At 61.8% G+C, this 45,852-nt stretch carries 40 protein-coding genes and 2 pseudogenes; 19 read left to right on the top strand and 23 right to left on the bottom strand.

What is annotated here, in order from left to right:
• The first annotated feature begins 422 nt into the window (after positions 1-422).
• From JAB8_RS15605 to JAB8_RS15595, 3 genes are all read left to right on the top strand, one after another.
• Positions 423-1,715 carry a histidine kinase gene (locus JAB8_RS15605; RefSeq protein ID WP_070290529.1) on the top strand — a complete coding sequence of 431 codons (1,293 nt, stop codon included), beginning with the start codon at positions 423-425 and terminating at the stop codon, positions 1,713-1,715.
• Between the two features lie 68 nt (positions 1,716-1,783).
• The gene (locus tag JAB8_RS15600) at positions 1,784-2,542 is read left to right on the top strand and encodes a LytTR family DNA-binding domain-containing protein (protein WP_070290528.1); all 759 of its coding nucleotides are present in this window, start codon (positions 1,784-1,786) and stop codon (positions 2,540-2,542) included.
• Positions 2,543-2,707: 165 nt separating this feature from the next.
• Positions 2,708-3,898 (top strand): PAS domain-containing sensor histidine kinase, encoded by a 1,191-nt coding sequence (locus JAB8_RS15595; protein WP_070290527.1) that lies wholly within the window; start codon positions 2,708-2,710, stop codon positions 3,896-3,898.
• A gap of 45 nt (positions 3,899-3,943) precedes the next feature.
• Here JAB8_RS15595 and JAB8_RS15590 read toward each other — a convergent pair whose 3' ends face one another.
• The 3 genes from JAB8_RS15590 to JAB8_RS15580 form a co-directional block, all read right to left on the bottom strand.
• Positions 3,944-4,891, bottom strand: coding sequence for a porin (locus tag JAB8_RS15590; RefSeq protein WP_046682561.1), 948 nt, complete (start codon positions 4,889-4,891; stop codon positions 3,944-3,946).
• 310 nt (positions 4,892-5,201) lie between these two features.
• Complete coding sequence (locus tag JAB8_RS15585; RefSeq protein WP_070219464.1) at positions 5,202-5,852, bottom strand: class I SAM-dependent methyltransferase; 651 nt, start codon at positions 5,850-5,852, stop codon at positions 5,202-5,204.
• 61 nt (positions 5,853-5,913) lie between these two features.
• Positions 5,914-6,855 carry a CysB family HTH-type transcriptional regulator gene (locus tag JAB8_RS15580; protein ID WP_034751505.1) on the bottom strand — a complete coding sequence of 314 codons (942 nt, stop codon included), beginning with the start codon at positions 6,853-6,855 and terminating at the stop codon, positions 5,914-5,916.
• A 160-nt stretch (positions 6,856-7,015) separates the two neighbouring features.
• Here JAB8_RS15580 and JAB8_RS15575 point away from each other — a divergent pair, with 160 nt between their 5' ends.
• From JAB8_RS15575 to JAB8_RS15540, 8 genes and pseudogenes are all read left to right on the top strand, one after another.
• Positions 7,016-7,789, top strand: a complete 774-nt coding sequence (locus JAB8_RS15575) for a sulfite exporter TauE/SafE family protein (protein ID WP_070219465.1) — start codon at positions 7,016-7,018, stop codon at positions 7,787-7,789.
• 81 nt (positions 7,790-7,870) lie between these two features.
• Complete coding sequence (locus tag JAB8_RS15570; protein WP_070290526.1) at positions 7,871-9,559, top strand: nitrite/sulfite reductase; 1,689 nt, start codon at positions 7,871-7,873, stop codon at positions 9,557-9,559.
• Positions 9,552-10,112 carry a DUF934 domain-containing protein gene (locus JAB8_RS15565; protein WP_070290525.1) on the top strand — a complete coding sequence of 187 codons (561 nt, stop codon included), beginning with the start codon at positions 9,552-9,554 and terminating at the stop codon, positions 10,110-10,112. The genes JAB8_RS15570 and JAB8_RS15565 overlap by 8 nt, the downstream gene beginning before the upstream one ends.
• Before the next feature lie 9 nt (positions 10,113-10,121).
• Complete coding sequence (locus JAB8_RS15560; RefSeq protein WP_070290524.1) at positions 10,122-10,838, top strand: phosphoadenylyl-sulfate reductase; 717 nt, start codon at positions 10,122-10,124, stop codon at positions 10,836-10,838.
• Between the two features lie 27 nt (positions 10,839-10,865).
• Positions 10,866-11,780: pseudogene (gene cysD, locus JAB8_RS15555) on the top strand (sulfate adenylyltransferase subunit CysD); the annotation flags it as partial.
• Entirely contained in the window at positions 11,780-13,096 is a 1,317-nt protein-coding gene (locus JAB8_RS15550; RefSeq protein ID WP_070290523.1) for a GTP-binding protein, read from the top strand. The pseudogene cysD and the gene JAB8_RS15550, both read left to right, overlap by 1 nt.
• Before the next feature lie 27 nt (positions 13,097-13,123).
• Positions 13,124-13,888: a uroporphyrinogen-III C-methyltransferase gene (gene cobA / locus JAB8_RS15545; protein ID WP_070290522.1), complete on the top strand. Its 765-nt coding sequence runs from the start codon at positions 13,124-13,126 to the stop codon at positions 13,886-13,888.
• A gap of 231 nt (positions 13,889-14,119) precedes the next feature.
• Complete coding sequence (locus tag JAB8_RS15540) at positions 14,120-14,770, top strand: hypothetical protein (RefSeq protein ID WP_139143061.1); 651 nt, start codon at positions 14,120-14,122, stop codon at positions 14,768-14,770.
• Here JAB8_RS15540 and JAB8_RS15535 read toward each other — a convergent pair.
• The 4 genes from JAB8_RS15535 to lptF are packed head-to-tail and all read right to left on the bottom strand — an operon-like array spanning position 14,767 to position 18,450.
• The gene (locus JAB8_RS15535) at positions 14,767-15,735 is read right to left on the bottom strand and encodes a Stealth CR1 domain-containing protein (RefSeq protein WP_070290520.1); all 969 of its coding nucleotides are present in this window, start codon (positions 15,733-15,735) and stop codon (positions 14,767-14,769) included. The genes JAB8_RS15540 and JAB8_RS15535 overlap by 4 nt on opposite strands.
• Complete coding sequence (locus JAB8_RS15530; RefSeq protein WP_070219474.1) at positions 15,732-16,139, bottom strand: CbiX/SirB N-terminal domain-containing protein; 408 nt, start codon at positions 16,137-16,139, stop codon at positions 15,732-15,734. Before JAB8_RS15530 ends, JAB8_RS15535 begins: the two co-directional genes overlap by 4 nt.
• Positions 16,139-17,308, bottom strand: a complete 1,170-nt coding sequence (gene lptG, locus JAB8_RS15525) for an LPS export ABC transporter permease LptG (protein WP_070219475.1) — start codon at positions 17,306-17,308, stop codon at positions 16,139-16,141. The genes JAB8_RS15530 and lptG overlap by 1 nt, the downstream gene beginning before the upstream one ends.
• Positions 17,305-18,450, bottom strand: a complete 1,146-nt coding sequence (gene lptF, locus JAB8_RS15520; RefSeq protein WP_070219476.1) for an LPS export ABC transporter permease LptF — start codon at positions 18,448-18,450, stop codon at positions 17,305-17,307. The genes lptG and lptF overlap by 4 nt, the downstream gene beginning before the upstream one ends.
• A gap of 67 nt (positions 18,451-18,517) precedes the next feature.
• On the opposite strand from lptF, the gene JAB8_RS15515 reads away from it, so the two are divergent.
• Positions 18,518-20,011: a leucyl aminopeptidase gene (locus JAB8_RS15515; protein WP_070290519.1), complete on the top strand. Its 1,494-nt coding sequence runs from the start codon at positions 18,518-18,520 to the stop codon at positions 20,009-20,011.
• Between the two features lie 184 nt (positions 20,012-20,195).
• On the opposite strand, the gene JAB8_RS15510 is transcribed toward JAB8_RS15515, so the two are convergent.
• Genes JAB8_RS15510 through JAB8_RS15495 form a run of 4 tightly spaced genes read right to left on the bottom strand, consistent with a single transcriptional unit; the run spans position 20,196 to position 21,818 of the window.
• The gene (locus tag JAB8_RS15510) at positions 20,196-20,732 is read right to left on the bottom strand and encodes a hypothetical protein (protein ID WP_070290518.1); all 537 of its coding nucleotides are present in this window, start codon (positions 20,730-20,732) and stop codon (positions 20,196-20,198) included.
• A gap of 11 nt (positions 20,733-20,743) precedes the next feature.
• Positions 20,744-21,214 (bottom strand): CreA family protein, encoded by a 471-nt coding sequence (locus JAB8_RS15505; RefSeq protein WP_070219479.1) that lies wholly within the window; start codon positions 21,212-21,214, stop codon positions 20,744-20,746.
• 33 nt (positions 21,215-21,247) lie between these two features.
• Positions 21,248-21,436: a DUF1653 domain-containing protein gene (locus tag JAB8_RS15500; protein WP_034782199.1), complete on the bottom strand. Its 189-nt coding sequence runs from the start codon at positions 21,434-21,436 to the stop codon at positions 21,248-21,250.
• Between the two features lie 10 nt (positions 21,437-21,446).
• A complete protein-coding gene (locus tag JAB8_RS15495) occupies positions 21,447-21,818 on the bottom strand; it encodes a hypothetical protein (RefSeq protein WP_070219480.1) in 372 nt (123 codons plus the stop codon).
• Positions 21,819-22,388: 570 nt separating this feature from the next.
• Here JAB8_RS15495 and xth point away from each other — a divergent pair.
• Positions 22,389-23,153 carry an exodeoxyribonuclease III gene (gene xth, locus JAB8_RS15490; protein WP_070290517.1) on the top strand — a complete coding sequence of 255 codons (765 nt, stop codon included), beginning with the start codon at positions 22,389-22,391 and terminating at the stop codon, positions 23,151-23,153.
• On the opposite strand, the gene JAB8_RS15485 is transcribed toward xth, so the two are convergent.
• Positions 23,150-26,812, bottom strand: a complete 3,663-nt coding sequence (locus tag JAB8_RS15485; RefSeq protein WP_070290530.1) for an EAL domain-containing protein — start codon at positions 26,810-26,812, stop codon at positions 23,150-23,152. The two genes, xth and JAB8_RS15485, sit on opposite strands and share 4 nt — an antisense overlap.
• 209 nt (positions 26,813-27,021) lie before the next feature.
• Between JAB8_RS15485 and prpR the strand changes: the two genes are divergently transcribed.
• Positions 27,022-28,647 (top strand): propionate catabolism operon regulatory protein PrpR, encoded by a 1,626-nt coding sequence (gene prpR / locus JAB8_RS15480; protein ID WP_070290516.1) that lies wholly within the window; start codon positions 27,022-27,024, stop codon positions 28,645-28,647.
• Between the two features lie 203 nt (positions 28,648-28,850).
• On the opposite strand, the gene JAB8_RS15475 is transcribed toward prpR, so the two are convergent.
• From JAB8_RS15475 to clpS, 3 genes are all read right to left on the bottom strand, one after another.
• Positions 28,851-32,210 (bottom strand): S41 family peptidase, encoded by a 3,360-nt coding sequence (locus tag JAB8_RS15475; RefSeq protein WP_070290515.1) that lies wholly within the window; start codon positions 32,208-32,210, stop codon positions 28,851-28,853.
• A 160-nt stretch (positions 32,211-32,370) separates the two neighbouring features.
• Complete coding sequence (gene clpA / locus JAB8_RS15470; protein ID WP_034751575.1) at positions 32,371-34,671, bottom strand: ATP-dependent Clp protease ATP-binding subunit ClpA; 2,301 nt, start codon at positions 34,669-34,671, stop codon at positions 32,371-32,373.
• A complete protein-coding gene (clpS, locus tag JAB8_RS15465) occupies positions 34,668-34,970 on the bottom strand; it encodes an ATP-dependent Clp protease adapter ClpS (protein ID WP_070221390.1) in 303 nt (100 codons plus the stop codon). Before clpS ends, clpA begins: the two co-directional genes overlap by 4 nt.
• A 321-nt stretch (positions 34,971-35,291) precedes the next feature.
• Here clpS and JAB8_RS15460 point away from each other — a divergent pair, with 321 nt between their 5' ends.
• A complete protein-coding gene (locus JAB8_RS15460) occupies positions 35,292-35,495 on the top strand; it encodes a cold-shock protein (protein ID WP_010395943.1) in 204 nt (67 codons plus the stop codon).
• A gap of 88 nt (positions 35,496-35,583) precedes the next feature.
• On the opposite strand, the gene icd is transcribed toward JAB8_RS15460, so the two are convergent.
• The gene (gene icd / locus JAB8_RS15455) at positions 35,584-36,837 is read right to left on the bottom strand and encodes an NADP-dependent isocitrate dehydrogenase (protein WP_070221389.1); all 1,254 of its coding nucleotides are present in this window, start codon (positions 36,835-36,837) and stop codon (positions 35,584-35,586) included.
• A 288-nt stretch (positions 36,838-37,125) separates the two neighbouring features.
• Between icd and JAB8_RS15450 the strand changes: the two genes are divergently transcribed.
• The 3 genes from JAB8_RS15450 to JAB8_RS15440 all read left to right on the top strand — a co-directional run bounded on the left by JAB8_RS15450 (position 37,126) and on the right by JAB8_RS15440 (position 38,654).
• Positions 37,126-37,689 carry a pseudouridine synthase gene (locus JAB8_RS15450; RefSeq protein WP_070290514.1) on the top strand — a complete coding sequence of 188 codons (564 nt, stop codon included), beginning with the start codon at positions 37,126-37,128 and terminating at the stop codon, positions 37,687-37,689.
• A gap of 107 nt (positions 37,690-37,796) precedes the next feature.
• Positions 37,797-38,078, top strand: a complete 282-nt coding sequence (locus tag JAB8_RS15445; protein ID WP_139143060.1) for a hypothetical protein — start codon at positions 37,797-37,799, stop codon at positions 38,076-38,078.
• Between the two features lie 132 nt (positions 38,079-38,210).
• Positions 38,211-38,654: a DUF192 domain-containing protein gene (locus JAB8_RS15440; RefSeq protein WP_070221386.1), complete on the top strand. Its 444-nt coding sequence runs from the start codon at positions 38,211-38,213 to the stop codon at positions 38,652-38,654.
• A gap of 175 nt (positions 38,655-38,829) precedes the next feature.
• Here the strand turns inward: JAB8_RS15440 and rpsT are convergent, their stop codons facing one another.
• Positions 38,830-39,096 (bottom strand): 30S ribosomal protein S20, encoded by a 267-nt coding sequence (gene rpsT / locus JAB8_RS15435; RefSeq protein WP_010395935.1) that lies wholly within the window; start codon positions 39,094-39,096, stop codon positions 38,830-38,832.
• A gap of 308 nt (positions 39,097-39,404) precedes the next feature.
• Between rpsT and murJ the strand changes: the two genes are divergently transcribed.
• A complete protein-coding gene (gene murJ, locus JAB8_RS15430) occupies positions 39,405-40,952 on the top strand; it encodes a murein biosynthesis integral membrane protein MurJ (protein ID WP_070290513.1) in 1,548 nt (515 codons plus the stop codon).
• Positions 40,953-41,302: 350 nt separating this feature from the next.
• On the opposite strand, the gene JAB8_RS15425 is transcribed toward murJ, so the two are convergent.
• From JAB8_RS15425 to JAB8_RS15400, 6 genes and pseudogenes are all read right to left on the bottom strand, one after another.
• Positions 41,303-41,800 (bottom strand): FxDxF family PEP-CTERM protein, encoded by a 498-nt coding sequence (locus JAB8_RS15425; protein ID WP_070221384.1) that lies wholly within the window; start codon positions 41,798-41,800, stop codon positions 41,303-41,305.
• A gap of 242 nt (positions 41,801-42,042) precedes the next feature.
• Positions 42,043-42,693 carry a type II secretion system protein gene (locus JAB8_RS15420; RefSeq protein WP_070290512.1) on the bottom strand — a complete coding sequence of 217 codons (651 nt, stop codon included), beginning with the start codon at positions 42,691-42,693 and terminating at the stop codon, positions 42,043-42,045.
• A gap of 5 nt (positions 42,694-42,698) precedes the next feature.
• On the bottom strand, positions 42,699-43,091 hold the full coding sequence (locus JAB8_RS15415; protein ID WP_070290511.1) for a prepilin-type N-terminal cleavage/methylation domain-containing protein: 393 nt from the start codon (positions 43,089-43,091) through the stop codon (positions 42,699-42,701).
• A 3-nt stretch (positions 43,092-43,094) separates the two neighbouring features.
• Positions 43,095-43,586, bottom strand: coding sequence for a type II secretion system protein (locus JAB8_RS15410; RefSeq protein WP_070290510.1), 492 nt, complete (start codon positions 43,584-43,586; stop codon positions 43,095-43,097).
• A complete protein-coding gene (locus JAB8_RS15405; protein WP_070290509.1) occupies positions 43,583-45,613 on the bottom strand; it encodes a secretin N-terminal domain-containing protein in 2,031 nt (676 codons plus the stop codon). Before JAB8_RS15405 ends, JAB8_RS15410 begins: the two co-directional genes overlap by 4 nt.
• A pseudogene (locus tag JAB8_RS15400) lies at positions 45,613-45,852 on the bottom strand (hypothetical protein); the annotation flags it as partial. The pseudogene JAB8_RS15400 and the gene JAB8_RS15405, both read right to left, overlap by 1 nt.

Here is a 45,852-nt window from a genome sequence, read left to right as displayed (position 1 = left end):
TTACATCAAATGCCCACACTTATCGACTGTTAATTGTTAAAGAACTGTATTTGGTACTGCTTTCGCGCTATCGACAAAGCGTTGTGTTTGTCAGCTGCGAAGAAGGAAGAGTATGAAGCGTTTCGGCTAATTCGTCAACCTTCTTTTTTCACCCTGCTTTACTCGGCATTTGCATGCGTCGTTCAGCGAGGGGGCGAATTATAGCCCTGCGCCGCGCGGCCCGCAAGCGCTATTTTCCCGCGCTCACCGCCCAGCAAGCCTTGTCTTCACTTCAAGCGCCTTTTTGTGCAGCCTGTCGCAATCGGCTGGCGTAGTTCGTGGTCTTTAGGCACAGTGGCAATATCAGACTCTGACGCTACTTAACAAGGGGTTAAACTTGCCCGCTGCGTCGATTAAACTCTAGTACTTGAAAGTGCCCCCTCATGCTTCCGATTTCCAGCCTGCCCCAATTGTTGAAAACCATCCTCGCTTGGTTACAACGGGCATTCGACGCGACGACGACCTGGGTCACCCAACTGTCTTGGTGGAAATTCTTCCTGTTCGCTGCGCTGGCTCTGATCGCCGGCTCCATTTTGCAAGATGAGCTGTTCTCGTCCAGCCCGGACGAAGAAGTGGTCATCAAGTCGCATAAACGCAGCAGCAAGGGTTCGGGGGAAACCAATATCCTGATCGACGATACGGGCATCCATTTCAATCCCCGCAGCGGCAAGAACCGGCGCAGCAGCGCGGCCGAGGCGGTCAGCGATCCAGCCGATGCCGCCGAGGCGGACGCAAAAGCCAGTGCCGTGCCGCCGGAACCGCCGCAACCACCAGCAGCCCCCGCCAAGCCCAACTATCCGGTGACCACCAATGCTTCAGGGGAAGAAGTCCATATCGAATTGCCGCCGCAAATCGGCGAAGAGCTGTCGAATGCCATCGAAGAAGCGGTGGATGATGCGGCGGAACAAAAAGTGTCGCGCTACCACCAGCAAGCCTCGACCTGGTTCAAGAGTTTTGTCTCCTTGCTGGTACTGGCCCTGTTCGCCATGAAGGCCCTGGTCGGCGGCAAAAAACGCGCCGAAGCGGAAACCGTCACGGCCAACGAAGCGGCTGAACGGGAATCCATGCAGCGCCAGCTCAGCGAAGCGAAGATGCAGATGATGCAGGCGCAAGTCGAGCCGCACTTCCTGTTCAACACGCTGGCCTCCGTCGAACACCTGATCCAGGTCGATCCGCCGCGCGCAGCCAAGATGCAGCGCAGCCTGATCCAGTATCTGCGCGCCGTGCTGCCGCAAATGCGCGACAACGCCCTGATTACCAACCTGGGCCGTGAAGCGGACATGGTGCAAGCGTACTTGAACCTGCTGAAAATGCGGATGGAAGAACGCCTGACCGTCGACTTCCAGATTCCCGACGGCCTGCGCAGCGCCGCCTTCCCGCCCATGATGCTGCAATCGATGGTGGAAAATGCCATCAAGCACGGCCTGGAAGTCAAACCGGAAGGCGGCACCCTGCGCATCGTGGCCGAAGTGGCGCACAGCAAGCTGCGCGTGACCGTCACCGATGACGGCCTGGGCTTTGGCGTAGTGCCCAGCGATGGTACGGGACTGGGTTTGCCCACCATACGCGAACGCCTGAAGCTGCTGCATGGCGACGAGGGCAGCCTGACCATTACGCCAAATCAACCGTCCGGCGTGTGCGCCGTGATCGAAGTGCCATATCAATTGTCCAAGTAAGACAGAGTAGTTGATAAAAACGCTAAATCATTGAATAATCAATCTTCGCCTGTTCACACTTGAGACCTATGCCTACCGCTATTATTGCCGACGACGAAAGACTGATGCGCGACCAGCTACGCCTGCGCCTGGGCCAGGCCTGGCCTGAACTGGAAATCATCGGCGAAGCCAAGAATGGCGACGAGGCGATCGAACTGGTGGAACAACTCAAACCCGATTTTGCCTTCCTCGATATCCGCATGCCGGGCAAGACGGGCATGGAGGCAGCGCAAGCAATAGGCAGCAAGACGCATATCGTCTTCGTCACTGCCTATGACAGTCACGCCGTCGAAGCCTTCGAGCGGGGCGCCGTCGACTACGTGCTCAAGCCGCCCGAGCATGAGCGTCTGCTGGTGACGGTGGAGCGCCTGAAAACGCACTTGAACAAGCCGGCTCTGGACGTCAACAGCAGCGTCACGGCCATGCTGTCGCAACTGGCGGAAAAAATCACGGCCAAGCCCACCTACCTGCAATGGATACAGGCCAGCATCGGCCAGGACTTGCGCATGATCCCCGTGGAAGAGATCCTGTTCTTCCGTTCTGACGAGAAATACACTTGCGTGCAGACGGCCAAGTATGAAGCGCTGATCCGCAAGCCCGTGCGCGACCTGGCCGAAGAGCTCGACCCTTCGCTGTTCTGGCAAATCCACCGCGCCACCCTGGTCAACGTGAATGCCATCGAAGGCGTGACGCGCGACATCCGCGGCCGTCACCTGGTACTCATCAAAGGCAAATCCGACAAGCTCGAAGTGAGCCGCAGCTTCCTGCACCTGTTCAAGCAAATGTAAGACTCCGCCGCCGCCCGGCCCAGGCCGGTGCGGCGCCTTGATCTCTTCCTTTCCCCTTCCTGCGCCACATCAAGCCGCGCCGCACCAGCAGGCATAGGCTAGATAAAGTCCAACTCTCCATCGCTGTCCTGTCTGCCTTCGTACACGTTCGCAAGGAGAAGCCCCATGCCCGACCGAGGCAGTCCTGCACTGCTGCGCATCTTGCCGCTGGGTATGGCGGCTGCGCTTTTGCTGTGCCTGTTTCCGCCACTGAAAGCCCGCCGGCAGCAGCAGGCGCGCGGACAAGCCATCATCGACAGCGCCAGCGACGCCATCATCAGCATCGACAGCCGGCAAATCATCCTGCATGCAAACGCGGCAGCGGCCAGATTGTTCGACGACACGCCGGCCGGCATGCGCGGCATGCGCCTGGGTCACTACATCCTGCGCGACTTGCGCACCCTCGGCGGCCTGGGCCAGCACGATGGCGAGCCGCCGTTTGGCGATATCAGCCAGGAACTGCGCCTGACGGGCCGGCGCGCCACCGATTACACCTTGACGGGACGGCGCAGCGATGGCGTCATGTTTCCCCTCGAAGGATCGCTCTCGGCCATGCAGGAAGACGGCCACAGCGTCTTTACCATCATCGTGCGCGACATTACGGCGCGTCAGCAGATGCATGAACAACTGGCCCGCTCCTTTTCGCAATTGCGTGAATTGTCGAGCGCGCTGCAAACCATCCGCGAAGAAGAACGCAAGCATATCGCGCGCGAACTGCATGATGACCTGGGGCAATTGCTGGCCACCTTGCGCGTCGACCTGACCCTGGTGCGCCAGCACACGGACACCACCGCGCCCCTGCAAGCCCTGCTGCACAGCATGGACGGCTTGCTGGTGACGGCCATTACCTCGCTGCGGCGCATCGCCAGCAACCTGCGCCCGCGCGCGCTCGATGAAGGGGGATTGTATTTTGCGCTGCAAAAACTGCGCCACGACTTCCTGCTGCGCCGCGCCATCCATTTCGACTTGCTGGCCGACGAGGCTGACCTCGTGCTCGACGACGCGCGCAGCACGGCCATCTACCGCATCGTGCAGGAAGCACTGACGAATATCGCGCGCCATGCCGAAGCGAACCACATCACCATCGCCCTGCACCGCATCGATTCCTCGCTGGCCATCACCATCCAGGATGACGGCCGCGGCATTGCCGAACACGACCTGGAAAAAGCCACGGCACTAGGGCTGCTGGGCATGCGCGAGCGGGTCTGGGGCTTGAACGGCAGCATCCATATCGGCGCCGATAGCGAGCTTGGCGGCACACGCATCGACATCTCGCTGCCCATGAATGCCGAGGCGGCATCCGCGGCGATGCAATAAAAAAGGCGCCCGCAGGCGCCTTTGCTTCGTCACATCGAATGATGCTTAGAATTTGTGTGCCAGACCGATCTGGTACGAAGTCAGCGACTTGACGCGCTCGCGGCCAGCGTAAGCGTACACGTCGGTGCGCTTCGACAGGTGGTAGTCGTAACCGACGCCGAATTCCTTGATGGTGTCCTGATCCTTGAACTTGTTGTTGCTTTGCTCTTGCTTGCCATACGACACTTTGGCATCGCCGCCGCCCACCGTGTAGTTCAGGCCGATCAAGTAGGACTTGAATTCGCCAGTCGTCGCAACCTTGGTGTCGCCTTTCGAGTAGGCGGCCGTGATCTTGGCCGGGCCGAATTTATAGCCGCCACCGATGGACCACAGGTCAGGCTTGGCCGCCGTTGCCGTTGCTTGCACGGCTTTTTCGTAGCCGGCGTGCAGGCTGATCGGGCCATTGTCGTAGGTTGCCAGGCCGATCACACCCGCGTCAGCGCTGTTGACTTCGCTCAGCACGTATTGCAGGCTGCCCACGAAACCTTCAAAGCTTGGGCTGTTGTAGGTGACGGCGTTGTTGACGCGCGACGAGCCGACGCCCGAACGCAGCAGGGTTTCATTGTTCTTGCCGACCACGCCGTAGGTGTTGAATGGGTCGACGCGGGCGATGGTGCCATCGACCAGATTCTTGGTGCGGCCCAGGATGGCGGTACCGAAAGCGCCTTTCAAGCCCACGTACGCTTGACGGTCGAACAACACGCCTTTTTGCGCACCGGTGTCGGCCAGGAATTCACTTTCCAGGTTGAAAATTGCGGACAGGCCGCCACCCAGATCTTCCGTACCCTTGAAACCGAGGCGCGACGCATTGTTTTCGCGTTGTACCGTCGGCTGGCCAGTGGTCTTGGCAATACCGAGGTCAACCAGGCCGTACACGGTGACGTTCGATTGTGCTTGTGCCGTAGCTGCTGCGAAGGTGCCGATGATCAATGCTGCCAGAGTAATTTTTTTCACTTGAGATTCTCTACATTAGGTTGGACAAGAATGGTGCTGCTTAGCTGCTGAACCGAATCATGCCCACGAAATACTTCAACAATATGACATCGACAAGATGTTGTTTTTTGGAACAACATCTTGTCAGATAAAAACAACAGGCGAAAAAAAACCGCCCGGAGGCGGTTCATGCGGCGGCAAGGCCTATTTACCGTAGGTCGGATTAGCGGGGCAAGGCCACGCGTAATCCGACTAGCACCTTCGGCAACGCCTGTCGGATTGCGCCCTACGGGCTAATCCGACCTACCGCTACCATATAGACAGATCAGCCTTACTTCAGACGGCAGCTCAACAGCCAGTAGTATTCCAGGCGCTTCATGCGGATTTCGCGGGCCGAGTGGGCAAACTTCTTGCGCAGGTGGCTATCCGATGGGAAATTCTTCAGCACTTCATAGCGCTCGCCCGCCTCCGTCGTGCGGAACTGGTGCGTATTGCCCTCCAGGTCGGTGCGCGCGATCACGGTGCTGCTGCCATCGACATACGAGTTGTCGATCAGCACCAGCAGGATATCCTTGCCCAGTTTCGTGCGCAATTGCTTCAGGTATTTGTCCTGGTCTTCGCGCTTGACGTGCGACCACCAGAAGCCCGCGAACACGGCCGTGAACTTGCCCAGCATGTCGTCGGGCAAGTTGAAGGCATCGAGCTTGGCGAAGGTGACGTTGTCGGGCAAGCCGCGTGCCTGGGCCAGCGCCAGCATTTCATCGTTGATATCGGTGGCCAGTACGGACTCGGCCGACTCGGCGACCACTTCCGTCCAGTAGCCGGTGCCGCAAGCCAGTTCCAGCACGGTGTGGCCTTCCAGCACGTCGGCGACCTTGTCGCGCAACACTTCCAGGTCTTCCTGGCGTTCGGGCTTGTCATAGACGCGCTCGTACTGCTGCGCGATGGTGGCGTAATATTTGGCAAGCTGATCGGTAATCATTGTTTCTTCTCTTCTTAAATAATCTTGGCCAGGCACCTCGCCCGGCCGACTTCATGCATTGTTATAGTTCGTAGTGCTCTTTATCACCGCTCATCGCCTGCTCGATGAGCTTGCGGTTCAAGGTCGGCGTCAGCAACTCGATAAAGGTATAAATATAGCTGCGCAAATACGCGCCCTGCTTGACGGCCACGCGCGACACATTCATGCCGAACAGGTGCCCGACAGGGATGGCGCGCAAGCCTTTGTCGCGCTCGGCATCGAAGGCCATACCCGCTATGATACCAATCCCCATGCCCAACTCGACATAAGTCTTGATCACGTCCGCGTCGATGGCTTCGAGCAAGATGTCCGGCTTCAGGCCGCGCAGCACGAAAGCATGGTCGATCTTGTTGCGTCCGGCGAACGCGCTATCATAGGTAATCAGGGGGAAGGCGGCGATTTCTTCCAGGGTCACGGACTTCGATTTGAGCAGCGGATGGTCGACGGGCACCACCACCACGTGTTCCCATTGATAGCATGGCAAGGTGATCAGGCCATCGATGGCGGCGATCGATTCCGTGGCGATGGCGAGATCCGCCTGGTCGCGCTGCACCATCTCGGCGATCTGGCGCGGATTTCCTTGCAGTAAAGACAATCGCACCTTGGGGAACTTCAGCATGAAGGCTTGCACCACCTTGGGCAAGGTGTAGCGCGCCTGTGTATGCGTAGTGGCAATGGTAAAGCTGCCGCTGTCCTGCGCCGCGAATTCCTTGCCGATGCGCTTCATGCTGTCGATTTCCTGCATAATCAGCTCGACGGACTCCAGCACCAGGCGGCCCGGCTCCGTCAGGCCGCGGATGCGCTTGCCGTGGCGCGTAAAAATATCCACGCCCAGCTCTTCCTCCAGCTCGATGATGGCTTTCGATACGCCCGGTTGCGACGTGAACAAGGCCTTGGCGGCGTCCGTCAGGTTGTAGTTCTGCCGGACCGCTTCGCGCACGAAGCGCAGTTGATGGAGATTCATTGCTGGTTTGCCCTAGATTGCCGTGATTTGCCGAGTTTCCGCCCCACCCATGATTTTGCATGCATGCATATACGCATATCGCATATAAGCAAATGCGTACTTAGTAGTTTGGAATAAACACTAAGTTTATTACTATTGCGAGTACTTTGGGGGTGCAAGCATGACTTTGTCTTATATAGTCTCAGGATTTGCCGTAGGATTACTCGTAGGAATGACCGGCGTGGGCGGCGGCTCGCTGATGACGCCGCTGTTAACCCTGCTGTTTGGCGTACCGCCTTCCGTGGCGGTGGGTACCGACCTGGCCTTCGCCTCGATCACCAAGAGCGCCGGCACCCTGACGCACCGCCTACGCGGCACCATCCGCTGGGATATCGTCAAGCGCCTGTGCATCGGCGCCCTGCCCGCCGCCGTCATCGCGACCCTGGCGCTCAAATCGTTCGGCACCCTGTCGCCGCAAATCGGCCAGATCATCCGTTACTCGATCGCCGGCTCCGTGCTGCTGACCGTCGTGGCACTCATTTTCAAGGGCCGCATGCTGGCCTGGATCAATGCCCACCCTGAGAAACAATTACAAGGCAACAAGCTTGCCGCCGCGACCATCATCGCCGGCGCCGTGCTGGGCGTGCTGGTGACGGTGTCGTCGATCGGCGCCGGCGCCATCGGCGCGACCTTGCTGGTGATGCTGTATCCACGCATGAGCTCGGCCGAAGTGGCGGGCACCGACATCGCCTACGCCGTGCCCCTGACGGCCATCGCCGCGCTGGGCCACTGGTGGCTCGGCTCCATCCACTGGGAATTGCTGGCCTCCTTGCTGGTCGGCTCCCTGCCCGGCATCACGCTCGGCTCCTGGGTCGCGCGATCCGTGCCGGAACAGTTTTTACGAGTGCTGCTGGCGATGACCTTGACCGGCGTGGCAGTGAAGCTAATCTATTAATGACCGAACAAGTGACAAGAGCAGTATCAAGAACATCATCCCAGGCAGTCTTCCAGCACCCCGGCTTTTTTAGGAATTGATATGTACCATTACGATCAGTACGACCACCTCATCATCAAAGAACGCATCGCCCAGTACCGAGACCAGGTTGCGCGCCGTATCGCCAATGAACTGACGGAAGAGGAATTCATTCCGCTGCGCCTGCAAAACGGCCTGTACATGCAACGCCACGCCTACATGCTGCGCATCGCCGTGCCGTACGGCTTGCTGTCGTCCAAGCAGATGCGCATGTTCGCGCACATCGCGCGCAAGTATGACCGCGGCTATGGCCACTTCACCACGCGCCAGAACATCCAGTTCAACTGGATTGAGCTGGAACAGACGCCAGATATCCTGACGGACCTCGCTTCCGTGGAAATGCACGCGATCCAGACGTCCGGCAACTGTATCCGTAATACAACATCGGACCCGTTTGCGGGCGTCGCCGCCGATGAAATCATCGATCCGCGCCCGTACGCGGAAGTATTGCGCCAGTGGAGCACCTTCCACCCCGAGTTCATCGCCCTGCCCCGGAAATTCAAGGTCGCCATCAATGGCGCCGAGGAAGACCGCGCCGCCATCGCCGTGCACGACATCGGCTTGACGGCCGTGCGCAACGCCGCTGGCGAAGTGGGCTTCAAGGTGATGGCCGGCGGCGGCATGGGCCGCACGCCGATCCTGGGCAGTGTCGTGCGCGACTTCCTGCCATGGCAGCATTTGCTGACGTACATCCAGGCCATCATGCGCGTGTACAACCTGCACGGCCGCCGCGACAACAAATACAAGGCGCGCATCAAGATTTTGCTGAAAGCCATCGGCGTGGAAGAATTCACGCGCCAGGTGGAAGCGGAGTGGGTCGATTTGAAGGATGGTCCGGAAACCTTGACGGCCGAGGAAATGCAGCGCGTGGCGGACTTCTTCAATCCGCCCGCCTACCTTGCCCTGCCGGAACTCGACTACAAGGCCGAACATGCGGACAACAAGGCGTATGTGAACTGGCTGGCGCGCAACGTCAAGCCGCACCAGCGTCCTGGCTACGTGGCCGTGGTACTGTCCCTGAAGAAAACGGGCGTGCCGCCAGGCGACGCGACGGCCGAGCAGATCGACTTCGTGGCCGATCTGGCCGACCGCTACAGCTTTGGCGAACTGCGCGTGACGCATGAACAAAACCTGGTGCTGGCCGACGTGGAACAGTCGAAACTGTTCGCACTGTGGCAGGAAGCCAAGGCGCACGGCCTGGCCACGCCGAACATCGGTTTGCTGACGGACATGATCTGCTGCCCGGGCGGCGATTTCTGCTCGCTGGCGAACGCCAAGTCGCTGCCGATCGCGGCCGCCATCGCGGAACGCTTCGACAGCATCGACTTCCAGCACGACATCGGCGAGATCGAACTGAATATTTCCGGCTGCATCAATGCCTGCGGCCACCATCACGTGGGCAGCATCGGCATCCTCGGCGTCGACAAGGATGGCAGCGAATGGTATCAAGTGTCGATCGGCGGCGCGCAAGGCAACAACGCGGCCATCGGCAAGATCATCGGACCATCGTTCTCTTCCCTGCAGATGCCTGAAGTCATCGGCCGCCTGCTGCACGTCTACGTGCGCGACCGCCATGAAGGCGAGCGCTTCGTCGATACGGCCCAACGCCTGGGCCTGGCGCCGTTCAAGGAACACGTATATGCAACGCCGATCACGGTCGGCAACCTGGTGGGAGAAGACGAATATGTTTGAAGTACGCGAAGAAATCATCAAGAACGCCGCCGTGGTGCCGAATACCTGGGGCTTGCTGCGCCTCGATGAGACCGACACGCCGGAAACGGTCGTCGTGCCTGCGGGCAAGGTCATCGTGCCCCTGCCCGTGTGGCAAGCCCAGCGCGATACCCTGCTGGCGCGCCTGCCCGACATCGGCGTGTGGCTGGCCAGCGACGAACGGCCGGAAGACCTGGCGGCCGACGTGGCGCAACTGCCCGTCATCGGCGTGGACTTTCCGAAATTCACGGATGGCCGCGGCTATTCCATCGCGTTCAATTTGCGCGCCCGCCTGGGTTTCCAGGGTGAATTGCGCGCCATCGGCGACGTGCTGCGCGACCAGCTGTTTTCCATGCACCGCGTCGGCTTCGATGCGTATGCGACGCGTCCGGACCGCAGCATCCATGACGCCCTGAAAGGTTTGTCCGTCTTTTCGGAAACCTACCAGGCGTCGTGGGACCAGAAATCGCCGCTGTTCCGCCGCCACCACCGCGAAGGCCAGAATCCTGACCTCGACAACGCGGCCGGCATCTGAGGACCCATCATGAGCGATCTGACTTCTTTGATTCACGCCACCGAGCAAACGCTGACACGCATCGCCGCGGATTTTTCGCCGGCCGTGTTCGCGTCCAGCCTGGCAGCCGAAGACATGGTGCTGACCGACATGATTCTCAAGGCAAAGCTGCCGATCGGCATCTTTTCCCTGGAAACAGGCCGGCTGCACCAGGAAACCCTGGCCGTGCTCGACAAGGTGAAAACCCGCTACGGCCACGACATCACCCTGTACCGCCCGCAGCCGGAGCTTGTCGCTGCCTACGTGGAACAGAACGGCCTCAACGCCTTTTATAACAGCGTCGAGATGCGCCGCGAATGCTGCCGTATCCGCAAGGTCGAACCGCTGGGCCGCGCCCTGGCCGGCAACAAGGCCTGGGTCACGGGACAGCGCCGCGCCCAGTCCACCACGCGCGCAGAATTGCACGTGCAGGAAGACGACGCGGCACACGCGATGACGAAATTCAATCCGCTGGCCGACTGGTCCGAGCAGGATGTGTGGGACTATATCCGCGCGAACGACGTGCCGTACAACGCGCTGCACGACCAGGGCTACCCGTCCATCGGCTGCGAACCGTGCACGCGTGCCGTGCAGCCGGGCGAAGACGTGCGCGCCGGGCGTTGGTGGTGGGAAAATCCGGATTCCAAGGAATGCGGCCTGCACATGGTGGACGGCAAACTGATACGCATCAAATCCGTGGCAGCCTGAACAGACACACAGAACAAGAAAGCATCCAATATGAGCAATATTTTGAACCAGCGTCACCTCGACAGCCTTGAATCGGAAGCCATCCACATCATGCGCGAAGTGGCGGCCGAATCGGCCAATCCCGCCCTGCTGTTTTCCGGTGGCAAGGATTCCGTCGTCCTGCTGCGTTTGGCCGAGAAAGCCTTCCGCCCGGGAAAGTTCCCGTTTCCCCTCGTGCATATCGACACGGGCCATAACTTCCCGGAAGTCATCACTTTCCGCGACAAAAAAGTGGCGGAGCTGGGCGAGCGCCTGATCGTCGGCTCCGTGGAAGACTCGATCCAGCGCGGCACCGTGCGCCTGCGCAACCCGGCCACGGATTCGCGCAATGCGGCCCAAGCCGTGACCTTGCTGGAAACCATCGCCGAACATGGCTTTGACGCCTGCATCGGCGGCGCGCGCCGCGATGAAGAGAAGGCCCGCGCCAAGGAACGCATTTTTTCCTTCCGCGACGAATTTGGCGCCTGGGACCCGAAAGCCCAGCGCCCCGAGCTGTGGGACCTGTATAACACGCGCGTGCATCCCGGTGAAAACATGCGCGTCTTCCCCATCTCGAACTGGACGGAGCTGGACGTGTGGCAATACATCGCCCGCGAGAAACTGGAATTGCCACCGATCTACTTCGCGCACGAGCGCCAGGTGATCCCGCGCAACGGCCTGCTGGTGCCGCTGACGGATCTGACACCGCCGCGCGACGGCGAAACGGTGGAAACGCAAGTCGTGCGCTTCCGCACGGTGGGCGATATCTCGTGCACCTGCCCCGTGTCGTCCGACGCGGCGACGGTGGACGCCATCATCGCCGAGACGGCAATCACGCAAATCACGGAACGTGGCGCCACCCGCATGGATGACCAGACTTCCGAAGCCTCGATGGAAAAACGCAAGAAAGCAGGGTATTTCTAATGAACGCAGCAATCTCCAGCACCACTCTCACCGACAGCGTTGAACGCGGCATGTTGCGCTTTATTACAGCCGGTTCCGTCGATGACGGCAAGAGCACCCTGATCGGCCGTTTGCTGTTCGACAGCAAGGGCATCTTCGCCGACCAGCTCGACGCCATGTCGCGCTCCAAGCACAAGCGCACGGTGGGCGACACGGTCGACCTGTCCTTGCTGACGGACGGCCTGGAAGCGGAACGCGAGCAAGGCATCACCATCGACGTGGCCTACCGCTACTTTGCCACGCCGAAACGCAAATTCATCATCGCCGACACGCCGGGCCATGAACAGTACACGCGCAACATGGTCACGGGGGCGTCCACGGCCGACGCCGTCATCATCCTGATCGACGTGTCGAAAGTCAAACTCGGTGACGACGGCAGTGTGGAATTGTTGATCCAGACCAAACGTCATTCGACGATTGCCCATTTGCTGCAGATCGAGCACGTGGTCGTGGCCGTCAACAAGATGGACCTGGTCGATTATGATGAAACGGTGTACAACCGCATCGTCGCCGCCTACCGCGAATTTGCCCAGTCGCTGGGCCTGAAGGACATCACGCCGATTCCATTGTCCGCCTTGACGGGCGACAATGTCGTCGAGCGCGGCGACAAGCTGGGCTGGTACACGGGCCCGACCCTGATCGAGCTGCTCGAATCGCTGTCCGTCTACGACGAATCGCACGACACGCCATTCCGCTTCCCCGTGCAGCTGGTGGCGCGCCACAACGGCCACGAAGCGAACGACTTCCGCGGCTACATGGGCCGCATCGAGGCGGGCAAGGTCAGCATCGGCGACACCCTGGTGGTGCAGCCATCGGGCCAGACGGCGACAGTGAAAGACATCGTCACCCTCGACGGTTCGCTGCCGACGGCCGTGGTGGGCCAGTCCGTGACCCTGCTGCTCAATGAATATCTGGACATTTCGCGTGGCGACTTGCTGGCCAGCAGCGAGCGCCCCGCCACCTTGCTGAAACAGGTAGTGGCCGACGTGTGCTGGCTGTCGGAAGACGCGCTGGACCTGCGCCGCAAGTACTGGATCAAGCACGGCACCAGGCAAACGGCGGCCAAGGTGACGGCGATCGAATCGATTCTCGACATCAATACGCAGCAGCGCTATCCTGCCGAAGGCTTGAAGCTCAACGACATCGCCCGCATCAGCCTGAACGTGCAGCAGGCGCTGGCGGCCGATGCGTATGCCGATATCCGCGCCACGGGGGCATTCATCCTGATCGATGAAGTCACCCACCAGACCGTCGCGGCGGGCATGGTTCGGCTGTAACCCGTATCTCGACTGAAGAAGGCTAGCATGAACAACTCCGCATCTCTCCCCGGCAAGGTCTACCTGATCGGCGCAGGCCCCGGCGCGCAAGACCTGATGACCTTGCGCGGCGCCCGCCTGCTGGCGCAGGCCGACGTCGTGCTGCACGACGCACTGGTCACCGAAGAGATGCTGGAGCTGTGCCCGCAGGCGCAAAAAATCCTGGTCGGCAAGCGCTGCGGCCAGTTGTCGACGGCACAAGCCTTTATTAACAAGCAACTGGTCGACAACGCGCGCAAGCACGCCATCGTCGTGCGCCTGAAAGGGGGCGATCCCATGCTGTTCGGCCGTGCCGACGAGGAATTGCGGGCGCTGGAAGAAGCGGGCATCGCCGTCGAAGTGGTTCCCGGCATTACCACGGCACTGGCGGCGGCGGCCGCAACACAGCAGCCGCTGACCAAGCGGGGCGTGTCGCGCAGCGTGGCCTTTTTCACATCCAGCACGGCGCCGGGCGAACCGGACCAGACGCGCATTCCCGACTGCGATACCCTGGTGCAATACATGGGTGGCCGCGAAGCCATTGCCACGGCGCAGCGCTTGCTGGCCCAGGGCCGCCGTGCCGACACCCCGGTGGTGGTGATTGAAAACTGCAGCCGCCCGGACCAGCGCATCGTGCGCCTGACGCTGAGCGCCCTGGCGCACGGCTTGGGCGACACCCACGGCCCCGTGCTGGTGATGCTGGGCGACGCCATGGCCGCGCGCACGCACCAGGCCATCGAAGAAACGGCCGCCATTCTGGCGCGCCATGCTTGAATAAACACAGCGTATTTTACCGACTTTAAAGTCAGTAACCGACGTCTTCCGGGGAAACATGATACGATGCTCACGCATCTTTTCTCGAGAAGTTGTTGCGTGATAGCAATAAATTCACGCTTCGCCCCGCCATAGCGCTTGCCGTGCGGTATCCCGGCTGACCCTCCCCGAAAAAAGCTGCGCCCGCAGGCTGCAATACCGCGCCGCGCAACTTTAGCCTTACGACCACACATGAATTTCACCTCCATGCGCGAAGCCCTGACTTCGCTCAGCCGCAGCAATGTCGGCGTCGCCAGCGCCGTGCTGCTCAGCATGCTCGCCTCCATCGCCCTGTGGACGGTCTTCCCGAATATCGACGATGAAAACCACTTATTGGAATGGCTGCAGGCGCTGTTCCTGGCCCTGGCTTGCACCGTGCACGGCGTGCGCGCCTGGCAAGAGACTGACCGCCAGTCCCTGCGCTTCCTCATGCATGCGGGCCTGTGCGCGCTGCTGTTCGGCTTCCTGCTGCGCGAACTCGATATCGACCAGTTCGGCACGGCGCCCGCCTGGGCGCAGCTGGAAAAAGCCCTGCGTCTGGTGGAGTTGCTGATCCTGATACGCTTGCTGATCTTCTTCGCGCCGCGCGCGCGCAAGGTGTTTGCCCATGCGCCGCAGATTTTCAGCATGCGCATCACCATCCTGACGGCCATCGGCGGCTTGCTGATGGTCGCTGGCTGGCCTTTCGACAAGAAGGTCTTTCATGGCATGCCGGACGCCTACGCGCTGCTGGGCGAAGAAGTGCTCGAATTGGGCGCCTATTTGCTGCTGTTCCTCGCTTCGCTGTCCGACAGCACGGCCGCCGCCCGCATCAGCCTGGCGCCGAAGAAGAAAGCGGCTTAAGCAACTTCAAACGATGACGGCAGCGGCAGCAGCCGCTGCAAGGTAGCGGCCACGCGCAGCAGGCGCGGGTCGTCGTCCCCGGCCTCGTCGCAGGTATCGTTGATGCAGAAAAACGGCAAGCTGCCGAAACGCGCCGCCAGTTCCTCAAGCTGCTGCGGCGCCTGCGCATCGCCGCTGGCGATATGCAGCGGGTCGAGCATGCGCGAGCGCGCGATCCCCTGATGCACCATCCAGCGCGGCACCAGGTCGGGCAGCAATGCCGGCACCTGCCACGAGCGGAACACCGTCTCGCGCACAGCGGCAAACATGGCCGGCGCCAGCCCTTCCAGCGCATGCAGCGCGCTTTTCAGCATGGGCCGCGGCGCATGCGCATACAAGCGCGGTTCATGCAGGTAAGCGGGGTACTGCGCCGACAGCCATTGCCGCGACAAGGTCGCGCAATTGACGGGCGCCGCCACGTCGGCGCGCAAGCCCGGCACATCATCGTGCAGCGCGCTCTCCGTGAAAACACTCAAACGCCGGTCCCCTTCTCCGCCAAACCAGAATGCAGGCTCGAACGGCGCGCCGAAAAATACGTCGTCGTTCAGATACAGGAAGCGTTCGGACAATCCCGGAATATGGTGCAGGTACGATTCGATATGACCGGAGTCGAACACCGGCAGAGAGGCATCGGGCATCAGGCTCGCATGGTGGATCACCGTCAGGCGCTTTGATGCGCGCAGCCAGTGGGGCACTTGCCGGTCCGTCAGCAGATAGATGTGGCCATGGCCGGGAAAGAAGCGCTCGAGCGCGCGCAGGTTGTAGCGCAGTTCGCCGTTGTCGCGGTAGCGCCCCGCCACGTTGCCGTGCAGGGCCAGCTGGCCGGGATGCGCCTGCGCCCAAACGGCATAGGCGTGTCGCCGGCGCGCGCGCCAAGCGGGATCGGCGCCGTCTACCCACAGGTAGACGATGTCGATGCCGCTCAAGGCAAAGGGCTGGAACCTGGCGCCGCCACGCAGTAATCGGCGATGGCGGCGAGCACGCTGGCGTTCTCGCCCACCGCCTCGACCACCTTCAGACGCAGTGCCGGATGCTGCTGGCGCAGTTCTTCCAGCAGCAACGGCAAGTCGCGCAGCACATGCCCGCCCTGCCCCAGGAACACGGGTACCACGGTGACGTCGAGGATGGCGCCGGCGGGCAGCTCGGCCAGCAGGCTCGCCACCAGCTCGGGCAGGCGTGGCGTCATCAGTTCCAGGAAGGCCAGGTGCACGCTGGCGCCGGGCATGCGCGCCTGGGTCAGGTCGCGCAGCCGCTCGAAGGGGGCGGCCCACGATGCGGCGCGCGCGCCATGGGCAAACAAGATCAATGCCTGTTTCACGTTCGTCTCCATCAGTGCCGCTCCACCCACCACAGGGCGCCCAGCGCCAGCAGCAGATACAGGGCGCTCGGCGCCACCGCCGTCAGGAAGGCCGGCCAGGTGCTGAGCAAGCCAAGATGCGAGAACAGGGTGTTGACCAGCATGAAGCTCACGCCGATCATGATGCCGATGAAGATCTTCAGGCTGATGCCGCCGCTGCGCGTATGCATGTAGGCGAACGGCAGCGCCAGCGCCATCAGCACGAAGATGGCCAGCGGATCGATCAGCTTTTTCCAGAAAGCGATGCGGAAACGCTCGGTTTCCTGCTTGTTCTCGGCCAGGTGGCGCGTGTACACGGCCAGTTCGCTGGCCGACATGCGCTCGGGGTCGGACGCCGACACCGTCAGGATCTTCGGCGTCACTTCCGACGTCATGTCCTTGCTGGCGCTCTGCACCGTGCGCACCAGACTCGTTTCCTGCCCATAGTAGTTCGCCAGCTTTGGCTCGAAGCCGGGCGAGGTGGCCGCGCTGTTCGAGAACGAGGTTTCCGTCACATCGGTCAGACGCCAGATATTATTGCCCTGATACGTCGCGCCTTTGGCCACGGTCAGGGTGCGCAAACGCATATCGGTGTCGAATTCATACAGCTTGACGTTTTTCAGCTGGCCGTCCGCACGCGCTTCGCCCACATTGAAAAAGCGCGAGCCGGTGACGGTACCCGTCAGGCCGTCGCTCTTGACCATGTCCTTGGTCCACAGGCCCGAGCGAAACTCGCTCGACACGGCCGCGCCGCGCGAGGTCAGCTTGAGGCGTTCGGCCAGCGGCTCCGTGCGCGGCGTGATCACCTCGCCGAAGATGAAGGTGATGACGACGAAGACGATACCGATGCGGAACAGAAAACCGGCGGCCATCGCCGTCGACATGCTCGATGCGCGCATGATGGTAAATTCGGAACTGGCGGCAAACTGCGCCATCGTGTAGATGGTGCCGATCAGCGCCGCGATCGGCATCACCTCGTACACGTGCCCCGGCACCAGCACCAGCACATACAGGAAGGCATACTGGATGGTGTAGCCGTTGCGGCCCACCTTGGGCAACTCGCCCGTCAGGTCGATGAAGGCTTGCAAAGCCAGAAAGGCCAGCAGCACGAACAGCACCGCCTGGAATATCGAGACCGCAAAATAGCGCTGTAAAATCTTCATTTCGATACCGCTTTACTTGGTTTGCCGGCGCGGCGCGCGCGCTTGAAAGCCGCCAGCAGGACCAGCGGATGATAGCGGTGATTCACATTCAGGCGCCACGCAAACAGCGCAACCACGGCCAGCGCCGCCAGCAGGTGCAGCGGCCACCAGGCCAGACCGAAGGTCAGGCGCCCCTGTTTCACGCTCGCTTCGACGACCTTGATCAGATTGCTGTAGGTGAAGAAAATCAGCAGGGCGATGATCAGGTTGGCCGAACTGCCGGCACGCGGATTGACAAAGCCCAGCGGAATGGCCAGCAGGATCAGCATCAGGCCGATCAGCGGCGCACTGACCCGCCACAGCAACTCGGCCATGGTGTAGGGATTCGGATCGGCGACCAGGGCCATGGTGCTCATGGCGCGCACGCCCAGTTCCGCGCCCAGTTCCTGCTGCTTGCTCTCGATGCGCATGATGTACTGCTCGAATTCCATGGTCTGGAAGTCCGCCTGTGTCGGCACGCCCTGGTAGCGGCGGCCGCTCTTGAGCACCAGGAAGCGTTCGCCCTTGGCGTCGGTATTGATCACGCCTTCCTTCGCGACGACGACGACGGCGCTGCCTTTTTCATCGACGGTATTGACGAAGACGTTCTGCACCACGTTCTTTTCGCCGCTGGCGCCCTCGACGAAAAAGATGCGGTTGCTGCCGGCCGATTCGCGGAACTGGCCCGGCGTGACTTTCTGCAGGTCTTCGCGCTTTTCAAAGCGCGCCACATATTCATCGCTTTTCTTTTGCGCCCACGGCGTGGCATACAAACTCAGGACGCCGGTGGCCAGCACCAGCGGTAGGCCGAAGCTGAGCACGGGCCAGATCCAGCGCGACAGGCTCAGGCCCGAGGCGAACCACACCACCATCTCCGACTCCTTGTAGCTGCGCGTGACGACCATCAGCACCGAAATGAATCCGGTGAGGATGATGATGGTGGGCAGCTGCATCAGGGCGGAAAAGACCATCAGGGACATGACGTCGGCCGACGCGATCTTGCCGCCCGCCGCCTTGCCGAGAATACCGATCAGCATCCAGGTGAGCAGGATGCTGAACAAAACAGTGAAGGTGGCCCCGGCGGCACTAGCCAATTCACGTCGAAGGGCGCGTTGAAAGATCATTCGGAGTTTATAATTCGGGTCAGTTAGTTGAGTAACACGTTACTAGTAAATGAAAACGGAGAACCAAATGGACTTTAGCATAAAAGCATTCGATACCAAGAGCACCCTCGGCACGGCCAAAAGCGGATGCATCGCGGTTGCGGTATTCGAAAACAAAAAACTGTCGCCAGCGGCAAAATCGCTGGACAGCAAGGGTGCGATTTCGGCTGCGCTGAAGTCCGGCGACATCAGCGGCAAGCCTGGCAGCACCTTGCTGCTGCGCGCAGTCGATGGCGTCGCCGCCGAACGTGTTCTGCTGGTAGGCATGGGCAGCGATGACACTGTCAGCGAAAAAAGCTTCACGACCGGCGTACAAGCCGCGCTGAAGGCCTTCGGCTCGCTGGGCGCTGCGGACGCCATTATCGCATTACCGCTGGCTGAAGTGAAAGAGCGCGACGTAAATTGGGCAATCCGTTGCGTGGTGCAAGCAGCACATGACAGCGAATACCGCTGCGACTCGCAAAAAAGCAAAAAAGATCCAGCGCCGGCAGGCGTGCGCAAGATCGTCCTGGCAGCGCCAGCAACGGCAGCCACGCGCGGCGCGCTGGCACAAGCCATCGCCATCGCCAACGGTTCCGACCTGACGCGCAAGCTGGGCGACCTGCCGGCGAACATCGCCAATCCGACCTACCTGGCCAGCACGGCCAAGCAGCTGGCCAAGGATTACAAGTTCGAAGTCGAAGTACTGGACCGCAAACAGCTCGAAGCGCTGAAAATGGGCAGCTTCCTGTCCGTCACCAACGGCAGCGAGCAGCCGCCGAAATTCATCGTCCTGAAACACATGGGCGGCAAGGCCAAGGATGCGCCGGTGGTCCTGGTCGGCAAGGGCATCACCTTCGACACGGGCGGCATTTCGATCAAGGCCGGTCCCGGCATGGATGAAATGAAGTACGACATGTGCGGCGCCGCCTCGGTACTGGGCACCTTCCGCGCCATCGGCGAAATGAACCTGAAGCTGAACGTCATCGGCGTCATCGCCGCATGCGAAAACATGCCGTCGGGCCGCGCCACCAAGCCGGGCGACATCGTCACCTCCATGAACGGCCTGACCATCGAAGTGCTGAACACGGACGCCGAAGGCCGTCTGGTGCTGTGCGACGCGCTGACCTATGCCGAACGCTTCAAGCCGGCAGCCGTGGTCGATATCGCCACCCTGACGGGCGCTTGCGTCGTCGCCCTGGGCCACCACAACAGCGGCCTGTTTACGCGCAGCGATGCGGCGCATGACCAGCTGGCCAATGAACTGCTGGCAGCGGGCAAGCAATCGAGCGACACGGCATGGCGCATGCCGATCGAAGAGGCGTACAACGAACAGCTGAAGTCGAACTTCGCCGACCTGGCCAACATCGGCACGCCAGGCGGCGGCTCGGTGACGGCAGCGGCCTTCCTGGAAAACTTCACCAAGAAGTACACCTGGGCGCATCTGGACATCGCCGGCACGGCATGGAAATCGGGCGGATCGAAGGGCGCGACCGGCCGTCCAGTACCACTGCTCACCACGTTCCTGATCAACCGGGTATAACGCCAGACCAAACCTACTGCGCGGGGCTATTGGCGGCCGGCGATGCTCGCTGTACATAAAGTACAGCTGCGCTTCTCGGCCACCACTAGCTCCCGCTCGCTACGGTTTTGTCAGGCGTCGTTACGCAAGAAGACAGCCGCCACGGTCACTGACCCTGGCGGTTTTTTCATGCGTGGCGTATTAATCAGTAGACGACGGGATTGGGCAACGGCGACGGTGCCACCTTGGGCTGCACCACCGTTTCCGGCACGGCAGCCGGCGGCGGCTTCACGGCGACGGGTGCGGGCGGCGGCGCCAGACGGGCCGGGTCTTGCATGACGATGGTCAGGATCGATGGGTAGTCGAAGCCGGCGCCCGTGTTGCGGTCGACGAAATAGCCGACGCCCAGGGTCAGGATGACATTGCCCCATACGCTGCCATTGAGCTTGGGATCGATGTGGTCGTCCGTCGCGATGGCGGGCGAACCGTGCTTGCGGCAATCGACTTTCAACGGTTCCTGGCTCTTGCGGATGGTGATGCGTCCCGGCGTGGTGACGAACCACTTGCCCACGTCGTTGCTGAGGATGCAGCCGGCGCCCGTCAGTTCGCGGTTGTCCTGGATGGTTTGCACCAGCACCATCTGGTCCGTGTTGCCCGTCAGGGTGGCGCAGCCGCCCAGGCCAAACAGCAGCAGCGTCCTGGCGGCAAAGGCGGCAAGGGCGGCAGACGATGGCACGCGCATGGGAAGCTCGCTTAACGGACGGGGATCGGCTGGTCGCCAGGCACGGCGACGGCGGTGACGCTGTTTTTCGGGCTGCCCTCGATCAGGCGGTCGGAATACACGAGGTAGACCAGCGCATTGCGCTTGCTGTCGACCATGCGCACGACGCGCACGTGCTTGAAGAAGATCGAGGCGCGCTCGGTGAACACTTCTTCCTGGCGCGGCAGCTTGCCCTTGAATTGCAGCGGCCCCACCTGGCGGCAAGCCACGGCCGCATCGGCCTTGTCTTCGGCCAGGCCGACGGCGCCCTTGATGCCGCCCGTCTTGGCGCGCGACAGATAGCAGCTGACGCCGGCGACGCGCGGATCATCATACGCTTCAACGACAATTTTATGGTCAGGGCCGATCAGTTTGAACACCGTATCGACCGAACCGATGGTTTCGGCATGCGCCGCGGCGCAGGCAAAGCCCAGCACCAAAGCGGCAGGCAGCAATTTACGCATGAAAAGTATCCCGGGCACGCACGCAGGCGGCCATCAGTTGATGGGAGCGAAACGCTGGACCATGACGCCTTCGACTTCGATCAGTTGAAAAAAAACGTCTTTCGGACGGGTCCAGATGGAACCGTCGGCGGCGCGATAGACGATCATCGGCGTCAGATCCGCTTCCAGCGTGGCTTCGCACACGAGTTCGTAAATGCCGCCCTTATAGTGCCGATAACGCATCGCCGTCCCCTCAAGCCGTTGAATCTTCGCTCTTGTCGTCGGCCAGCGCCTTCTGCTTCTGCTTCAGGCCCTGGATCACTTTCAGTATGCCTTCCATGCCGGCCGCGCCATCGGCGCCGCTGAAGGCGTCGAGCACCTCATTAAGCACCTTGTTGCGTACGGTCGCTTCATCGGAGGACATTTCCAGCGCGCGCTGGGCTTTCGCCGCCTTTTCGGCCGCGCTCACGCGCGGCTTGGTCGCCGTCTTGCCATGCGTCAGAGCCGCCTGCCAGATAACCCAGCGGCGCTGGGTCTCGAAAATCAGGTACTCATCCGGTTTGTCTTCTCTTCGCCGCACAATGTGGCCGTCACGCTGCGCCCACGCTTCAAATGCAGTTCGCATTTTCTTCCTTTGCAAATGCTACGCGCAAGTCTCACTATTAAAACTGCAACATTTCAAAATAGTACCATCTATTGATGTCGCAAAACAGTCTCATAGATACAGTACTGCAATTTATATAACAAGTCTGGCGGCGCCAGGGACGGAATTAACGTTCCGTCCCCGGCACAGTGGTCATGTAATCGGAATAGCAATTACAACTAATTACAACTGCTTCCTGTTCGGTTCTTAACTTGGCTGTAACAAAGCCGTGTGACACAGTTGTTACATTGTGCCATTTTAGTAGTTTTTATCGCGTTTTAGCGAGAAACTTTACACCTTTGTCGCGCCCAACGGCAAGACGCAGCCTGCCATGCCAGCCACTTATGCCAAATCAAACATAGGGGTTGATCAATGATACACAAAAACATAATATTCATGCGCCACGATTGGTTAAATGCAAATACTTTGTTAACACGGCTTTTTCCCCGCCCGTCAATCAAGCCCATGCCCGGCAGGCGGGGCAGGACGCCATCGACACGCATGCGGTAAGATTCGCGCCTATCGTCACCTACTCAAGCAAGGATTTTTCCCATGAAACTCGCCACCTGGAACGTCAACTCGCTCAAAGTGCGCCTGCCGCAAGTGCTGCAGTGGCTGACCGACAACCCGGTCGACATACTGTGCCTGCAAGAAACCAAGCTCACGGATGACAAGTTCCCCGTCGCCGAGATCGAGGCTGCCGGCTACCAGGTGGTCTTCAGCGGCCAGAAGACCTACAACGGCGTGGCCATCCTGTCGAAGCTGCCGATCACCGACGTGGTAAAGAACAACCCGCGCTATGACGATGCGCAGCAGCGCATCCTGGCCGCCACCATAGGCGGCGTGCGGGTCGTCTGCGCCTACGTGCCGAACGGCCAGAGCGTCGACTCGGACAAATACGAATACAAGCTGGGCTGGCTGGCCGCCCTGCACGACTGGCTGGCCGAAGAAGCGCAGCAGCACCCGCAGCTGGCCGTCGTCGGCGATTACAATATCGCGCCCGACGACCGCGACGTGCACGATCCCGTCGCCTGGGCAGGCCAGGTGCTGGTCTCGGACAAGGAACGCGCCGCCCTGCAGCGCCTGCTCGACATCGGCTTGACGGACGCTTTCCGCCTGTTCGAACAGGCGGAAAAATCGTTCAGCTGGTGGGATTACCGCCAGCTGGGCTTCCGCCTGAACAAGGGCCTGCGCATCGACCACATCCTGCTCTCGCCCGCTCTCGCAGCCCGCTGCACGGCCTGCGTGATCGACCGCGTGCCGCGCAAGTGGGAACAACCGTCCGACCATGCGCCGGTGGTGGCAACGATCGATTAACTAAGGGCTATCCGCTCCAGCAAGGCCTGCGCATTGACCGCCGGCACGGGCGCGGAAAACAGATAGCCCTGCGCATAGCGGCAACCGTTCGCCTGCAGCAGCGCGAACTGCTCCTCCGTTTCCACGCCCTCGGCCACGGCCGACAATTGCAGGCTGTCGGCCAGCGCGATGATGGCCGACACGATGGCGCGGTCTTCCGCGCTGTGCTCGAGGTCCTTGATGAAGGCGCGGTCGATCTTGACCTTCTTCACGGGGAAGCGCTTCAGGTAGGCCAGGCTGGAATAACCGGTGCCGAAATCGTCGATCGACAGGCGCAGGCCCATGCCATTGATCTGCCGCAGGATCTCCAGGGTATGCTCGCCGTGCTGCATCAGCGCCGTCTCGGTGATCTCGAATTCCAGCAGCGACGGATCGATCCCCGTTTCCCGCACCACGGCGCCAATCGCCGCCACCAGGCCCTTGTGCATGAACTGGCGCGGCGACAGATTCACGGCCAGCGGCACCGGCTGCAAGCCCTGGCGCTGCCAGGCCATGCTTTGCTCGCACGCCTGGCGCATCACCCACTCGCCCACCGGCACGATCAAGCCGTTTTCTTCCATGATGGGGATGAAGCGGTCCGGCAGCACCAGGCCGTGGCCCGGACGGCGCCAGCGCAGCAGCACTTCCATGCCGTGCAGGCGGCGCGTGGCGATATCGATGACCGGCTGGTAAAACAGTTCAAACTGCTGCAGCGCCAGCGCCGTGCGCAAGCTGCTTTCCAGATCGAAGTGCAGGGCCGCCGCCTGGTTCATCGTCTGCGTGAAGAACTGGTAGTTGTTGCGGCCGTTGCCCTTGGCGTGGTACATGGCCGCATCGGCATGGCGCATCAGGGCGTCGACATCGCCGCCATCGTCCGGATACACGCAGATGCCGATCGACGGCGTCACGTGCAGCACGTGGCCGTCGAGCGGAAAGGCGGGCGTGAGCGCCTCGATGATCTTCTCGGCCACGCGCGCCGCTTCCTCGCCGCCACGGATGCCCGGCACCAGGACGACGAATTCATCGCCGCCCAGGCGCGCCACCGTGTCGCTGGCGCGCACGGCGCCGCACAGCCGCGCGGCCACTTCCTTGAGCAGCAGATCGCCCGTCATGTGGCCCAGCGAATCGTTGATGGTTTTGAAACGATCGAGGTCGATGAACATCACGGCCAGCTTGCGTTCCGAGCGCTGCGAGGCCAGCATGGCCCGTTCCAGCCGGTCCGACAGCAGCGCGCGGTTCGGCAAGCCCGTCAGGTTGTCGTGGTAAGCCATGTGGTGCACCCGCGCCTCGGCCTGGCGCCGCTCGACGATTTCGCCCTGCAGCAGCAGGTTGGCGCCGGCCAGTTCGGCCGTGCGTTCCTGCACGCGCAATTCCAGTTCGTCGCGCGCGCGGCGCACCGCCTCGGCCGCCTCGCGGCGCGCCGTCACGTCGTCGACCAGCCACACGGAACGGCCATGCGCATGCGCCAGGTCGAACGGCCGGCCGGACAGGCGCGCCCAGAAACGGCTGCCATCCTTGCGCACCAGCTGGTATTCCGACATGTGCACCCTGCCCGCATCGAAATCGCGCGCCGTCTCGCCGCGCGCCACCTTCCACGCGGCCACGTCCGGATACAGGGCCTGCACCGACAGGCCGTTGATCTCGCCGGGTCCATAGCCGAACAGCTCTTCCATCTTGCTGTTGGCGCGCAAATTGTAGCCCCCCTCTATCACCGAGATGCCCAGCACGGCGCTGTCGAGGATGGCCTGGTTTTCCAGCAGCGCGTTGCGCAGCGATTCTTCGGCGCGCTTGGCTTCCGTGCGGTCCTCGATGATCCAGATGGTGCCGGCGGCCGGGTCGTCCGGGTTGACGACATAGGCGATCAGCTGCGCCCACAGAGTGCTGCCGTCGCGGCGCATCATCTCCACTTCCGTCTGGAAGGGCTTGCCGACGGACAGGAAGGGAAACGCGGCCGCGCCCAATAAATCGTACGATTGCTGCGACACGTACAGCGCGCGCCCGGGCAAGCCCAGCGCCTCGTCGCCGCTGTAGCCGAACATCGCGGCAAAGCCCAGGTTATAGCGCGTGATCTGGCGGTTTTTGGTGTACAGGATGCTGACCGAGGCATTCGTCATGATGGCCGCCACCTCCATCTGCGCCTGGCGGCTGGCCGTGATGTCTTCGAGGATCCAGATGGCGCCCTGCTCGCTGTGCGCCTGGTCGACGGCCTTGGCGCGGATGCGGCACCAGAACAGGCTGCCATCGCGGCGGCGGAACAGCGATTCGTCCTGCTCGTACGGCAAGCCCTGTCCCAGCAGCGGCGTCGCCTGCACGCCGAATGCCTCGTAGGCGGCCGGCGAGGGAAACAGTTCGGCGGCGGGCATGGCCGTCATCTCCTCCTGCGCGTAGCCGAACATTTCGGCGAAGCGGGGATTGCAGCGCAGGATCAGGCGCGAACGCGAAAACAGGATGCCGACGGAGGCATTATCGAGGATGGCCTGCTGCTTGAGCATCAGCTGGCGCGTCGCCTCCTCGGCCGCCTTTTGCGCGCTGCGGTCATCGAACAGCCAGATCGTGTCACGCAGCGCGCGGTCGGGCTGGTTTTCCGGGTTCAGCACATAGCCGTAGGCCAGCGCCCAGAAGGTCGAACCGTCGCGGCGGCGCATCTCCATCTCGCCCTGGAACGGCAGGCCGCGCCGCAGCAGGGGCGCAGCCTGCCGCACGACGTTCTCGTAGGCCGCGCGCGACGGATACAGGTCGGCGACGGCCAGGCCCACGCCGCTGTCGCCATCGAAGCCGAAGCATTCGGCGAAGCGCCGGTTGTAGCGCAGCACGCCCTTGTCGCGCTGAAAACCGATGGCCAGCGGCGCGTTGTCCATCACGGCCTGCATTTCCAGCATCGCGCGGCGCAGCTGGTCTTCATCGCGCCGGTGGTCGCTGATATCCTCGATGATCCACACCGTGCCGTCATGCGTATTCAAGGGATCGACGGCGCGCCCGTGCAGGCGGCTCCAGAACAGGCTGCCATCCTGGCGCCGCAATTCCAGCTCCGTGCGGTACGGCTTGCCCTTCGACAGCAGCGGCGCCGCTTCCAGCCCCAGCGCGCGGCAATGCTCAGCGGAGCGGTAGAGCACCGCGCCCGGCATGCCCGTCAGCTGGTGGCGCGCATAGCCGAGCATCTCGGCGGCGCGGATATTGCATTCCTCGATGAAGCCGCCCTTGGAAAAGATGATGCCGACGGCCGCGCTTTCCAGGATGGCCTGCTGTTCCAGCAGGGTCTTGCGCAAGGCTTGCTGGTCGCGCTGCTGCACGCGGATGTCGGCAAACACGAGGGTCGCGCCCGGCAAGCCATCGTCCACCAGCAGCGGCATCGACCATACCTGCACGGCGATGGCGCCCGCCTCCCCTTGCAGGCTGCTGTCCCACTGCCGCTCGCGCCCGGCCGCACCGAGCGCGCCGCGCAGCATGCTGCTGCTCGACGCGCGGTAGGCGTCCGTAAAACAGTCGGCCAGCAGCCGGCCCGATATATCCCTGCCCAGCAAGGACTGCAAGGCGCCATTCGCGGCCACCACCATGCCGCAGGCATCGCAGGCGCACGCGGGCAAGGCGATCAGCTGCAAGGCATCGGCAATGAAATCGGGACTGGTCGGTACGCGGTTCATGGACACCATGGTTCGGTTGTTGGCGGTCGAAATGCACCTGGGCAATATATTCATCAGGCATCATAGTGCTGTTAGATCATAAACCAGTTTCCCGGGGTTTTTTCATATTCCTTATTGGCAATATCTGAAACGCCACAGACCACTTGCAACACGCTTGTTGCAACGCCGTTGCACAGCAAAAATATGAAACAAATCGTTTAGAATAAAGCATGCGCCGCCCTCCCCAACCTCCGCTCGACCACCGCGACAAACCCGTCATCTGGACCGTCTCCGTCTCGCGGCTGTTCGACCTGTTCCGCGACATCACGCTCGAATACGACGACCTGGCGACGATCGAGCCGATCAACCTGGGCTTCGACGACGCCGTGCGCCACATCCGCGAACGCATGGCCACGGAGCGCTGCGACGCCGTCATTGCGGCCGGTTCCAACGGCGCCTACCTGAAAGGCCGGCTGTCGGTACCCGTCATCATCGCCAAGGCCAGCGGCTACGACGTGATGCAGGCGCTGGCGCGCGCGCGGCGCATCTCGCCGCACATCGGCGTCGTCACCTACCAGGATCCGATGCCGGAACTGGGCGAATTTGCCGCCACCTTCGGCTTCCAGATCGCGCAGCGCACCTACGCCACCGAGGAAGACGCGCGCGCGCAGATCAATGAACTGAAGGCCGAGGGCGTCAAAGCCGTCGTCGGCGCGGGCCTCGTCACCGACCTGGCCGAGGAAGCGGGCCTGGCCGCCGTCTTCGTGTATTCGGCCACGGCCATCCGGCGCGCCTTCGACGACGCGCTGGAACTGGCGCGCCTGACCCAGATCGAATCGAACCGGGGGCGGCGCGCGGTGGTGGCCGACACCCTGCGCGCGCGCCACGGCCTGCACGATTTGCGCGGCGAATCGGAGGCGATGGAAGCGCTGCGCCAGTCGGTGGTGCTGTATGCGCGCTCGCCGGCGACGGTGCTGATCCAGGGCGAGACGGGCAGCGGCAAGGAACTGGTGGCGCAGGCCATCCACCGCGAAAGCCCGCGCAGCCTGGGCGCGAACCGGCCCTTCATCGCCATCAATTGCGGCGCCATCGCCGAATCCCTGCTGGAATCGGAACTGTTCGGCCACGAGGACGGGGCGTTTACGGGCGCGCGCCGGGGCGGCCATGCGGGCCTGTTCGAGGCGGCCAACCACGGCACCCTGTTCCTCGACGAAATCGGCGAAATGCCGCTGGCCCTGCAAACGCGGCTGCTGCGCGTGCTGGAAGAGCGCGAAGTGGTGCGCGTGGGCGGCACGCGGCCCATCGCCATCAATGTGCGCATCATCAGCGCCACGCACTGCGACCTGGAGCAGCGCATCCGCGAAGGACGCTTCCGCGCCGACCTGTTCTACCGCCTGGCCGTGCTGCGCCTGCATTTGCCCGCCTTGCGCGAACGCGCCAGCGACATTCCCGGCCTGGCCGAATGGTCGCTGAAAAACGCGCTGGCCGCGCTGGGCGCCCGCCCGCACCCCAACCTGCACGCGGAAATCCAGGCTTGCGCGCCGCTGCTGCGCCGCTACGGCTGGCCCGGCAACGTGCGCGAACTGCGCAACCTGGCCGAGCGCCTGGCCCTGTTCCTGGCCGCCGAACCGCTGCAGGCGCTCACGCCCGCCTTCGTGCTGGGCGTGGCGCCGGAACTGGGCAACGCTGCCGGCACGGCCGCGCCGCAGCCGGCACCGGCCGCCGCCGCGCCGCCGCGCCAGGAAGACGAAAGCGCCAGCGCCGTGCTGGCGCGCTTCGGCGGGCGTCGCGACGCCGCCGCCCATTACCTCGGCATCAGCCGCACCACGCTGTGGCGCCGCCTGCGCGCCGGCTGATTTTTTCACTCAGACGAACAACATTATGGACGACTGGCCTCACCTGCACGATCTATGGCAGCGCGGCACGGGACACGGCGGCGCGGGCGGCACCAGCGGATTGGCTCGCACCAGGACGTGCCGTCCACCGCCGACCTGCGCCATCACGAGCAGTACGGCTATCTGGTGCCACGCCTCAAGACCGCCTGCAGCCTGTAACGGAATTACTTCAGCGCGGGGATCGGCTGCGCCTGGAACGCGGGGCGCGGCTGCTCCTTGAGCTTTTTCGCCAGCATGTCGAGCGCCACTTCCAGCTGGCGGTCGGCGCCATTGAAGGTGGCGTGCGGCGGATTTTCCACCTCGACGTCCGGCACCACGCCCACGCCTTCGATCAGCCACTGGCCGTCGATGCCGAACTGGCCGTTTTCCGCCACGCGCGCCATGCCGTTGTCGGCCAGGCGCGTATTGTCGCTGAGCCAGACGCCGGCGCCGGCCGTGCGCTTGCCCACCAGCGGCGCCAGTTTCAATGCCTTGATGCCGGCGGCGAAGGTCTCGCCATCGGAATACGTGAGTTCATCGACCAGCACGACCAGATGGCCGCGGAAGGTGTTCTGCATGTTCGACGATGGCTGCACGCCCGGCGGCGCCCAGTAGGCCCAGGCCTTGCGCAGCAGTTTTTCGATGATCCAGCTGTCGATATTGCCGCCGTTATTGCGCCGCACATCGATGATCAGGCCTTCGCGGTTGATGTTCGCATAAAAATCGCGCGCGAACGAGGCGATGTCGTTGGGGCCCATGGCGCGCAGGTGCAGGTAGCCGATGCGCCCCTGCGAGACGGCGGCCACCTGCTCGGCGCGGCTCAATTCCCAGTCGCCATAACGCAGCGCCGTCTGTTTCGCCATGTTGACGGGCGTGACGATGACGGCGCGCGGCGCGCCCTTGCCATTGCCCCGTTTGACCTGCAGCAGCACCTGCTTGTCGGCCTGGTTCAGCAGAAAATCGCTGATGTCGCGCGCGCCCAGGACGTCCTTGCCGTTGACGGCCGTGATCACGTCGCCCTCCTTCACATCCACCTCGGGGCGCGACAGCGGAGCGCGCGCCGAGGGCAGTTCCGCCTCGCTGCGGTAGACATGCTCGACCCGGTAGCCCTCGCTGGTGCGCGCCAGCACGGCGCCCAGGCCCGCCGGCGCGCCTTCCTGCTCCGTGCGGCGCAATTCGCCGGGACGGATCTGCGAATGCAGGGCGCCCACTTCGGCCACCATCATGCCCAGCACGTCATTGAGCTCGGCCCGGTCCGTGACCCGCTCGACCAGCGGTGCATATTTGTCGCGCGCCGCCTTCCAGTCCACGCCGCGCATCTTCGCGTCGTACAGGAAATCGCGGTGCAAGCGCCACGCATCGTTGAACATCTGCTTCCATTCCAGGCGCGGGTTCGACACAAACGTCCAGTCGTCGACTTTTACTTTCGCCTTCGACAGGTCGGACGGCAGCTTGGCTCCCGCCTCGATCACCAGCATTTCGCCCGGGCCTGTGGCCGCTGCGCTGGTTGCTGTCCTGTAATACAAATGCTTTTTATCCTGTGCCAGGTCGAATTCGCGCACATTGGCCACCAGCAGTTCCGGCTTGGAGCCGGCATTGCCGATGGCCAGGGTTTTCAGGCTGAACTTGTTCTCGCCGCTGTCGCGCTCGAGGAAATACAGGCGCTTGTCATCGATGGCCAGCGCACTGTAATTGCCGGCCGCCAGCGGCACTTCATACAGGCGCTCGGCCAGCCCCTTGAAGACGACGTCCGGCAGGGCGGCCGGCGTTTTCTTCACGGCCGACTTGCCACCCGCCTTTTCCAATGCCTTTTCCGCCGCCGATTCGGCCGCCTTTTCATCATCCGTCTCGGCCGGTTTCACTCCCGGGCGGCTCAGCTCATCGTCGGGCTGGAACGGAAAACGGTTGCCCGGCTGCAGCGCCAGCGCATACACGCCGATGCGCTTGTCGAACACGGGGCCCATGTTGCGATCGCCCCAGGGCGAGCCATTGGCCACCTGAAAATTGCGCGCCGACATGAAATACAGCCAGCGCCCGTCAGGCGAAAACACGGGCGAGCCGGAGGTATAGCGGTCGCTGGTGACGAACTGCAACTGCTTCGACGCCAGGTTGTACAAGCCGATCTGCTCGCGCTGCTCGCTGCTGGCCACGCGCACGATGGCCAGGTTGCGGCTGTCGGGCGACCATTGCACTTCGTCGTGCTTGTCCACGCCCGCCTTGCCCGCGTCGTCGATCAGCTGGTTGCCCCTGGTGGCCAGGTCTAGCAGCCAGAAACGGCCCTTCTTGTCCGTGTGCGCCAGCCAACGCCCGTCCGGCGACGGATACAGCTTCCAGCGGTGATTATCTCCCTGCGTCGTCAGCTGCTCGCCCTTGCCCGAGCCATCGGCCGCGTACTTCCAGATTTCGTTTTCTCCGCTCGTGTCGACGATGGCGAACACGGATTTCTCGTCGCTGGAAAAGACGGCATCGCGCGCCCGCGCCCCGTCGGGAATGGCGATGTCGACTCTGCGCAGGCGGCCCGTGCCGGCGATGCTGACCTTGCCGCGCGCCGTCAGGATGATGCGCTCATCCTTGCCCGACAGCTGCACATTGCTCAAGGTGTCGAGCGGCGAGCGGATCTGGCGCGCGCGCTGCTGGTCGAAATCGGAGACAAGGCTGATCGGCAATGGCGATGAATCCGTCCCTGCGACCAGGTCCAGTACCTGCAGGTCTGCGCCCAATTGATACACAATCTTGCCGTCGCCCAGCTGCGCGTTGCGCACGTCCCACTGCGTGTGGCTGGTCAAGGCGCGGCGGTCGGAGCCGTCGGGCAGCATGCTCCACAGGTTGTCGCTGCCGCCCTCGTCGCTGATGTAATACACGCGGCCCTGCCACCACATGGGGCGCTTGTTGTTGCCTGCCAACACAGCGGGCTCCGCGTGCATGCGTACGGCCTCGCCCTTGCCGTCGAGCTCATAGCGCCACAAGGTGGCATGCGCGCCGCCCCGGTAGTTGCGCACATTGTCATTCGTCATGGCCAGGCCGAAACGCGTGAAGAACAGGGTCTTGCCGGCGTCGTCGAGCACGGCGTCGTTGGCGTCGGCCACGGGAAACACGCGCCGCGTCTGTTTCACGGGATCGATGGCGGCGACGATGCGGCGCGAGGCGGGACCGTCCGTATTTTGCGTGCTGACCAGCACTTCGCCCTGCACCGTCCAGCCCAGCACCAGCACGCCGCCATTGTCAAAGGAAATACGGCGCGGCAAGCCGCCGGCCAGCGGCATCACATACGCTTCCTGCGCCCCTTCGTAGGCGGCGGAAAACGCCAGCCACTGGCCGTCGCGCGAAATCGCCGCGTTCGTTTCATAGCCGGGATGCGTGGTCAGGCGCTGGGCCGCACCACCGCGCACGCTGCTTTTCCACAAGTCCCCTTCGGCCGTGAAGACGACGGTATCGCCGCGCACGGCGGGAAAGCGGAAATAACTGCCGGCGGGCGCGGCAGCGGCGGCGTTGCCCAGCAAGCCGGCGGACAACAGGAGCAAGGAGAGATTGCGGGAAATTTTCATGTGGCATCCAGATAGCGGTCAGGTGGCATGGACATCATGTCGATACCGGACAGCAATTCTGGCATACCTGTAGCCAAAGAAAACCTTCTTTATTGTCCATAAAAACGTAAAAAAACCCGCGCCACTTGCGTGGGCGGGTTTTTTGTTGACGGCAGGAAGTTTATTCCACTTCCACTGTTTCCGGTGCTGCCGTCGGCGCCGCGTCTGGCGGTTCCGGGAATTCCAGCAAGACCTGGTCCTTGTCGTCGAGGTCGACGGTGACCCGTCCGCCAGTGACCAGGCGGCCGAACAGCAGTTCGTCGGCCAGCGCCTTGCGGATCATGTCCTGGATCAAACGCGCCATCGGCCGCGCACCCATCAGCGGATCGAAGCCCTTCTTGCCGAGGAAAGCACGCAGCTTCTCGGTAAATACGGCTTCGACCTTTTTCTCGTGCAACTGTTCTTCCAGTTGCATCAGGAACTTGTCGACCACGCGCAGGATGATTTCCTGGTCCAGCGCGCGGAAGCTGATGGTCGCGTCGATGCGGTTGCGGAACTCCGGCGTAAACATGCGCTTGATGTCGGCCATTTCGTCGCCCGCCTGCTTCGAATTCGTGAAGCCGATCGACGTCTTTTGCAAGCTTTCCGCGCCCGCATTCGTCGTCATGATGATGATCACGTTGCGGAAATCGGCTTTACGGCCATTGTTGTCCGTCAAGGTGCCATGGTCCATGACTTGCAGCAGGATATTGAAAATGTCCGGATGGGCTTTTTCAATTTCATCGAGCAGCAAGACCGCATGCGGTTTCTTGGTGATCGCTTCCGTCAGCAGGCCGCCCTGGTCGAAACCGACGTAGCCCGGCGGCGCGCCGATCAGGCGGCTGACGGCGTGGCGTTCCATGTATTCGGACATGTCGAAACGGATCAGCTCAATACCGAGGATGAAGGCCAATTGCTTGGCCACCTCGGTCTTGCCGACGCCGGTCGGACCGGAGAACAGGAAGGAGCCGATCGGCTTGTCCGTCTTGCCCAGGCCGGCACGGGCCATCTTGATGGCCGAGGCCAGCGCATCGATGGCGGGATCTTGCCCAAACACGACATTGCGCAAGTCGCGGTCGATCGTCTGCAGCTTGCTGCGGTCGTCCTGGTTGACCGTTTGCGGCGGAATACGGGCGATCTTGGCGATGATGTCCTCGATCTCGGCCTTGCCGATGGTTTTCTTTTGCTTCGACTTCGGCAGGATGCGCTGCGCCGCGCCCGCTTCATCGATGACGTCGATCGCCTTGTCGGGCAAATGGCGGTCGTTGATGAAGCGCGCCGCCAGTTCGGCCGCCGTCGACAGGGCCGAGGCCGAGTATTTGACGCCGTGGTGCTCTTCGAAGCGCGACTTGAGGCCGCGCAAGATCTGCACGGTTTGCTCGACGGTCGGCTCGTTGACGTCCACTTTCTGGAAGCGGCGGGAGAGCGCATGGTCTTTCTCGAACACGCCGCGGAATTCCGTGTACGTGGTCGCGCCGATGCACTTCAATTGACCGTTGGCCAGTGCCGGTTTCAGCAGGTTGGACGCGTCCAGCGTGCCGCCCGAGGCCGAGCCCGCACCGATGATGGTGTGGATCTCGTCGATGAACAGGATGCCGTTCGGATTGTCTTTCAACTGTTTCAGCACGGCTTTCAGGCGCTGTTCGAAGTCGCCGCGGTATTTGGTACCGGCCAGCAAGGCGCCCATGTCCAGCGAATACACGACGGCATTCTGCAGGATTTCCGGCACATCGCTTTGCGTGATGCGGTAGGCCAGGCCTTCGGCGATGGCCGTCTTGCCCACGCCCGCCTCGCCGACCAGCAGCGGATTGTTCTTGCGGCGGCGGCACAGGATCTGGATCACGCGGTCGACTTCTTCCTCGCGCCCGATCAGCGGGTCGATCTTGCCTTCGGCAGCGGCCTTGTTCAGGTTTTGCGTGAACTGGTCGAGCGGGCTTTCCTTCGGCTGGCCATCGACGGGCGCTTCTTCCACGCCTTCGGAGGCTTTCGCGCTTTCCGTCGACTGGTCCTTGCGCACGCCGTGCGAGATGAAATTGACCACGTCCAGGCGCGTCACGCCCTGCTGGTGCAGGTAGTAGACCGCATGCGAATCCTTTTCGCCGAAGATGGCCACCAGCACATTGGCGCCCGTGACTTCCTTCTTGCCGTTCGAGGCGGACTGGACGTGCATGATGGCGCGCTGAATCACGCGCTGGAAACCAAGCGTCGGCTGGGTGTCGACTTCGCCCGTGCCAGGCACGGTCGGCGTGTTATCGCCGATGAAATTGGTGAGGGTCTTGCGCAGGTCTTCTATATTGACCGCGCAGGCACGCAATACCTCGGCAGCGGAGGGATTGTCCAGCAGTGCCAGCAGTAAATGCTCAACCGTGATGAATTCGTGCCGTGCCTGCCGAGCTTCGACAAACGCCATGTGCAAACTTACTTCTAATTCCTGCGCAATCATACTTCCTCCATCACGCACTGCAGGGGGTGCCCCGCCTTGCGCGCATGCGTTAAAACGAACTCCACTTTGGTACACGCTATATCTTTAGAGAACACGCCGCACACTCCTTTGCCGTAGCGATGAACACTGAGCATGATTTGCGTCGCCGTTTCACGGTCCTTGTTGAAATACTCCTGAATGATGGCCACCACAAATTCCATCGGGGTGTAGTCGTCATTGAGCAAGGCTACCTGATAGAGCGGCGGCGGCTTCAGCACTTGCCGCTCCAGCAGGGTTTCTGAGTCGTGCTTGGTTGCCATACGCTTATTCTAATGCTTTCACAGTGGTTGTCATGCGCAATATCTACGCCTTTCCAATTGTTTTCAATCTTACGCGTTTTCTTAATAGTGCGCAGATGGCGACCTTGCTGTCAAAATCAAGAGTTGCTTTTTTGGTCGTCGTGAAGAATTTGTCAATATCGATGGAAAAGCGCTTGACTTCATTATTTATTCCGCCAACAATGCTGTATCGACTGTTGCAGTAATGTACAGCTTGATAAGAAGTGAGACGTCGAGGAGGGGGCAAGAAGCTTCTTGCTTTTATGGCTCGTGTGATTTGTTTTAATTTTGAAAGTTCTTTTTATGGCAACAGGTACAGTTAAGTGGTTCAATGATTCCAAAGGTTTTGGCTTCATCACTCCAGATGATGGCGGCGAAGATTTGTTTGCTCATTTCTCCGCAATCAACATGAACGGTTTCAAGACCCTCAAAGAAGGTCAAAAAGTTCAATTCGAAGTCACGCAAGGCCCTAAAGGCAAGCAAGCTTCCAACATCCAAGCAGCCTAAGCATCGCCGGCCCTCAGATGTGAAAAGCCCCGTTGTCAAACGGGGTTTTTTTTCGTCCGCAGGGTGCGCAGCACCCTGCCCCCGCTTATTACATGTGCTCGATCATCACGTCGCCGAAACCGGAACACGACACTTGCGTCGCGCCTTCCATCAGGCGGGCGAAATCGTAGGTGACGCGCTTCGAGGCGATCGACTTTTGCATCGAAGAAATGATCAGGTCGGCCGCTTCCAGCCAGCCCATGTGGCGCAGCATCATTTCCGCCGACAAAATCAAGGAACCGGGGTTCACGTAATCCTTGCCCGCGTACTTCGGCGCCGTGCCGTGCGTCGCTTCGAACATGGCAACGGAATCGGACAGGTTGGCGCCCGGCGCGATGCCGATGCCGCCCACTTGCGCCGCCAGCGCGTCGGAAATGTAATCGCCGTTCAGATTCAGGGTGGCGATGACGCTGTATTCGGCCGGACGCAGCAAAATCTGTTGCAGGAACGCGTCAGCGATCGAATCCTTGACGATGATGTCGCGGCCCGTCTTCGGATTCTTGAACTTGCACCATGGGCCGCCATCGATCAGCTCGGCGCCGAATTCCTTTTGCGCAAGCGCATACGCCCAGTCGCGGAAACCGCCTTCCGTGTATTTCATGATGTTACCTTTGTGCACGATCGTCACGGAAGGCTTGTCATTGTCGATCGCGTACTGGATGGCCTTGCGCACGAGGCGCTCCGTGCCTTCGATGGACACGGGCTTGATGCCCAGGCCCGACGTGGCCGGGAAGCGGATTTTCGTCACGCCCATTTCATTGACGAGGAAATCCATCAGTTTCTTCGCTTCGGGCGAACCCTGCTGGTATTCGATGCCGGCGTAGATATCTTCCGAGTTTTCGCGGAAAATCACCATGTCCGTCTTTTCCGGCTCTTTCACGGGCGACGGCACGCCTGTGAAGTAGCGCACGGGACGCAGGCAGACGTACAGGTCGAGCTGCTGGCGCAGGGCCACGTTCAGCGAGCGGATGCCGCCGCCGACGGGCGTCGTCAGCGGGCCCTTGATGGAGACCACGTAATCTTTCAGCACTTGCAAGGTTTCTTCCGGCAGCCACACATCGGGGCCGTACACATTCGTCGATTTCTCGCCCGCGTAGATTTCCATCCAGCTGATCTTGCGCGCGCCGCCGTAGGCCTTGGCCACGGCAGCGTCGATCACCTTGATCATGACCGGGCTGATATCGATGCCCGTGCCATCGCCTTCAATGAAGGGAACGATGGGATTATCTGGTACATTCAGCGAAAAATCGGCGTTGACGGTGATTTTTTGGCCGTCAGCAGGTACAGTGATATGTTGATACATCGTGATCTCCGAAGTGGGACACACCGCTGGCGGGTAACACTGGCCGGCGACGCGCTCTGCGGTTGCAGAGTTTACAAAAACAAGTCCGAACAGGGCGGCAATAAGGCACTTTAGCAGGGAAAGAACAGCCGGGCCATCCGCAGCGCCAAAGAACTTCGTTGCCATATCGCCCATGTCTTCTATAAGACATAAGACTAACATTTCACATTATGCACCAGTATCTTACAGGGCGCCACGCTTTTGCGGCGCCGACCAGCAGCCACCCTCGTTTGCATCAATTTATCCAGCATGCCACTCATTCTCTTCAATAAACCATTCCAGGTCCTGTGCCAGTTTTCGCCGCAGGAAGGCCGCGCCACCCTGGCCGACCACATCACGATTCCCGGCATCTATCCGGCCGGCCGGCTCGACGCCGACAGCGAAGGCTTGCTGCTGCTGACGGACGACGGCCGCCTGCAGCACGAAATCAGCCACCCGGACCGCAAGGAAGCGAAAACCTACCTGGTGCAGGTCGATGGCGTGCCCGACGAGGCCAGCCTGGCGCGCCTGCAGGCGCCGCTGGACCTGGGCGACTTCATCACCAAGCCGTGCAAGGCCGTGCGCATCGCCGAACCCGACTGGCTGTGGCCGCGCAACCCGCCGATCCGCGCGCGCGCCGACAAGCCCACCTCCTGGCTGGCGATCACTTTAAAAGAAGGAAAAAACCGGCAAGTGCGGCGCATGACGGCGGCCGTCGGCCTGCCCACCCTGCGCCTGGTGCGCAGCGCCATCGGCCCGTTTTCTCTGGCCAGCCACCCGCTGATGCCCGGCGAATGGTGCGAAGTGCCGGCCGAGAACATTGGGAAAACGTGAACGGCACAAGAAAAACGGTTTTCCTTGCTAAAATTTTGCCAATAAGCACTATTTATTTTTAGATAATGCATTAAAATCATCCGACCTTCACATGACGGAAAGGAAAGATGATGACAAAAGTAATATTCACGCTGGCCGCCTCCCTGCTTGCCGGCGCCGCACTGGCCCAGTCGGGCGCCCAGGTGCACGCTTCCGCCGCGACCGATGCCGTCAAGCCGCCACCCGCATCGGCAGCCAGCCAGGCTTCGGCCGCCACCGATGCCAGCAAGCCCGTGCCGCCGGCGTCGGCTTCCGTCAACGCCTCCGCCGCGACGGACGCGTCGCGCCTGATTCCCCAGGCGCGCAAGACGAAGCAGCCGGCCGCTGAAACAGGCAAGCCGGTGAAATAAAGGTCATTCCCGGGGTGACGGCAACGACTATGTTGCTGTCACCCCACGCTTTGGGCGCGACCAGACCGCATGCTTGACCAGGCGGCCGCCAGCATGGCTTAATCGCCGCTTCGCAGCCACCCATCCCGTCCCATGAAAAATCCCCTTCGCCGTCTCTGCCTGTCCATCGCCCTGCTGTCTTGCGCCAGCATGGTCCAGGCGCAAACAAAAAGCGTGCAGCTGTCGGCCGGCATGCATTTGATCCAGGCGGAAGTGGCGGCGACAGAAGAGCAACGCGAACAGGGATTGATGTACCGTGAAAAAATGCCGGCGAATGCGGGCATGCTGTTTGTCTTTGGCAATCCCTCGACGCAATGCATGTGGATGAAAAACACGCCGCTGCCCCTGTCGGTGGCCTTTCTCGATGCCAGCGGCAAGATCGTCAACATCGAAGACATGCAGCCGCATACGCTCGACAGTCATTGCTCCACGAAGACCGTGCCCGTGCGCTATGCGCTGGAAATGCACCTGGGCTGGTTCAAGCAAAAGAACATCAAGCCGGGCATGAGCATCGGCAACTTGCCAGCGCTGCGCTAGCCCGTGGCGGCCGGCAGCAAGGCGCTGCCGGAAAACGACTGCCGCGGATGGCCGAAAAAGCATGCGCGCACGCGAAAAAACCCGCCAGAATGAATCTGCGGGTTTTTGCTTTTCAACCAGTGCCAGCGTACCGGCACAGGCAAGGCCACCGTGGTGGCTTGCCTGCTGGCGAATATTAAGCGGACAGTGCTTTCAAAGCAGCTGCCAGACGGCTCTTATGGCGAGCTGCCTTGTTTTTGTGGATGATCTTCTTGTCAGCGATACGGTCGATGGTCGACACGGATGCCTGGAAGATTGCAGCAGCAGCTGCCTTGTCACCGCCCTGGATCGCTTTGCGAGCAGCTTTGATAGCCGTGCGCAAGGTCGAACGTTGGGACGAATTGTGTGCGTTTTGCTTAACTGCTTGACGAGCGCGTTTGCGCGCTTGTGCGGTATTTGCCATGGAATTTCCTAAAACAGGGTCAAAGTGCGTTTGCAAACATTAGTGTTTGCCAACCGGTGCGTTCTGTGCGTCTGCCGAACCATGTGTGCCAAACCAGTGCCTGTCAAACATTAGTGTCTGCGTAACAGAATTCTGTACAGCCTTCGATTATAGCGATATTTTCAAGCGGGGGCAAATCAAAAAACCGTGTATCACGCCAAAAACACCTGAAAATGGGGCTGGCAAGAGCGAATGCGCAGCTAATCGGCAGCGTTTGTTACCATATTTTAAGCGTTTAACGGTACCGCGCCCGGCTATAATCTGCCCCCATGAACTTGCTTAAAACCCTCGCCGCCATTTCCAGCATGACCATGCTGTCCCGTGTAACCGGATTATTGCGCGAAAGCCTGTTCGCGCGCGCCTTTGGCGCCGGCGCCTACACGGACGCTTTCATTGTTGCCTTCCGCATCCCCAACCTGTTGCGCCGATTGTTTGCCGAGGGGGCGTTCTCGCAAGCCTTCGTGCCGATCTTGTCTGAATACAAGAACCAGCACGGCCAGGAAGCGAGCAAGCAATTGGCCGACCATGTGGCCACGACCCTCGTCTGGGCCACCCTGCTCGTGTCCGCCATCGGCATCGTCGGCGCGCCGTGGTTCGTCTACGTGATCGCCACGGGCCTGTCCAAGGACCCGGGCGCTTTTGACGCGGCCGTGTGGATGACGCGGCTGATGTTCCCTTATATTACCTGCATGTCGTTCGTGGCCCTGGCCGGCGGCATCTTGAATACCTGGCGCGAATTCAAGATTCCCGCGTTCACGCCAGTGCTGCTGAACCTGTCCTTCATCGCCGCCTCGCTGTTCCTCGCGCCATACTTGAAACAGCCGATCTACGCCATGGCCATCGCCGTGTTTGCCGGCGGCCTGCTGCAGGTGGCCATCCAGATTCCCGCGCTGATCAAGATCGGCATGCTGCCGCGGCTGTCGATCAATCCCGCCATCGGCCTGTCCGACGGCGGCGTGCGCCGCGTGCTGAAAAAGATGGGCCCGGCCGTGTTCGCCGTGTCTGCTGCGCAGATCAGCCTGATGATCAACACGAGCATCGCCTCGCGCCTGGCCGAAGGCAGTATTTCCTGGCTGTCGTATGCGGACCGCCTGATGGAGTTCCCGACCGCCATGCTGGGCGTGGCCCTGGGCACCATCTTGCTGCCCAGCCTGTCGAAAGCGAACGTGGACGGCGACAAGACGGAATACTCGGCCTTGCTGGACTGGGGCTTGCGTTTGACTTTCCTGCTGGCCCTGCCCGCCGCCGTCGGCATGGCGACCCTGGCCACGCCGCTGATCGCCACCCTCTTCCACTACGGCAAGTTCACGGCCGAATCCGTCACCATGTCGACGCAGCCGCTGGTGGCCTACAGCCTGGGCCTGATCGGCATCATCCTCGTCAAAACCCTGGCGCCCGCCTTCTATGCGCGCCAGGACATCCGCACGCCCGTGAAAATCGCCATCGGCGTGCTGATCGCCACGCAGCTGATGAATCTGCTGTTCGTGCCCTACATCGCCGTGGCCGGCCTGGCCCTGTCGATCGGCCTGGGCGCCTGCCTGAATGCCAGTTTCCTGTACTGGGGCTTGCGCAAGCGCGGCATCTACCAGCCGAAACCGGGCTGGGCCAAATTCTTCGCGCGCCTGCTGCCGGCACTCATCGTGATGGGCGGCGTGGCGTATGCTGGCGCCATGCGCATCGACTGGATCGCCATGCAAGCCCATCCGCTGCTGCGGGCCGGTGCGCTGGCCCTGGTGGTGGCCCTGTGCGGCGTGGCGTACTTTGCCACCTTGTTCCTCGTTGGCTTCCGCTTCCGCGACTTCAAGCGCCACGCGTGACAAGCTGCGCAGGACGTTGTTGCCGGCGTCTCGCCGTACTGGCGTACTGTCTTCGACTTGGCGCCTAGTCCTGCGCAGCTTGTCCAGATTGCGCAGGATGTTGTTGCAGGCGTGTCGCGTACTCGCATACTGTCTTCGACTTGGTACCTGGCCCTGCGCGGCTTGTCCAGATTGCGCAGGACGTTGTTGCCGGCGTCTCGCCGTACTCGCATACTGTCTTCAACTTGGCGCCTGGTCCTGCGCAGATTGCCCATATTGCGCAGGATGTTGTTGCCGGCGTACTGCCTTGCACAAATGATCCAGACGAAAAAAAACCCGCCGGAGCGGGTTTTTTTCATTGCAGCGAAAGCTTAAGCAGCTTTCTTGGCGCGGCGGCGTGCCACGGCGCCAACCAATGCCAGGCCGCCCAGCAGCATGCCATAGGTTTCTGGTTCTGGTACTGGCAGGGCCGAAACCGTGCCTACGTACTGAACATTTTTCACCAGGGTCAGACCCGTGACTTGCACCGTGTAGGTGCCAGCGGCCAATTCGCCTGCCCAGCTCAGATTCTGGATACCGCTAGCCGTGCTCTTGGCCAGGTCGCCATAGCCGACCAGGGTCGCGGCGAAATCCTTGATCGCGCCGTTAGCAACGGAGAACGTTTGCAGTGCACCGAACGAAGTCGACGATGGAGCCAGCAACTGGAAGGTCCACGAATCATTGATCTGCGAATTGATCGCAAACTTGGTCGTGAAAGCCGACAGGGTATCGGAACCGGCTGGGTCCAGAATGCCCAGGTCGTAGGTTGCTGCCGACGCGCTGAACGATGCTGCTGCCATGATGCCTGCAGCGATAAATTTCAATTTCATAGCTTATCCCTTAAAAAGTAATTTATGGCTGCAATACGCAGGCCACCAATAGTTTATTAGTACCGGAAGTACTGAACAGAATGGTAACATAATTGCATTGAATTACTTATAAATTTTTTATCTAAGTTTCACCGCTGATAACTATTTTCAAAATGAACTATTTGCCGGCATCTATGAATTTCCAGGGAAAAATAGTTACCGAGGCATACATTTATTTTTTCCATGTTTTAAGGTAAAACCGTCTATTCGGCAGTGTTTTCGGCGGAATTTTGCGGTTCAAGCTGTTCATTTTGCTCTGGTGGCGTTTGTTCTTGCGGTGGGGTAACAGGGCGAAAAAACAACGGTGACGCGGGCAAGGCGGGCGCGATGCTGTCCTCATCACTCGCTGGCACAGCTGCCGGTCCCGCTGACGGCACGGATGACACCCGTGCATCGACCATGAAGCGCCATTCCGAGAAATGCGCCTTGCCTTCGAAGCCGGCAAACCGGGCCTCGAAGTTGCCAACCTTTAATGGCGCAGCCTGGGACAGGCTGTACACGCCGATGATGCCGTTGCTGCCCGGCTGATACAGCAAGCCCCACTCGGCGCGGCCCGTGATGGGATCGACAAACAACTTGCGCAGGTGCCGGCGCAGCTGGGGCGTACGGGGATCGCGCAGCAAGGCGGCCAGGGTCGGCGGCTGTTGCGGCTGGCCCGGCGGCGTGGCCGCCGCATAACTGTACAGGGCGTCTGAAAACTGCGCGCCGATATCGAGCAATTCCTGCTCGGCCGCCTGGCGCTGCAGCAAGGAGCCCATCTTCAGCCCGGCCGCCCCTACCAGGCCCAGAATAGCCACCAGAATGATCAGGCCCAGGTAAGTAAAACCGCGCTGGCGGCGCGCAGAACGGTACATGGCCGCTACCAGTCGGCGAACGGCGTGCCGCTGCGGTCCTTGCCGGGCGCGCCGCTTTTCACGTCATACACCTGGCCCGGCGTGTCGTCCGGTGGCGGCACGATCAGCCAGCTGCTGTCGCTCTCCGTGATGGGATCGATGGGCATGGCGCGCAGGTATTTCTTTTCCACCAGTTGCTCCAGCGAATCGGGGTAGCGCCCCGTATCGCCGTGGAACTGGTCGATGGTGGTGCGCAGGTTGCGCAAGTTATCCGCCAGCACGGTTTCCTTCGCCTTGTCGAGACTGGGAAAGTAGCGCGGCACGGCCAGGGTCAGCAACAGCGCCACGATGCCGAGCACCACCAGCAATTCGATCAGGGTAAAGCCGCGCCTGCGGCGTGGGGCGTTTTCAGCGGGCATGGTTCACCATAGACGGTAAGGCACGTTGTTCAAGCCCGTCTTGCCGGACGTGCAATACACATCGTAGACATCGTCGCCCTCGCGCGGCTCGGCCGCTTCGCTGGCGTAGCTGCGCTTGCCCCACGTTTGCGCGTCGCTCAGACCAGCGTCGCCGTTGAACGGGTCGCGCGGCACGCGGCGCAAAAAGAACATCTTGCTGCGCTTCGGGTTGCGCTGGTCCGACACGCCCTCGACCAGCACTTCCAGGCTTTTCGGGTAGCCGCTGGCGTCGGCCGCGCGCAGGATGCGGCCCTCGTCGCCGGCCCGCTTATAGGCGTCGAGCCCCTGGCGGATGTCGCGCAGCGCGCGCCGCAATTCCTGCTCCTGGCGCCGCTGCACCGTCACCTGCGTGACGGGGATCACCAGGGTGGCCAGCACGCCCAGGATGGCCAGGGTCACCAGCAGTTCGATCAGGGTGAATCCGCCCTGCCCGCCTTGCGCGCGCGCCACGCTCATTTGGCGGGCGGCGGCACCACCGGCACCGGCTGGCTCGACGACAGGGGCAAGGGCGCCGCCTGCAGCGGCACGGGCTGGCCCGACGATATCGGCAAAGGCGATGCGGCCGGCTCGGGCGACGGCGCCACTTCCGGCGCCGCCACGCTCTGCGGCAAGGTCGATGGCACCTGGCCCGGCGTCATCATCGGCTGCGCCGGCGCCGGCTGCATGCCGACGGCCGACGGGCCGGAACGCACGATGACCGTGCCCGGCATCTGCGTGGGCGCCTTGGCCGCCATGTCGGGACGGCGGCGGAAGCTGCCTTCCGTGCCGGCAGAGAATTCCGATTCCTTCGCTTCCGGACGCTGCACGGTGCGCACCAGGTGCGGCGTGATCGACAGCACGATTTCCGTCTTCTGGCTGTCGTCCTTGCTGCTGCCGAACAGCCGTCCCAGCACGGGTATGTCGCCCAGGCCCGGCACCTTGTTGCCCGAGCTGCGCTCCTCATTGTTGATCAGGCCCGCCAGCACCTGGTTTTCGCCATCCTTCAATTGCAGCATGGTCGAGGCCTGGCGCGTGCCGATCTGATACAGGGTCGAGCCGCTGCGGGTGGTGGTGGCCGCCCCCAGGTTGCTCACTTCGAGCGAAATGCGGATGCCCACTTCATTGTTCAAATAGATGGTCGGCTCGGCGTTCACCGTCAAGCCCACGTCCAGGTAACTGATCGACTCGGAAGCGAAGCCGCCCGTGCCCGGCGAAATGGTGGTGGTCACCACGGGCACCCTGTCGCCGATGACGAACTTCGCCTTTTCCCGGTTGCGCACGCGGATGCGCGGGTTGGCCAGGATATTCGCGTCACCATCCGTCTTCTTGGCATTCGCCGTCACGGACAGGTCGCTCACGCCGATGGTGCGCTGGTTCAGGTTATTCAGGTCGTTGATGGTCAGCCCCACGCCGCCCGAGGTGGAAAGTGGCGTCAGGGTCAGGCTCGATGGCCAGGCCACGCCCAGTTCCATCAGGCGGCTGCGCTTGACTTCGAGGATTTCCAGCTCCAGCACCACTTCCGCCTCGGGCACGTCCTGCAGCGCGATCAGGCGCTCGGCCAGGCGGATCGCCTCGGGCGTGTCGCGCACGATGACGAGGTTGAGCTTTTCATCGGCCACCACGTCGCGCGTCTTCAAAATGGTCTTGAGCGTGTTGGCCACCTGCTTGGCATCCGCATTCGCCAGGAAGAAGGTTTTCACCAGCACTTCCTGGTACTCCTTCAATTTTGCCGCCACGTTCGGGTAGATCAGGATCGTGTTCGCATCCATCACCTGCTGCTCCAGCTGATTCGTCACCAGCAGGAAGTAGACGGCCGATTCCACCGTACTGTTTTTCAGGAAGATCGAGGTTTTCGCGTCCGCCTTGACGTCCTTGTCGAAGACGAAATTGAGTCCCGAGCGGCGCGCGATCAGCTCGAACACCTGTTTTAACGGCGCGTCGCGGAACTCGATCGTGATCGGCTGCTTGTACGATTTGGCCAGGCCCGATTCGACCACGGGCGGCGCCGTTTTTTCATCGACCTCGCGCAGCAGCGCGCGCGCGCCGGCGTGATTCGGCTGCTCCGTGAGGATGGCGTTCAGGCGCTGGCGCGCGGGGTCGTAGCGCTTGGCGTCGATATCCTTCTGCGCTTCGGCCAGCAGCTTGCCCTGGCGCTGCTCGCGTTCGAGCGCGCGCAAGCCGCTGCTGGCGCGCTCGTTCTGCGCATCGATTTCCAGCACGCTCATGAAGGAGGTGCGCGCCAGGTTGCCCTGTCCCGCCTGCGCCTGGCGCTCGGCCTGCTGCAAGCGGCTGCTGGTGGCCCGTTCGCGCGCCTGCAGATACGCGCTGCGGTATTGCGCGTTGCCGGGGTCCTGCTGCAGAGCCTCCTGCAGTTTTTGCAGGCCGGCCGGGATCTGATCTTGCGCAATCAGCTCGCGCCCGTCGCGGTAAGCTTGCTGCCCCGCGCAGCCGGACAGCAGCACCAGCAACGCCAGCAAAGGCGCCGGTGAAAAGGAACGAGACATCACTCGAGTACTCCAATGTTGAGCTGCTGAACCTGGTTCAACGGCAGATAGGTGAGCGTCATGACGGGCGGCGCGATCGTCACGACCTTGTAGGCGCCATCGATGACGGTATTGGCGCGCACGATATACGTCTTGTCGGCGCGCGACAAAAACACTTCCCAGGCGCCGTCGGCGGCCGCCTTGCCCAGGTAGACGAAGGGCAGCGGCGGCGCCGTCGGCGGCGGTGGCGGCGGCCATCT

The organism is Janthinobacterium sp. HH106 (assembly GCF_001758725.1).
In the GTDB taxonomy this organism is placed as follows: Bacteria; Pseudomonadota; Gammaproteobacteria; order Burkholderiales; family Burkholderiaceae_D; genus Janthinobacterium.
The sequence above is the reverse complement of the archived record's forward strand: the minus strand, read 5'-3'. Positions and strand labels throughout refer to the sequence as shown.

Bases quoted from the DNA above. Each gene is read 5' to 3' on its own strand.
- JAB8_RS15445 (WP_139143060.1), top strand. From the start codon at position 37,797: ATGATGACAAAAGTAATATTCACGCTGGCCGCCTCCCTGCTTGCCGGC.
- JAB8_RS15475 (WP_070290515.1), bottom strand. From the start codon at position 32,210: ATGAAAATTTCCCGCAATCTCTCCTTGCTCCTGTTGTCCGCCGGCTTG.
- JAB8_RS15495 (WP_070219480.1), bottom strand. From the start codon at position 21,818: ATGCGAACTGCATTTGAAGCGTGGGCGCAGCGTGACGGCCACATTGTG.
- JAB8_RS15425 (WP_070221384.1), bottom strand. From the start codon at position 41,800: ATGAAATTGAAATTTATCGCTGCAGGCATCATGGCAGCAGCATCGTTC.
- JAB8_RS15570 (WP_070290526.1), top strand. From the start codon at position 7,871: ATGTACCATTACGATCAGTACGACCACCTCATCATCAAAGAACGCATC.
- JAB8_RS15415 (WP_070290511.1), bottom strand. From the start codon at position 43,091: ATGCCCGCTGAAAACGCCCCACGCCGCAGGCGCGGCTTTACCCTGATC.
- murJ (WP_070290513.1), top strand. From the start codon at position 39,405: ATGAACTTGCTTAAAACCCTCGCCGCCATTTCCAGCATGACCATGCTG.
- JAB8_RS15580 (WP_034751505.1), bottom strand. From the start codon at position 6,855: ATGAATCTCCATCAACTGCGCTTCGTGCGCGAAGCGGTCCGGCAGAAC.
- rpsT (WP_010395935.1), bottom strand. From the start codon at position 39,096: ATGGCAAATACCGCACAAGCGCGCAAACGCGCTCGTCAAGCAGTTAAG.
- lptG (WP_070219475.1), bottom strand. From the start codon at position 17,308: ATGAAGATTTTACAGCGCTATTTTGCGGTCTCGATATTCCAGGCGGTG.
- JAB8_RS15440 (WP_070221386.1), top strand. From the start codon at position 38,211: ATGAAAAATCCCCTTCGCCGTCTCTGCCTGTCCATCGCCCTGCTGTCT.
- JAB8_RS15405 (WP_070290509.1), bottom strand. From the start codon at position 45,613: ATGTCTCGTTCCTTTTCACCGGCGCCTTTGCTGGCGTTGCTGGTGCTG.
- JAB8_RS15460 (WP_010395943.1), top strand. From the start codon at position 35,292: ATGGCAACAGGTACAGTTAAGTGGTTCAATGATTCCAAAGGTTTTGGC.
- JAB8_RS15510 (WP_070290518.1), bottom strand. From the start codon at position 20,732: ATGCGCGTGCCATCGTCTGCCGCCCTTGCCGCCTTTGCCGCCAGGACG.
- lptF (WP_070219476.1), bottom strand. From the start codon at position 18,450: ATGATCTTTCAACGCGCCCTTCGACGTGAATTGGCTAGTGCCGCCGGG.
- prpR (WP_070290516.1), top strand. From the start codon at position 27,022: ATGCGCCGCCCTCCCCAACCTCCGCTCGACCACCGCGACAAACCCGTC.
- JAB8_RS15560 (WP_070290524.1), top strand. From the start codon at position 10,122: ATGAGCGATCTGACTTCTTTGATTCACGCCACCGAGCAAACGCTGACA.
- JAB8_RS15565 (WP_070290525.1), top strand. From the start codon at position 9,552: ATGTTTGAAGTACGCGAAGAAATCATCAAGAACGCCGCCGTGGTGCCG.
- JAB8_RS15530 (WP_070219474.1), bottom strand. From the start codon at position 16,139: ATGGAGACGAACGTGAAACAGGCATTGATCTTGTTTGCCCATGGCGCG.
- JAB8_RS15410 (WP_070290510.1), bottom strand. From the start codon at position 43,586: ATGAGCGTGGCGCGCGCGCAAGGCGGGCAGGGCGGATTCACCCTGATC.
- JAB8_RS15515 (WP_070290519.1), top strand. From the start codon at position 18,518: ATGGACTTTAGCATAAAAGCATTCGATACCAAGAGCACCCTCGGCACG.
- clpA (WP_034751575.1), bottom strand. From the start codon at position 34,671: ATGATTGCGCAGGAATTAGAAGTAAGTTTGCACATGGCGTTTGTCGAA.
- JAB8_RS15595 (WP_070290527.1), top strand. From the start codon at position 2,708: ATGCCCGACCGAGGCAGTCCTGCACTGCTGCGCATCTTGCCGCTGGGT.
- JAB8_RS15540 (WP_139143061.1), top strand. From the start codon at position 14,120: ATGAATTTCACCTCCATGCGCGAAGCCCTGACTTCGCTCAGCCGCAGC.
- JAB8_RS15500 (WP_034782199.1), bottom strand. From the start codon at position 21,436: ATGCGTTATCGGCACTATAAGGGCGGCATTTACGAACTCGTGTGCGAA.
- JAB8_RS15575 (WP_070219465.1), top strand. From the start codon at position 7,016: ATGACTTTGTCTTATATAGTCTCAGGATTTGCCGTAGGATTACTCGTA.
- icd (WP_070221389.1), bottom strand. From the start codon at position 36,837: ATGTATCAACATATCACTGTACCTGCTGACGGCCAAAAAATCACCGTC.
- JAB8_RS15585 (WP_070219464.1), bottom strand. From the start codon at position 5,852: ATGATTACCGATCAGCTTGCCAAATATTACGCCACCATCGCGCAGCAG.
- xth (WP_070290517.1), top strand. From the start codon at position 22,389: ATGAAACTCGCCACCTGGAACGTCAACTCGCTCAAAGTGCGCCTGCCG.
- JAB8_RS15600 (WP_070290528.1), top strand. From the start codon at position 1,784: ATGCCTACCGCTATTATTGCCGACGACGAAAGACTGATGCGCGACCAG.
- JAB8_RS15485 (WP_070290530.1), bottom strand. From the start codon at position 26,812: ATGAACCGCGTACCGACCAGTCCCGATTTCATTGCCGATGCCTTGCAG.
- JAB8_RS15505 (WP_070219479.1), bottom strand. From the start codon at position 21,214: ATGCGTAAATTGCTGCCTGCCGCTTTGGTGCTGGGCTTTGCCTGCGCC.
- JAB8_RS15550 (WP_070290523.1), top strand. From the start codon at position 11,780: ATGAACGCAGCAATCTCCAGCACCACTCTCACCGACAGCGTTGAACGC.
- JAB8_RS15420 (WP_070290512.1), bottom strand. From the start codon at position 42,693: ATGTACCGTTCTGCGCGCCGCCAGCGCGGTTTTACTTACCTGGGCCTG.
- JAB8_RS15605 (WP_070290529.1), top strand. From the start codon at position 423: ATGCTTCCGATTTCCAGCCTGCCCCAATTGTTGAAAACCATCCTCGCT.
- JAB8_RS15450 (WP_070290514.1), top strand. From the start codon at position 37,126: ATGCCACTCATTCTCTTCAATAAACCATTCCAGGTCCTGTGCCAGTTT.
- cobA (WP_070290522.1), top strand. From the start codon at position 13,124: ATGAACAACTCCGCATCTCTCCCCGGCAAGGTCTACCTGATCGGCGCA.
- clpS (WP_070221390.1), bottom strand. From the start codon at position 34,970: ATGGCAACCAAGCACGACTCAGAAACCCTGCTGGAGCGGCAAGTGCTG.